Annotated in this window: 51 protein-coding genes (1 of these 51 running past the window's edge); 33 read left to right on the forward strand and 18 right to left on the reverse strand. The window is 72.1% G+C overall.

From position 1 onward, the window contains the following. Positions 1-379: 379 nt before the first annotated feature. The 3 genes from ACIQ6R_RS33675 to ACIQ6R_RS33685 all read right to left on the reverse strand — a co-directional run bounded on the left by ACIQ6R_RS33675 (position 380) and on the right by ACIQ6R_RS33685 (position 3,807). Positions 380-1,843, reverse strand: coding sequence for a catalase (locus ACIQ6R_RS33675; protein WP_404171926.1), 1,464 nt, complete (start codon positions 1,841-1,843; stop codon positions 380-382). Between the two features lie 178 nt (positions 1,844-2,021). Beyond that, a complete protein-coding gene (locus ACIQ6R_RS33680; RefSeq protein WP_404225567.1) occupies positions 2,022-2,912 on the reverse strand; it encodes a 2-hydroxy-3-oxopropionate reductase in 891 nt (296 codons plus the stop codon). A 37-nt stretch (positions 2,913-2,949) separates the two neighbouring features. Next, complete coding sequence (locus ACIQ6R_RS33685) at positions 2,950-3,807, reverse strand: TIM barrel protein (RefSeq protein WP_404171920.1); 858 nt, start codon at positions 3,805-3,807, stop codon at positions 2,950-2,952. A gap of 139 nt (positions 3,808-3,946) precedes the next feature. Between ACIQ6R_RS33685 and ACIQ6R_RS33690 the strand changes: the two genes are divergently transcribed. The 8 genes from ACIQ6R_RS33690 (at position 3,947) to ACIQ6R_RS33725 (ending at position 11,230) form a co-directional block, all read left to right on the forward strand. Then, positions 3,947-4,213 carry a hypothetical protein gene (locus ACIQ6R_RS33690; protein WP_404225569.1) on the forward strand — a complete coding sequence of 89 codons (267 nt, stop codon included), beginning with the start codon at positions 3,947-3,949 and terminating at the stop codon, positions 4,211-4,213. After that, the gene (locus tag ACIQ6R_RS33695) at positions 4,210-4,578 is read left to right on the forward strand and encodes a helix-turn-helix domain-containing protein (RefSeq protein ID WP_404225571.1); all 369 of its coding nucleotides are present in this window, start codon (positions 4,210-4,212) and stop codon (positions 4,576-4,578) included. The genes ACIQ6R_RS33690 and ACIQ6R_RS33695 overlap by 4 nt, the downstream gene beginning before the upstream one ends. Positions 4,579-4,746: 168 nt before the next feature. Then, positions 4,747-5,256, forward strand: a complete 510-nt coding sequence (uraD, locus tag ACIQ6R_RS33700; RefSeq protein ID WP_404225573.1) for a 2-oxo-4-hydroxy-4-carboxy-5-ureidoimidazoline decarboxylase — start codon at positions 4,747-4,749, stop codon at positions 5,254-5,256. Between the two features lie 2 nt (positions 5,257-5,258). After that, entirely contained in the window at positions 5,259-5,660 is a 402-nt protein-coding gene (uraH, locus tag ACIQ6R_RS33705) for a hydroxyisourate hydrolase (protein ID WP_404225575.1), read from the forward strand. Between the two features lie 7 nt (positions 5,661-5,667). After that, positions 5,668-6,603, forward strand: a complete 936-nt coding sequence (gene pucL / locus ACIQ6R_RS33710) for a factor-independent urate hydroxylase (RefSeq protein WP_404171906.1) — start codon at positions 5,668-5,670, stop codon at positions 6,601-6,603. A gap of 64 nt (positions 6,604-6,667) precedes the next feature. Further along, the gene (locus tag ACIQ6R_RS33715) at positions 6,668-8,083 is read left to right on the forward strand and encodes a nucleobase:cation symporter-2 family protein (protein WP_404225577.1); all 1,416 of its coding nucleotides are present in this window, start codon (positions 6,668-6,670) and stop codon (positions 8,081-8,083) included. Between the two features lie 69 nt (positions 8,084-8,152). After that, a complete protein-coding gene (locus tag ACIQ6R_RS33720) occupies positions 8,153-9,541 on the forward strand; it encodes an 8-oxoguanine deaminase (protein ID WP_404225579.1) in 1,389 nt (462 codons plus the stop codon). A gap of 300 nt (positions 9,542-9,841) precedes the next feature. Beyond that, positions 9,842-11,230, forward strand: a complete 1,389-nt coding sequence (locus ACIQ6R_RS33725) for a nucleobase:cation symporter-2 family protein (RefSeq protein WP_404225581.1) — start codon at positions 9,842-9,844, stop codon at positions 11,228-11,230. A 749-nt stretch (positions 11,231-11,979) separates the two neighbouring features. Here the strand turns inward: ACIQ6R_RS33725 and ACIQ6R_RS33730 are convergent. From ACIQ6R_RS33730 to ACIQ6R_RS33745, 4 genes are read right to left on the reverse strand one after another with little or no spacing between them, the layout of a single operon-like run. Further along, a complete protein-coding gene (locus ACIQ6R_RS33730) occupies positions 11,980-12,402 on the reverse strand; it encodes an acyl-CoA thioesterase (RefSeq protein ID WP_404171891.1) in 423 nt (140 codons plus the stop codon). Between the two features lie 56 nt (positions 12,403-12,458). Beyond that, on the reverse strand, positions 12,459-13,127 hold the full coding sequence (locus ACIQ6R_RS33735) for a hypothetical protein (protein WP_404225583.1): 669 nt from the start codon (positions 13,125-13,127) through the stop codon (positions 12,459-12,461). 55 nt (positions 13,128-13,182) lie between these two features. Next, the gene (locus tag ACIQ6R_RS33740; protein WP_404225585.1) at positions 13,183-13,782 is read right to left on the reverse strand and encodes a histidine phosphatase family protein; all 600 of its coding nucleotides are present in this window, start codon (positions 13,780-13,782) and stop codon (positions 13,183-13,185) included. 59 nt (positions 13,783-13,841) lie between these two features. Next, positions 13,842-15,050: a pyridoxal phosphate-dependent aminotransferase gene (locus ACIQ6R_RS33745; RefSeq protein WP_404171883.1), complete on the reverse strand. Its 1,209-nt coding sequence runs from the start codon at positions 15,048-15,050 to the stop codon at positions 13,842-13,844. Between the two features lie 88 nt (positions 15,051-15,138). Here ACIQ6R_RS33745 and ACIQ6R_RS33750 point away from each other — a divergent pair, with 88 nt between their 5' ends. Beyond that, positions 15,139-15,780 carry a winged helix-turn-helix transcriptional regulator gene (locus ACIQ6R_RS33750; RefSeq protein WP_404225587.1) on the forward strand — a complete coding sequence of 214 codons (642 nt, stop codon included), beginning with the start codon at positions 15,139-15,141 and terminating at the stop codon, positions 15,778-15,780. Between the two features lie 195 nt (positions 15,781-15,975). Here ACIQ6R_RS33750 and ACIQ6R_RS33755 read toward each other — a convergent pair whose 3' ends face one another. The 3 genes from ACIQ6R_RS33755 to ACIQ6R_RS33765 all read right to left on the reverse strand — a co-directional run bounded on the left by ACIQ6R_RS33755 (position 15,976) and on the right by ACIQ6R_RS33765 (position 19,612). Beyond that, positions 15,976-16,785 carry a hypothetical protein gene (locus tag ACIQ6R_RS33755; protein WP_404225589.1) on the reverse strand — a complete coding sequence of 270 codons (810 nt, stop codon included), beginning with the start codon at positions 16,783-16,785 and terminating at the stop codon, positions 15,976-15,978. Further along, positions 16,785-18,050, reverse strand: a complete 1,266-nt coding sequence (locus ACIQ6R_RS33760) for a VWA domain-containing protein (protein ID WP_404225591.1) — start codon at positions 18,048-18,050, stop codon at positions 16,785-16,787. Before ACIQ6R_RS33760 ends, ACIQ6R_RS33755 begins: the two co-directional genes overlap by 1 nt. A gap of 62 nt (positions 18,051-18,112) precedes the next feature. After that, the gene (locus ACIQ6R_RS33765) at positions 18,113-19,612 is read right to left on the reverse strand and encodes an IucA/IucC family protein (protein ID WP_404171871.1); all 1,500 of its coding nucleotides are present in this window, start codon (positions 19,610-19,612) and stop codon (positions 18,113-18,115) included. A gap of 103 nt (positions 19,613-19,715) precedes the next feature. Here ACIQ6R_RS33765 and ACIQ6R_RS33770 point away from each other — a divergent pair, with 103 nt between their 5' ends. The 4 genes from ACIQ6R_RS33770 (at position 19,716) to ACIQ6R_RS33785 (ending at position 28,551) form a co-directional block, all read left to right on the forward strand. Next, positions 19,716-21,254: an IucA/IucC family protein gene (locus ACIQ6R_RS33770; RefSeq protein ID WP_404225593.1), complete on the forward strand. Its 1,539-nt coding sequence runs from the start codon at positions 19,716-19,718 to the stop codon at positions 21,252-21,254. Positions 21,255-21,829: 575 nt separating this feature from the next. Further along, positions 21,830-26,524, forward strand: coding sequence for an RHS repeat-associated core domain-containing protein (locus tag ACIQ6R_RS33775; protein ID WP_404225595.1), 4,695 nt, complete (start codon positions 21,830-21,832; stop codon positions 26,522-26,524). 31 nt (positions 26,525-26,555) lie between these two features. Then, on the forward strand, positions 26,556-27,287 hold the full coding sequence (locus tag ACIQ6R_RS33780) for a hypothetical protein (protein WP_404225597.1): 732 nt from the start codon (positions 26,556-26,558) through the stop codon (positions 27,285-27,287). Positions 27,288-27,453: 166 nt separating this feature from the next. Next, positions 27,454-28,551, forward strand: coding sequence for a methyltransferase domain-containing protein (locus ACIQ6R_RS33785; RefSeq protein ID WP_404225681.1), 1,098 nt, complete (start codon positions 27,454-27,456; stop codon positions 28,549-28,551). A 148-nt stretch (positions 28,552-28,699) separates the two neighbouring features. Here the strand turns inward: ACIQ6R_RS33785 and ACIQ6R_RS33790 are convergent, their stop codons facing one another. Together ACIQ6R_RS33790 and ACIQ6R_RS33795 are read right to left on the reverse strand one after the other, a co-directional pair. After that, entirely contained in the window at positions 28,700-29,929 is a 1,230-nt protein-coding gene (locus ACIQ6R_RS33790) for a cation:proton antiporter (RefSeq protein ID WP_404225599.1), read from the reverse strand. A gap of 21 nt (positions 29,930-29,950) precedes the next feature. Further along, entirely contained in the window at positions 29,951-30,142 is a 192-nt protein-coding gene (locus ACIQ6R_RS33795; protein ID WP_404225601.1) for an alkyl sulfatase C-terminal domain-containing protein, read from the reverse strand. 354 nt (positions 30,143-30,496) lie between these two features. Here ACIQ6R_RS33795 and ACIQ6R_RS33800 point away from each other — a divergent pair, with 354 nt between their 5' ends. Together ACIQ6R_RS33800 and ACIQ6R_RS33805 are read left to right on the forward strand one after the other, a co-directional pair. Continuing rightward, entirely contained in the window at positions 30,497-30,739 is a 243-nt protein-coding gene (locus ACIQ6R_RS33800; protein ID WP_404225604.1) for a DUF2254 family protein, read from the forward strand. A gap of 189 nt (positions 30,740-30,928) precedes the next feature. Next, positions 30,929-31,843 (forward strand): HipA family kinase, encoded by a 915-nt coding sequence (locus ACIQ6R_RS33805; protein WP_404225606.1) that lies wholly within the window; start codon positions 30,929-30,931, stop codon positions 31,841-31,843. A gap of 71 nt (positions 31,844-31,914) precedes the next feature. Here ACIQ6R_RS33805 and aceB read toward each other — a convergent pair whose 3' ends face one another. After that, a complete protein-coding gene (gene aceB / locus ACIQ6R_RS33810; RefSeq protein WP_404225607.1) occupies positions 31,915-33,537 on the reverse strand; it encodes a malate synthase A in 1,623 nt (540 codons plus the stop codon). A gap of 185 nt (positions 33,538-33,722) precedes the next feature. After that, complete coding sequence (locus ACIQ6R_RS33815) at positions 33,723-34,322, reverse strand: NTP transferase domain-containing protein (protein ID WP_404171847.1); 600 nt, start codon at positions 34,320-34,322, stop codon at positions 33,723-33,725. Positions 34,323-34,520: 198 nt separating this feature from the next. Here ACIQ6R_RS33815 and ACIQ6R_RS33820 point away from each other — a divergent pair, with 198 nt between their 5' ends. Then, entirely contained in the window at positions 34,521-34,835 is a 315-nt protein-coding gene (locus ACIQ6R_RS33820) for a DUF5955 family protein (RefSeq protein WP_404225609.1), read from the forward strand. Between the two features lie 21 nt (positions 34,836-34,856). Here the strand turns inward: ACIQ6R_RS33820 and allR are convergent, their stop codons facing one another. Further along, the gene (gene allR, locus ACIQ6R_RS33825) at positions 34,857-35,660 is read right to left on the reverse strand and encodes an allantoin degradation transcriptional regulator AllR (RefSeq protein ID WP_404171841.1); all 804 of its coding nucleotides are present in this window, start codon (positions 35,658-35,660) and stop codon (positions 34,857-34,859) included. 234 nt (positions 35,661-35,894) lie between these two features. On the opposite strand from allR, the gene allB reads away from it, so the two are divergent. Then, positions 35,895-37,232 carry an allantoinase AllB gene (gene allB / locus ACIQ6R_RS33830; RefSeq protein ID WP_404225611.1) on the forward strand — a complete coding sequence of 446 codons (1,338 nt, stop codon included), beginning with the start codon at positions 35,895-35,897 and terminating at the stop codon, positions 37,230-37,232. A gap of 62 nt (positions 37,233-37,294) precedes the next feature. Further along, entirely contained in the window at positions 37,295-38,425 is a 1,131-nt protein-coding gene (gene alc, locus ACIQ6R_RS33835; protein ID WP_404171835.1) for an allantoicase, read from the forward strand. Positions 38,426-38,726: 301 nt separating this feature from the next. On the opposite strand, the gene ACIQ6R_RS33840 is transcribed toward alc, so the two are convergent. After that, a complete protein-coding gene (locus ACIQ6R_RS33840) occupies positions 38,727-39,497 on the reverse strand; it encodes a 3-oxoacyl-ACP reductase family protein (RefSeq protein ID WP_404171832.1) in 771 nt (256 codons plus the stop codon). Between the two features lie 133 nt (positions 39,498-39,630). Here ACIQ6R_RS33840 and ACIQ6R_RS33845 point away from each other — a divergent pair, with 133 nt between their 5' ends. Together ACIQ6R_RS33845 and ACIQ6R_RS33850 are read left to right on the forward strand one after the other, a co-directional pair. Beyond that, positions 39,631-40,245: a dihydrofolate reductase family protein gene (locus ACIQ6R_RS33845; RefSeq protein ID WP_404171829.1), complete on the forward strand. Its 615-nt coding sequence runs from the start codon at positions 39,631-39,633 to the stop codon at positions 40,243-40,245. An 86-nt stretch (positions 40,246-40,331) separates the two neighbouring features. Beyond that, positions 40,332-40,727: a ribonuclease domain-containing protein gene (locus ACIQ6R_RS33850; RefSeq protein ID WP_404225613.1), complete on the forward strand. Its 396-nt coding sequence runs from the start codon at positions 40,332-40,334 to the stop codon at positions 40,725-40,727. Between the two features lie 30 nt (positions 40,728-40,757). On the opposite strand, the gene ACIQ6R_RS33855 is transcribed toward ACIQ6R_RS33850, so the two are convergent. Further along, entirely contained in the window at positions 40,758-40,958 is a 201-nt protein-coding gene (locus tag ACIQ6R_RS33855) for a hypothetical protein (RefSeq protein WP_404171824.1), read from the reverse strand. Between the two features lie 179 nt (positions 40,959-41,137). Here ACIQ6R_RS33855 and ACIQ6R_RS33860 point away from each other — a divergent pair, with 179 nt between their 5' ends. After that, positions 41,138-42,388: a sensor histidine kinase gene (locus ACIQ6R_RS33860; RefSeq protein ID WP_404225615.1), complete on the forward strand. Its 1,251-nt coding sequence runs from the start codon at positions 41,138-41,140 to the stop codon at positions 42,386-42,388. A 175-nt stretch (positions 42,389-42,563) separates the two neighbouring features. Next, entirely contained in the window at positions 42,564-43,244 is a 681-nt protein-coding gene (locus ACIQ6R_RS33865; RefSeq protein ID WP_404171818.1) for a response regulator, read from the forward strand. Positions 43,245-43,317: 73 nt separating this feature from the next. Here the strand turns inward: ACIQ6R_RS33865 and ACIQ6R_RS33870 are convergent, their stop codons facing one another. After that, positions 43,318-44,340, reverse strand: a complete 1,023-nt coding sequence (locus ACIQ6R_RS33870; RefSeq protein WP_404171815.1) for a Gfo/Idh/MocA family oxidoreductase — start codon at positions 44,338-44,340, stop codon at positions 43,318-43,320. 129 nt (positions 44,341-44,469) lie between these two features. Here ACIQ6R_RS33870 and ACIQ6R_RS33875 point away from each other — a divergent pair, with 129 nt between their 5' ends. The 11 genes from ACIQ6R_RS33875 to ACIQ6R_RS33925 all read left to right on the forward strand — a co-directional run. After that, a complete protein-coding gene (locus ACIQ6R_RS33875; protein WP_404172290.1) occupies positions 44,470-45,207 on the forward strand; it encodes a myo-inositol degradation transcriptional regulator in 738 nt (245 codons plus the stop codon). A 254-nt stretch (positions 45,208-45,461) separates the two neighbouring features. Continuing rightward, a complete protein-coding gene (locus ACIQ6R_RS33880; protein ID WP_404225616.1) occupies positions 45,462-46,466 on the forward strand; it encodes a sugar ABC transporter substrate-binding protein in 1,005 nt (334 codons plus the stop codon). After that, positions 46,463-47,506: an ABC transporter permease gene (locus ACIQ6R_RS33885; protein WP_404225618.1), complete on the forward strand. Its 1,044-nt coding sequence runs from the start codon at positions 46,463-46,465 to the stop codon at positions 47,504-47,506. Before ACIQ6R_RS33880 ends, ACIQ6R_RS33885 begins: the two co-directional genes overlap by 4 nt. Further along, positions 47,503-48,357 (forward strand): ATP-binding cassette domain-containing protein, encoded by an 855-nt coding sequence (locus ACIQ6R_RS33890; protein WP_404225620.1) that lies wholly within the window; start codon positions 47,503-47,505, stop codon positions 48,355-48,357. Before ACIQ6R_RS33885 ends, ACIQ6R_RS33890 begins: the two co-directional genes overlap by 4 nt. 91 nt (positions 48,358-48,448) lie before the next feature. After that, positions 48,449-49,597: an ROK family glucokinase gene (locus ACIQ6R_RS33895; RefSeq protein WP_210961637.1), complete on the forward strand. Its 1,149-nt coding sequence runs from the start codon at positions 48,449-48,451 to the stop codon at positions 49,595-49,597. Then, positions 49,594-50,175 carry a sugar kinase gene (locus tag ACIQ6R_RS33900; protein WP_404171803.1) on the forward strand — a complete coding sequence of 194 codons (582 nt, stop codon included), beginning with the start codon at positions 49,594-49,596 and terminating at the stop codon, positions 50,173-50,175. Before ACIQ6R_RS33895 ends, ACIQ6R_RS33900 begins: the two co-directional genes overlap by 4 nt. A gap of 113 nt (positions 50,176-50,288) precedes the next feature. Beyond that, positions 50,289-53,405 (forward strand): SNF2-related protein, encoded by a 3,117-nt coding sequence (locus ACIQ6R_RS33905; RefSeq protein WP_404225622.1) that lies wholly within the window; start codon positions 50,289-50,291, stop codon positions 53,403-53,405. A 296-nt stretch (positions 53,406-53,701) separates the two neighbouring features. Then, positions 53,702-55,756: an SWIM zinc finger family protein gene (locus ACIQ6R_RS33910; RefSeq protein ID WP_404225683.1), complete on the forward strand. Its 2,055-nt coding sequence runs from the start codon at positions 53,702-53,704 to the stop codon at positions 55,754-55,756. Positions 55,757-55,941: 185 nt separating this feature from the next. Next, positions 55,942-56,607: a dienelactone hydrolase family protein gene (locus tag ACIQ6R_RS33915; protein ID WP_404171798.1), complete on the forward strand. Its 666-nt coding sequence runs from the start codon at positions 55,942-55,944 to the stop codon at positions 56,605-56,607. Between the two features lie 100 nt (positions 56,608-56,707). Further along, positions 56,708-57,370: a phosphoribosyltransferase gene (locus tag ACIQ6R_RS33920; RefSeq protein ID WP_404225624.1), complete on the forward strand. Its 663-nt coding sequence runs from the start codon at positions 56,708-56,710 to the stop codon at positions 57,368-57,370. Between the two features lie 294 nt (positions 57,371-57,664). Next, positions 57,665-57,671: the beginning of a PHB depolymerase family esterase gene (locus tag ACIQ6R_RS33925; RefSeq protein WP_404225626.1), read on the forward strand. The gene runs 1,490 nt beyond the window's last position; 7 of the gene's 1,497 nt are visible here — the first part of the coding sequence; the start codon lies at positions 57,665-57,667; its stop codon lies off the right edge, out of view.

Below are 57,671 nucleotides of genomic sequence, written 5' to 3' on the forward strand. Positions count from 1 at the left end.
CGCCGAGAAGCGCCGGATGCGGGACCGTCCGCATCCGGCGCTTCTCAGCCGGTGAAGGTTCTTCACATGGTGTCCGTCCGACAGCGCGAGGCTGGGCGCGACAGGTCGTTCGCGCCGCCGGACGGAGTCGCGGGGCCCCTTGCGAAGGGGCGGGTGATGGCTGGGACCGCGGCGGTGCGACGGGTCCGGAACGCCTCTCCCCTCAGGTCGTAGGAGAAGCTCCCGGGCCCTTCACCACCGCACTGGCTCGCATGCCGCCGCGGTCCTCGCCCTGCCCGTGCGCACCGGGCGGCCACCCCTCATCCGGGCCGCTCCGGTGCCTCCACGGGCCGCGCACAGTCCCGGCCTCCCCGCCGGGTCCCGTGCGCGAGCTGGTGGATCAGTCCTCGCGCAGGGCGCGGACCGCCTCCTCCACGCGCTTGCCGTACTCCGTGTCGGCGGCGTGGAAGTGCGCGAGGTTCTTCTCGACCACGTCGTTGCGGGAGACCTGGGACAGGCCGCCGGCGATGTTCGCGATCAGGCGCTTCTTCTCGTCCTCGGACATCAGGCGGAACAGCTCACCCGCCTGGAAGAAGTCGTCGTCCTTGGTGTGCTGCGGCGCCTCGTGGGTGCCGGTGTGGCCGGACACCGCGAGCGGGGCCGCCAGCGGGCGGCCGGTCTCGACCGGGCCGTCGTAGGAGTTCGGCTCGTAGTTCTTGGCGCCGCGGCCCTGCGAGTTGGCGGCCATCAGACCGTCGCGGCCGTAGTTGTCCGCGCCGCCGGGCACCGCCTTCGGGGCGTTCACCGCGAGCTGGGTGTGGTTGACGCCCAGGCGGTAGCGGTGCGCGTCCGCGTAGGCGAACAGGCGGCCCTGGAGCATCTTGTCGGGGGAGGGGCCGATGCCGGGAACGAAGTTGTTCGGGGAGAACGCGGCCTGCTCGACCTCGGCGAAGACGTTGTCCGGGTTGCGGTCGAGGACCAGCCGGCCCACCCGGCGCAGCGGGTAGTCGGCGTGCGGCCACACCTTGGTCACGTCGAACGGGTTGAACCGGTAGTTCGCCGCCTCGGCCACCGGCATCAGCTGCACGTGCAGCGTCCACGACGGGAACACGCCCCGCTCGATGGCCTGCACCAGGTCGGTCTGGTGCGAGGTCGGGTCCTGGCCCGCGAGCTCGGCCGCCTGGTCGGCGGTCAGGGTGCGGATGCCCTGGTCCGTCTTGAAGTGGTACTTGACGAAGAAGGACTCGCCCTTGCCGTTCGTCCACTGGTAGGTGTGCGAGCCGAAGCCGTCCATGTGGCGGTACGACGCCGGGATGCCGCGGTCGCCCATCAGCCAGGTCACCTGGTGCGTGGCCTCGGGGGAGTGCGCCCAGAAGTCCCAGACGTTGTCCGGCTCCTGACGGCCCGAGAACGGGTCGCGCTTCTGCGAGTGGATGAAGTCGGGGAACTTGATCGGGTCCTTGATGAAGAACACCGGGGTGTTGTTGCCGACGAGGTCGTAGTTGCCCTCCTCGGTGTAGAACTTCAGCGCGAAACCGCGCGGGTCGCGGACCGCGTCCGCGCCGCCGAGCGAGTCGGCCACGGTGGAGAAGCGCAGGAAGACCTCGGTGCGCTTGCCGACGGTGTTCAGGAAGTCGGCGTGCGTGAAGCCCGTGACGTCGTCGGTCACCTCGAAGTGGCCGTAGGCGCCGGAGCCGCGGGCGTGCACCACGCGCTCCGGGATGCGCTCGCGGTTGAAGCGGGCGAGCTTCTCCAGGAGGTGCTGGTCCTGGATGAGGAGGGGGCCGCCGATGCCGGCGGAGGCTGAGTTCTGGTTGTCGGCGACCGGGGCGCCGGACTCTGTCGTGAGCACGCGCTGCGACATCGGGGACCTTCCGTGCGAGGGGTCAGCGGAAAACTGTTTCCGCTTCGTGGAGCCTAAGTTCGGGTGACGAACACGTCAACAGTTTGTTGAAGTGGGTTCCGGGCGGCGCCGCCGCTCGGGCGCGACAGGACAGGTGTCAGCGACGGCGCCGCCCGGAGGTCTCATGAGATGCCTGCGGTCAGACCTGGGCGCCGGACAGGCGCTCCACGGCCCGCAGCAGGGCCGAGTGGTCCAGACCGCCGTCACCCTGGGTGCGCAGCGAGGCGACCAGCTGGGCGACCACGGCACCGACCGGCAGCGCGGCGCCGACGTTGCGGGCGGCGTCGGTGACGATGCCCATGTCCTTGTGGTGCAGGTCGATGCGGAAGCCCGGCTTGAAGTCGCGGTTGAGGAAGTTGTCCTTCTTCCGCGTCAGCACCGTCGAGCCGGCCAGGCCGCCGTTGAGGACGTCGAGGGCGGCCTTGAGGTCCACGCCAGACTTCTCCAGGAAGACCACGGCCTCGGCGCACGCCTGGATGTTCACGGCGACGATCAGCTGGTTGGCGGCCTTCACGGTCTGGCCCGAGCCGTGCGGACCGCACAGCACGATGGTCTTGCCCAGGGCCTCCAGGAGCGGCTTGGCCTCGTCGAAGTCGGCCTGCTCACCGCCGACCATGATGGACAGCACGGCCTCGATGGCACCGGCCTCGCCGCCGGAGACGGGGGCGTCCAGGACGCGGATGCCCTTGTCCTTGGCGGCCTTCGCGAGGTCGATGGAGGTCTGCGGGGTGATCGAGGACATGTCGACCAGCAGGGCGCCGGACCTCGCGTTCTCCAGGATGCCGTCGGGGCCGTAGGCGATGGCCTCGACCTGCGGCGACGCGGGCACCATGGTGACGACGACGTCGGCGTCGCGCACCGCCTCGGCGATCGAGCCGGCCGCGGTGCCGCCGGCGGCGGCCAGGCGGTCCAGCTTGTCCTGCTCCAGCGTGAAGCCGGTGACCGGGTAACCCGCCTTGATCAGGTTCTCCGACATGGGGGATCCCATGATGCCGAGACCGATGAAGGCGACCTTGGGAAGCGTGCTCATGGTGGGTACCTCTCTGGAAAGTTTCTGCGGGTGGCGCTCAGCGGGCCGCGCGGGCCTCGGCCGGCAGCCAGGAGAAGGCTTCGGTGCTGGGGTTGTCGCCCGGCTTGTACTCCAGGCCGACCCAGCCGTCGTAACCGGCCTTCTTCAACTGGTCGAGCAGCTCCTCCAGCGGGAGGGAGCCGGTGCCGGGGGCGCCGCGGCCGGGGTTGTCGGCGATCTGCACGTGGCCGGTCTTCGCGGCGTACCGCTCGATCACCTGCGGCAGGTCCTCACCGTTCATGGACAGGTGGTAGAGGTCCATGAGGAACTTGGCGTTGCCGAGCCCGGTGGCCTCGTTGACCTTGTCGACGACGGCTACGGCGGCCGGTGCCGACACCAGCGGGTACAGCGGCGACTCGGGCTTGTTGAGCGCCTCGACCAGCAGGATCGCGCCGATCCGGTCGGCCGCGCGGGCGGCGAGGACCAGGTTCTCCAGCGCGAGCTCGTCCTGCTCGGCCGGGTCCACGCCCTCGACGCGGTTGCCGTACAGGGCGTTGAGCGCCGTGCAGCCCAGCGACTTCGCGAAGTCGGCGGCCACGTCGATGTTGGCGCGGAACCGGTCCGACTCCTCACCGGGGACCGACAGGGCGCCGCGGTCGGGGCCCGGCAGCTTTCCGGCGTAGAAGTTCAGCCCGGTGAGCTGGACGCCCGCGTCCTCGATGGCCTTCTTCAGGCCGTCGAGCTCGGACTGCTCGGGGGTGGGCGAGTCGATCCAGGGCCACCACAGCTCGACCGCGGTGAAGCCGGCCGCGGCGGCGGCCGCGGGACGCTCCAGGAGCGGGAGTTCCGTGAAGAGGATCGACAGGTTGACGTTGAAGCGCTGATCTGCGGCGGTGCTCAACTTGAAACCTGGCATCGGGTGCCGCGCTCCCTTCCGTTTCGATCGTGTTCCGCATTACGGAAGTTTGTTTCTGCTTAATGGAAGATTGCCGTCGGGTGGTGGAGCTTGTCAAGAGGGCTCGGCGGAAACGGTCACCGCGCGTTAGGTTGACCGGGTGCGATTGAGAGTGGAGTTCACGACCGAGCCCTTCGACCTGGACGAGGCACCCGCGCACGCGGTGGTCGCCCGGGAGGTCGTCGAGGCCGCGGAGCTGGACGAGGTCGACGTCGGCCCGTTCGGCAACACCGCCGAGGGCGGTGCCGACGCGGTGCTCACCGCCGTGGACGCGCTGCTGCGCCGGTCCCTGGAGGCCGGCGCCACCCGGATCTCGCTCCAGGTCAACGTGGTCGAGGAGAGCGCGGCCGGGGAGGGTGAGCGGTGACCGGCCCGGGGGAGGAGTCCTTCATCGCGGCCGTGAAACCCCTGGTCGACGCCATCGGCGGCGAGATACTCGCGCCCGACGAGGCCGGCCGGGACGATGTCGTGCTCTCCTGGGAGGGCGCCGACGTCATCGCCGTACGCCTGCCGCAGCTCGCCGACTCCCTGGACCACATCCTGGCGGCCATGGAGCGTCGGCGGGGCAGGCCGCTGGCCGAACTCGACCGGCGGTCCAAGCAGGAGGTCGTACGGACCCTGGAGGCGCGCGGTGCCTTCTCCGTGCGGCACGGCGTGGAGACCGTCGCGGGCGCCCTCGGCGTCAGCCGCTTCACCGTCTACAACTACCTCAACCGCGAGAAGGACGCCTGACCGGAGAGCGGGTCTCCGACCAGGCACAACCTCCTGAACGGCAAGCCGCCGTCCGGCAACCGGACGGCGGCTTTTGTTACCCCGAATTTTCAACAAAGTGTTGACGGCTTGTTTCCGAGGGCGTTAGCTATCGGCACGCCCGTTCAGCACAAGGCCACGGAGGCTCCCGTGACGTCCACTTCCGCGTCGGGCCTGGCCCGTTTCAACACCCTCGAGGAGACCGCGGCGCTCGCGGAACTCCACGAGGCGTGTGCCTCCACGGCGTGGGCCCGGCAACTGCTCGCCGCCCGCCCCTTCGCCACCCCCGAGGACCTGTACACCGCCAGTGACGCCGCCATGGCCGAGCTGACGGCGGAGGACCTCGCGGAGGCGATGGCCGGGCATCCGCCGATCGGCCGCCCCAAGCCGGGCGACCCGACCTCGTCCCGCGAACAGGCGGGCATGGCCGGCGCCGCGGAGGAACTCAAGACGGAGATGCTCGAACTGAACCTGGCCTACCAGGAGAAGTTCGGCCATGTCTTCCTCATCTGCGCCACCGGCCGGACCGGCGAGCAGATGCGGGACGCGGTCAAGGAGCGGATCGGCAACTCGCCCGAGCAGGAGCGGGAGATCGTCCGCACCGAACTGGGGAAGATCAACCGTATCCGCCTTTCCCGACTCGTCGAACAGGACGCCTGACCATGAGCACCAGCACCACCGCCTCCGTGTCCACGCACATCCTGGACACCAGCGTCGGCCGCCCCGCCGAGGGCGTCGCCGTCCACCTCGCCGCCCGCGCGGGCGGCGAGGCGGACTGGCAGAAGCTCGGCGGCTCCGCGACCGACGCGGACGGCCGGTGCAAGGACCTCCCGGCGCTGCCGGAGGGCACCACACACGTACGGCTCGACTTCGAGACCGAGACGTACTTCGCCAAGAAACAAGCCGCGGCCCAGCAGGACGCCCCCGCGCTCCGGGACAGCGAGAACGGCCGGCCCGTGTTCTTCCCCGAGGTCACCATCACCTTCGCGGTGGTGCCCGGCGAGCACTACCACGTTCCGCTGCTGCTCAACCCGTTCGGCTACTCCGTTTACCGAGGGAGCTGACCGACACATGACCCGTTTCGTCCTGGGACAGAACCAGTACGGCAAGGCAGAGAACCGCGTCGTCAAGATCACGCGTGACGGCGACACGCACCACATCAAGGACCTGAACGTCTCCGTCGCCCTCTCCGGCGACATGGAGGAGGTCCACCGCAGCGGGTCCAACGCGAACGTCCTGCCGACCGACACCACCAAGAACACGGTGTTCGCCTTCGCCAAGGAGCACGGGATCGAGAGCGCCGAGGACCTCGGCGTCAAGCTCGCCCGTCACTTCGTGGACAACAACGAGCCGATCCACCGGGCCCGCATCCGCGTAGAGGAGTACGGCTGGGAGCGGATCGAGACCTCCAAGGGCGGCGCCCGCTTCGTCGGCTCGGAGGAGATCGCCCACTCCTTCGTCCGCACGGGCCAGGAGACCCGCGTCGCGCAGATCACCTACGACGGCCACGGCATCCAGGTGCTCTCCGGCTTCAAGGACCTGACCGTCCTGAACTCGACCAACTCCGAGTTCTTCGGCTACCTGAAGGACAAGTACACCACCCTCAAGGAGGACTACGACCGGATCCTCGCCACCACCGTCTCCACCTGGTGGCGGCACAACTGGGACGGCGTCGACTCGCACGCCCCGGACTGGGACCGCTCGTACAACGGTGTGCGCAAGCACGCGCTCCAGGCGTTCGCCGAGACCTACTCGTACTCGCTCCAGCAGACCCTCTTCGAGATGGGTGTGCGGGTGCTGAACTCGCGCGACGAGGTGGACGAGATCCGCTTCTCGATGCCCAACAAGCACCACTTCCGCTCGGACCTGTCGCCGTTCGGGATCGACAACGAGGCCAAGGACGGCGCCGTGTACTACGCCGCCGACCGCCCCTACGGCCTGATCGAGGCCACCATCCTGCGGGACGGCGCCGAGCAGCTGATCCCGGTCGACATGACCAACCTCTGACGCGGGACGCGCGCCACCGGCCCGGCCGCTCGGGCCGGTGGCGCGCCACACCGGAGGGAACACCATGGCACAGCCCGCAACGGAGCCGGCGAAAGGCTCCAGTTCCACCCCGTCACCGGAGCACACCGAGGACGCCGTCACGTCCGTGCACCCCGTGGACGAGAAGCTCCACCCCTCGCGGCTCGTCCCCGCCGCGCTCCAGCACATCGCCGCGATGTACGCGGGCGTCGTCACTCCTCCGCTCATCATCGGCCAGGCCGTCGGCCTCGACATCGAGGGCCGCACCCGGCTGATCGCGGCGAGCCTGCTCATCGCGGGCGTCGCCACCCTGATCCAGACCATCGGCGTCAAGGGCTTCGTCGGCAACCGCCTGCCCTTCGTCAACGCCGCCTCCTCGGCGGGCATCGCGCCCATCCTCGCCATCGCCGAGACGAACAGCGAGGGCGGCCAACTCCCCGCCATCTACGGCGCGGTGATGGTCGCCGGTGTCTTCTGCCTCGCCGTCGGCCCGTTCTTCGGGCGGCTGCTGCGCTTCTTCCCGCCCCTGGTCACCGGCGTGGTCATCACCCTCATCGGCGTCACGCTGATGCCGGTCCCGGTCGGCTGGGCCCAGGGCGGCGACAAGGCCGCCGCCGACTTCGGCTCGATGCGCAACCTCGCGCTCGCCGCCTTCACCCTCGGCGTCATCCTCGTCATGCAGCGCTTCGGCAAGGGCTTCCTCAAGCAGGTCGCCCTGCTCTTCGGCCTGTTCATCGGCACCCTGGCCGCCATCCCCTTCGGCATGGCCGACTTCAGCGGCATCGAGTCCGCCCCGGTCGCCGCGCTGCCCACGCCCTTCGCCTTCGGCGCCCCCGAGTTCCAGCCCGCGGCCATCCTGTCGCTCTGCATCGTGATGCTGGTGCTGATGACCGAGTCCAGCGCCGGCATGCTCGCCCTCGGCGAGATCTGCGACCGCCGAGCCGACTCCAAGGTCATCACCCGCGGCCTGCGCACCGACGGCCTCGCCACCCTGGTCGGCCCCGTCTTCGGCGGCTTCCCCACCTCCGCCTTCGCCCAGAACGTCGGCGTCGTCTCCCTCACCCGGGTACGCAGCCGCTACGTCGTCGCCGTCGCCGGCGCCACCCTGCTGGTCCTCGGCGCTTTCCCGGTCCTCGGCGCGGTCGTCTCCCTGGTCCCGATGCCGGTCCTCGGCGGTGCGGGCATCGTGCTCTTCGGCTCGATCGCGGTCAGCGGCATCCGTACGCTCTCCGAGGCCGGACTCGACGACAGCTCCAACATCATCCTGGTCGCCGTGGCGCTCGGCGCGGGCATCATCCCGCTGGCCGCCCCGACCTTCTACGCCGAGTTCCCCGCCTGGGCGCAGACCGTCCTCGGCTCCGGCATCAGCGCCGGCGCGCTCGTCGCGGTCTCGCTCAACCTGTTCTTCCACCACCTCGGCACCCGGAGCCGCCAGACGGCGGCGGCACTCAAATCCTCCTAGGGTCCTGCCGTGCCCTCCCCGTGGGTACTCACTTCCCGCCCATGGGCCCCACTGAAAGAAGGAAGCAGCATGGCAGCATCATCGGCAGCCGAGCGCGTGGTGATCGAGAACTGCGCGATCGCCACGGTGGACGCGGGCGACACCGAGATCGCCTGGGGGTATCTCGTCCTCGCCGGCAACAGGATCGAGTCCGTGGGCGCGGGACAGGCGCCCGAGGGCCTGGAGAACGTGGTCCGCCGGATCGACGCGACCGGTCACCTGGTCACGCCCGGCCTGGTCAACACGCACCACCACTTCTACCAGTGGATCACCCGGGGCCTGGCCACCGACCACAACCTCTTCGACTGGCTGGTCGCGCTCTACCCGACCTGGGCACGCATCGACGAGCCGATGGCGTACGCGGCGGCCCAGGGCTCCCTCGCCATGATGGCCCGCGGCGGCGTCACCACCGCCATGGACCACCACTACGTCTTCCCGCGGGGCTCCGGCGACCTGTCCGGCGCGATCATCCGCGCCGCCCGCGAGACGGGCGTCCGCTTCACCCTCGCCCGCGGCTCCATGGACCGCGGCGAGTCCGACGGCGGGCTGCCGCCGGACTTCGCGGTGGAGAGCCTGGACGACGCGCTCGCCGCCACCGAGGCCACCGTCAGGGAGCACCACGACTCCTCCTTCGACGCGATGACCCAGGTCGCCGTCGCCCCCTGCTCCCCCTTCTCCGTCTCCACCGAACTGATGCGCCAGGGCGCGGAGCTGGCCCGCCGGCTCGGCGTGCGGCTGCACACCCACGGTTCGGAGACCGTGGAGGAGGAGAAGTTCTGCCACGAGCTGTTCGGCATGGGCCCGACCGACTACTTCGAGTCCACGGGCTGGCTCGGCGAGGACGTGTGGATGGCGCACTGCGTCCACATGAACGACTCCGACATCGCCGCCTTCGCCCGCACGAGGACCGGCGTCGCCCACTGCCCGTCCTCCAACGCCCGGCTGGCCGCCGGGATCGCCCGGGTCCCCGACATGCTCGCCGCCGGCGTCCCGGTCGGCCTCGGCGTCGACGGCACCGCCTCCAACGAGTCCGGCGAACTCCACACCGAACTGCGCAACGCCCTGCTCGTCAACCGCCTCGGCGCCCACCGCGAGGCCGCGCTGAACGCCCGCGAGGCGCTGCGGCTGGGCACCCACGGCGGCGCCCAGGTCCTGGGCCGGGCCGCCGAGACCGGCTCGCTGGAGCCGGGCAAGCTGGCCGACCTGGTGCTGTGGCGGATGGACACCCTCGCCCACTCCTCCATCGCCGACCCGGTCACCGCCCTGGTCTTCGGCGCCGCGGCCCCGGTCACGGCGTCGTTCGTGAACGGCCGCCAGATCGTCGAGAACGGGCGGCTGCTCACGGTCGACGAGGACGCCATCGCCCGCTCCACCCGGGACGAGGCGCGCCGCCTGGCGCGGATCACGGCGCAGAGCTGACCAACCGCACAACCACACAGCCGCACAACCCAGCAGCCGGTCCGCCGGCCTGCCGGTAGCCGCCTTCGCACAACTGAACACCACTAGAGCTCCGGCCGGGAGGGACGGCTTCCGGCCGGTAGCCGTGGACCCGAGCGGGGTCCACGGCGGCCGTCTCCGGGGCGTGCGCCCATGCGCACGCCCCCGGAGCGGTCACCGTTTCCCCGAACGGTCCGTCACGGTCCCGCACGACCACCACCAGCACCACCTCCCTGACACCCGCGTCAGAGCCGACGTGTAACCGACCGGAGGAACGCCGCCGTGGCCGACCACCCTGTTGACGAGAAACTCCCGCCACTGAAAATGGCGACGACCGGCCTGCAGCACGTGGCCGCCATGTACGCCGGAGTCGTCGCTCCACCCCTGATCGTCGGTGCGGCCATCGGCCTCACCGCCACCGAACTGACCTTCCTCACCGGCGCCTGCCTGTTCACCGCCGGCCTCGCCACCTTCCTGCAGACCCTGGGCATCTGGAAGATCGGTGCCCGGCTGCCCTTCGTCAACGGCGTCACCTTCGCCGGTGTCGCCCCCATGACCGCGATCGTCGCCTCCACCGAGGACAAGTCCGACGCGTTGCCGATCATCTTCGGCGCCGTCATCGTCGCCGGACTCCTCGGATTCATCGCGGCTCCCTTCTTCAGCAAGGCGATCCGGTTCTTCCCACCGGTCGTCACCGGCACGGTCATCACCCTCATAGGCATATCCCTGCTGCCGGTGGCCTTCGGCTGGGCGCAGGGATCCAGCCCCGAGGCCGACGACTTCGGGTCCGGGACCAATCTGGGACTGGCCGCGATCACCCTGCTCATCGTCCTGCTCCTGCGCCGTTTCACCCGCGGCTTCGTCAAGCAGATCGCCGTGCTGCTCGGCCTCGTCGCGGGCACGATCATCGCCATCCCGTTCGGTGTCACGGACTTCGGTCCGGTCGCGGACGCGAGCGTCGTCGGCTTCCCGACCCCGTTCCACTTCGGTGCTCCGCAGTTCCAGGTCGCCGCGATCCTCTCCATGTGCGTGGTGATGGTGGTCTCCATGACGGAGTCCACCGCCGACATGCTCGCCCTGGGCGAGATCGTGGACCGCAAGGCCGACGAGAAGGTCATCGCGGCCGGCCTGCGCGCCGACACCCTCGGCTCGGCGATCAGCCCGCTGTTCAACGGCTTCATGTGCAGCGCCTTCGCCCAGAACATCGGCCTCGTCGCCATGACGAAGATCCGCAGCCGCTACGTCGTCGCCGCGGGCGGCGGCTTCCTGGTCCTGATGGGCCTGTGTCCGATGGCCGCCTCGCTCATCGCCGTCGTGCCCCGCCCGGTCCTCGGCGGTGCCGGCGTGGTGCTGTTCGGCTCGGTCGCGGCCAGCGGCATCCAGACCCTGGTCCGGGCGAGCCTGGACAAGGACAACAACGTCCTGATCGTGGCGGTGTCCCTGGCCGTCGGCATCATCCCGATCGCGGCGCCGGAGTTCTACCACTCGTTCCCGGAGAACGCGAAGATCATCCTCGACTCGGGCATCTCGACCGGCTGTCTGGCCGCCGTCCTGCTCAACCTGGTCTTCAACCACATCGGCGGCCGGGGGCGGGAAGCGGAGGACGTGACCCACCCGATGGAGGCCGGAAACGAGATCAGCGAGGCGTCCCGGGCCCCGGCCACGCCGTGACCCCGGGATCCTGACGCGGGTGGGCCGGTGCCTCTCGGCTGATCGAGAGGCACCGGCCCACCCGCGTTCGACGAGCCGGAAGAAACCGGAGAGGCGGCGTGCGCGCGGGCACCGATGAGTTCCGCCCCGCCGCGTCGTCTGCACGTAGGGAACGTAATCTTCCGCGCCTGCGGGAGGCCCGACGTGAGGCGAAGAGGAGCGTGCGGACCATGGCCGAGGAGAGCGTGAGCGCCACCCTGACGGTCGCCGTGCCCATCGCGAGGGTGTTCGCGGTGCTGGCGGACCCGACGACCCACTCGGCGATCGACGGCACCGGCTGGGTCCAGGAAGCCGCCGACCGGGCACCGCTGACCGAGGTGGGGCAGGTCTTCCGGATGGACATGTACCACCCCGGCCATCCGGACGGCGACTACCAGGTGGCCAATCAGGTCCGGGTACTCGACCCGCCGCGCGCCATCGGCTGGCTGACCGGGCAGGAGAAGGACGACGGGCGCCTGGAGTTCGGCGGCTGGATCTGGCGCTACGACCTCGCGCCGCTCGGTCCGTCCGAGACCGAGGTCACGCTCACCTACGACTGGTCGGCGGTGCCGCGGTCCATCCGGGAGTACCTTCACTTCCCGCCGTTCGGCCCCGAGCATCTCACCCGCTCGCTGCATCACCTGGCCGAGCTAGCCGCACCGGCACCCCGGGCCCGTACGACGGGCGTTGAGCGTCCCGGGCCTCCTCAGAAGACGGGCGGCCCCGCTCGCTCATTCCCCGAACAGCCCGGTATCCGAAGCCAGTTCCCTGAGCCGCTGCCGCGGATCGGCGACCAGCTTGCGCGCCTTGAGGTCCATGAGCCCGCCGACGCCCTCGACCTCCGCCGCGACCGTGCCGTCCGCCTTGCGGATGACCTGCCGGATGCCGAACGTCCTGCCCTCACCCCACTCGAACGCGCAGGTCACCTCGACCTCGTCCCCCGCGAGCAGTTCCCGCCGGAAGCGGATGGTCGTCTCCAGGGCCACGGGCCCCACGCCGCGGGCCACCAGGTCGGCCTGCCGGATTCCGGCCGCCTGGAGCAGTGACCAGCGGGCGTGCTCGGCGTAGTTCAGGTACACCGCCTGGTTCAGGTGGCCCTGCGTGTCGGTCTCGTACCCGCGGACGGTCACCGGGACGGAAAACGGCTCGCTCACCGCTGCTGCCTCTCCTCGTGGACATGCTGACGCCCGATCCTGACACGGCCGCGGCGTCACACCTTGCGCGGGGACGCCAGCAGATAGCGCACCCTGGTCCGCGGCTCCGTGTACTCACCGACCTGCCAGCCCGCGCCCTCCAGGGTGGCCCCGCAGTCCCGCAGCGCGGTGCCGTCGGGCTCGTACACGGCGACGGCCTCCGGCTGCGGCGTCGCGCGCACCCGGTACCCGTCGGCGCCGTCCGGACCGGCCGGACGGTGTCCCGCCGCCTCCAGGGCGAGCGCGGCGGCCCGCACGAGGTGCGTCCGCTCCCACCCGCAGGGCCGGTCCGTGCTCCCGTCCGAATGCGTCATCCGGCGCAGCTCCAGCAGCCCCTGCCAGGCGCCGCGCACCTCACGCAGCCGGGCCGGCCCGGTGTCGCCCGGCACAGCCTCCTCGCCGCCCACCCGCGCGGCGAACACGCCATCGGCGGCCGGCGCGGCGGCCGGCGCGGCGGACGGTGCCGCGGGCCCGGAGGCCGTCGGTGTCCGAGGCTCGGCAGGGGACTCCCGTATCCGGTGCCCGGCCGGCGTCAGGAAGTGGTCGTGCGGCGGGCGCGGATGCCGGAAGGCGAGCCCCCGCTTCACCAGCGCCGCGAGCTGGGCCTCCGTCCCCCGCAGACGTCCGGTCGCGGGGTCGGCGGCGTCGATGACATGCCGCTGCGCGGCGGTGGGCGACAGTGCCACAGCGTTCTCCCTCCCTCACCGGTGACGCCTTCGAAGAAGGCGACTCCTCAGAAGGCTAGGACGGAGGTCTGACATTCCACGCGGCGATCACCGGCCGCCCGTGCTCGGTACCCAGCCGGCACAGCGTCCCCGTGCCCAGCTGGAACAGGGCGCCGTCCGATGCCGGAAGCCCCAGGTGCCGCGCGGTCAGCACCCGCAGGAAGTGCCCGTGTGCCACCAGCACCACGCACCCCTCGGTGTTCGCGAACGCGGCCTCCACCTTGGCGAGCACCCGGTCGGCCCGCTCCCCGACCTGCTCCGGAGTCTCCCCGGGGTGGTTCGGCGGTCCGGGCGTGACGCCGTCCGTGAAGAGGAACCAGTCCGGCCGGCTCCGGTGGATCTCGACCGTCGTGATCCCCTCGTACCCGCCGTAGTCCCACTCGTGCAGATCCGGTTCGATCCGCACCCCGTGCAGACCGATCAGTTCCGCCGTCTCCCGGGCTCGCTGGAACGGGCTGACGAAGGCGGCCCCGATCCGGTGCGACCGGATCAACGGCACCAGACCGCGCGCCTGCTCCCGGCCGTGCTCGGTCAGCGGGACGTCCGTCAGCCCGGTGTGCCGTCCGGACCGCGACCACTCGGTCTCACCGTGCCGGACCAGAAAAAGATCACCCATGCCGCTCAGGCTACTTGTCCGTGCCGTCCGGCCCGCCCAGGAAGGGCCACGGGCTCGCCCTACTGCCGGTACCCGCCCAGGAACCGTCCGATCCGCCCGATGGCCGCCTCCAGGTCGTCCGCGTGGGGGAGGGTCAGGATGCGGAAGTGGTCGGGGGAGGGCCAGTTGAAGCCGGTGCCCTGGACCACCTGGATCTTCTCCCGCAGCAGCAGGTCCAGGACGAACCGCTCGTCGTCGTGGATCTTGTGCACCTTGGGGTCGATACGCGGGAACGCGTACAGCGCGCCCTTCGGCTTCACGCACGACACGCCCGGAATCTCGTTCAGCTTCTCCCAGGCTACGTCCCGCTGTTCGCGCAGGCGTCCGCCCGGCGCCGTCAGTTCGCGGATCGACTGGCGGCCGCCGAGCGCCGCCTGGATGGCGTACTGGGCGGGCGCGTTGGCGCACAGACGCATGGAGGCCAGCATCGTCAGGCCCTCCAGATAGTCGCGCGCGTGCTGCCGGGGCCCCGTGACCACCAGCCAGCCGGAGCGGAAGCCCGCCACCCGGTAGGTCTTGGACAGGCCGCAGAAGGTCAGGACCACCAGGTCGGGGGCGAGCGCGGCGGCCGAGTGGTGCACGGCGTCGTCGTACAGGATCTGGTCGTAGATCTCGTCGGCGAAGACCATCAGGCCGTGGCGGCGGGCGAGGTCGAGGATGCCCTCGACGATCTCCTTGGGGTAGACGGCGCCGGTGGGATTGTTGGGGTTGATGATGACGACCGCCTTGGTGCGGTCGGTGATCTTGGACTCCATGTCGGCCAGGTCCGGGTACCAGTCCGCCTGCTCGTCGCACAGGTAGTGGACCGCCTTGCCGCCCGCGAGGGTCGTCACCGCCGTCCAGAGGGGGAAGTCGGGGGCGGGGATCAGGATCTCGTCGCCGTCCTCCAGCAGGGCCTGTACGGCCATGGAGACCAGCTCGGAGACGCCGTTGCCGAGGAAGACGTCGTCCACGTCGACCTCCAGACCGAGGGCCTGGTAGCGCTGGGCGACGGCGCGGCGGGCGGAGAGGATGCCGCGCGAGTCGGTGTATCCGTGCGCCCGCGGCAGCATGCGGATCATGTCCTGGAGGATCTCCTCCGGCGCCTCGAAACCGAAGAGTGCCGGGTTGCCGGTGTTCAGGCGCAGCACGCTGTGCCCCGCCTCCTCCAGCGCGTTGGCGTGCTCGATGACCGGGCCGCGGATCTCGTAACAGACCTCGCTGAGCTTGTTCGACTGCCGGAACTCCATTGCGGCGCTTCCCCTCCGGTATCTGGTGTTGCTTGGTTTTACCAAGTGCGAGCTTGGAAAGTCCAACAACTTGTCTACACTGCGTCGCATGTCACCTCGCCGAAGCTACGACCAGTACTGTTCCGCCGCCCGCGCGCTCGACGCCGTCGGCGACCGCTGGACCCTGCTGATCGTCCGGGAGCTGCTCGCCGGTCCGCGGCGCTACACCGACCTGCACGCCGACCTCCCCGGCGTCAGCACGGACGTACTCGCCTCGCGGCTGAAGGACATGGAGCGCGACGGGCTGACGACCCGCCGCCGGCTGCCCCCGCCCGGGGCGGCGTACGTCTACGAACTGACCCCTCGCGGACGCGAGTTGCTGCCGGTGCTGGAGGCCCTCGGCGCGTGGGGCGCCGGCGAGCTGGGAGAGCGGAGGCCGACGGACGCCCTGCGTGCGCACTGGTTCGCGCTGCCCCTGCTGCGGGCCCTGCGCGAGGCCGGGGCGGAGGAGGGACTCGTCGAGGTCCGGCTGGAGGAGGGGAACTTCCACCTCTACGCGGGCGGCGGCGAGGAAGACCCCGTCTACGGCGACGGGTCCGCGCCGGGAGAGCCCGACGCCCTGCTCGTGCTGGACGCCGGGACCTGCGCCGCGCTCAGCCGTGGGGAGTTCGGCCTGCGGGACGCGGTGCGGGACGGGCGCGTCGCGGTGACCGGTGACGGAACGGCGGCCAAGGCGCTCCGCGAGGGCTGAAGCCGGCTGAAACGGCGGAAGGCCCGCCAGGGGGCGGGCCTCCCGGGACGGTCGGGCCCTCCGGTCGGGCCTTCCGGGGCGGCCGGCCTTCTCCGGTTCGGTCGGTCCTTTCGGGGCGGCCGGCCTTCTCCGGTTCGGTCGGTCCTTTCGGGGCGGCGGGCCTTTCCCGGTTCGGTCGGGCCTTCCGGGGAGGCGTCAGACGCCCGGCGGCACCCGCCCCGGCCGCCCCCGTCCCGCCCCGCGGGTCAGCGCGTATCCGCCGATGCCCGCCAGTGCGGCCAGCACACCGCCGATCCCGGTCCACACCCACCGGTCGGACCACCAGCCGGAGGACCAGCCGTCATCGGGCTCGATCGCGGACAGCACCGCGCCGCGCTCCGAGTCCTCCTCGTCCGCGCCGGACCTCACCGCCACGCCCGGCACCAGAGGCTCGGCCAGCGAACCGTCCACCGCCGCCGCTCCGCCGATGTCCTTCGAGTCCACCTGGACCCCGGCGGAGACCGGGACGCCCAGGTCCGACGTCGGGAGGTCCACCGCCGTCAGCCGGATGTAGTACGTCCCCGGCAATGGATCGTTGGCCCACGGCTCCGACCACGCGCGGACCGTGCGCAGCACGCAGGCCAGCTCCACGGAGGAGGTGCCCGCCGCCGCGGTGCGGGACTGCGCGCCGTACTGACAGGCCTGGCGGCGGCGCAGACCGTCGTACACGTCGATCCGCCAGGTCTCGGCGGCGTGCGTCTCGGGCAGCTTCACCGTGGCCTTGACGGTGGGGCGCTGCCCGGCGTCGGCCGGGAACGACCAGTACAGGTAGTCACCGGCCGAGCCGTTCGCCGTGGCCTGCCGGCCCTGCTCGATCTCGGTCGCCGTACGGAAGGCCGTGCCCGCCTCGGTCGGCGCGCCGGTGTCGTCCGACGGGCTCGCGGAGGGCGAGGAGTCGGCCACCGCGGGGGAGACGGCGAGGCCGAGCAAGAGCGCGACGGCGCCCAGCACTCGTATCGAACGCATCAGTTGGTCCTCCAGACCGCGAACCGCCAGCGTGAGAGCCAGCCCCACAGCAGACCGGCGAGGAACCCGGCCAGGATCAGCGCGCCGAGCAGCCACCAGCCGCGACCGAGGCCGAAGGAGGCCACGTCACCGGCGTCGCTCGGACCGTCCACGACGTCGACGGTCAGCTCCAGCGGCAGTCCGGGCGTGGTCTGCACACCGGCGGCGACGGAGAAGGAGTTGGTGACCTGGAGACACACGGTCTCGGCCGGGGCGTCCTCCTCGTCGCTCTCCGCCTTCGGATACCGCAGCCCCGTGGAGAGCACATCGGTACGGCCGTTGCCCGCCGCCTCGCCGCGCACGATCTCCCGGCCGTGCACCGTCACCGCCCGCAGCAGCACCCCGTAGGGGGGGTTCACGGCGCGGTCGGCACCCACGCTCACCGAGGCGCGCAGCTCCTGGCCCGGCTCCACGTCCACCCGGTACCAGCGCTGCTTACCGAACTCCTCGCGGTCGGTGTACAGCCCCGACTCCAGCGTCGGCGCCTTCGCGCACGCGTCCGCGCCCTCGGTGGCGACCGGGGTCACCACCGGGTCGGCCGCGCGGTCCACCAACTGGTTCACCCTGTCGGTGAGTTCGTCGGTGTGCTCGACCGAGGCGTACGTCCCGCCGGTCGCCTCGGCGATACAGCTGAGCTGCTGCCGCATCTTGGCGTTGGGGACCAGCCCCAGCGTGTCGATGGTCAGCCCGATGCCCTTGGCGGCGATCTCCCGGGCCACCTCGCACGGGTCGAGCGGGGCGCAGGTGTCCTCGCCGTCACTGATCAGCACGATGCGCTTGGAACCGTCGCCGCCGTCGAGGTCGTCGGCCGCCTCCAGCAGCGCGGGGCCGATCGGCGTCCAGCCGGTGGGTGCCAGCGTCGCCACCGCCGTCTTGGCCTCGGTGCGGTCCAGGGGGCCGACCGGGTAGAGCTGCGCGGTGTCCTTGCAGCCGGTCTTGCGGTCGTCCCCCGGATAGTCGGCGCCCAGGGTCCGGATCCCGAGCCGCACCTCCTCGGGCGTCGCGTCGAGCACCTCGTTGAACGCCTGCTTCGCCGCGGCCATCCGCGTACCGCCGTCGATGTCCCGCGTCCGCATCGAACCGCTGACGTCGAGCACCAGGTTGACCTTCGGCGCGTCCTCGCCCGTGGGTTCACCGGCGGCCGCTCCGGCCGGGAAGGCGATCCCGGCCGTCAGCGCGGCGAGCAGGGCACAGGCACCCGCCGCCGACCGTGTTCTTGTGATCATCGGCGGATCTTATTGATCAGTGGTGCCGGGCTCCAAAACGAGACCTCGACGACGCCCCGACTTCACTTCCCATGCAGCGGATTGGGCAACTCCGCCCACAGGTCCCCGGCGCCGCCCGACGAAGTACGCATCGACGTCAGGGCCTTCACCGGCAACGGCTCCCCGCACAGCGCCACGACGTCCGCCGTGCGCGGCAGTTCGTCCACGGCCGCCTCCATCGCGTCCCGCAGCGCCGCACCCGAGCCCGCCGTCGCCGCCAGCGCCCCTCCCACCAACGAGCCGAACAGCTTGCGGCGCAGCCCCGGCGGGTCGTCGGTGAGCATCCGGGCGGGCAGGTCCGGGGCGTCGACGCCGTGCCGTGAGAGTCGGGCCGGGCTGACGCGGATGTCGGCCAGGTCGCGGTAGACCAGGCGCAGCGGATCGCCCGCCGGGGACAGCACGACGAGGAGGTTCTGGCCGTGTGCCTCCAGGGCCACGCCCAGTTCCAGCGTGCGCAGTCCGACGGTGAGCGCGAGACGCGCGAAGGAGGCCAGCCACGCCGGCGAGCGGGGCAGCCCGGTGGTCGCCAGCGCGGCCACCGGTACGACGTACTCGCCCGGCGCCGCGTACGCCTGCGGAGACTCGCGCAGTACGGCGGCCAGGTCGGGGGAGTGGGCGGTGGCCGCGCCCAGCGTGCGGGTGACGTGCAGCAGGCCGTCCGTGCGGGCCGCCAGATCCTCGCCGAACGACGACAGGGTCGCCGACGCGGCGATCGAGGCGACCGAGATGTCCCGTACGGAGGACGTCAGCCGGGTGCTCAGCGCGGTCTTGACGTGCGGTCCGCCGGGCACGGCGAGCGTGCGCAGCGACATCAGCGGGTGGGCGGCGAGCTGTCCGTCGCACGGCCGCTCCAGCACGTGCGCGGCCTGCCACGGGTGCACGGGCAGCAGTACGTCCGCCCCGTCGCGCAGTTCCCGCGGCCACCCGCCCGTCATCAGGCACTCGGCCGCCGGGACCGGCACCAGCCCCAGCCCCACCACCGGCCCGTGCTCGGGACCGTACGCGAGCTGCTCCGCCACCGAGAAGCCCGGTCGGGAACGGCAGCCCGGGTGGTACGGATGCCCGTCGACCACCCGCTGCTCCCAGGCCCAGTCGCTGTCCGGCCACTCGTCCGGGTGAACCTCACGCCCCGCCCGGGACAGCGCCAAGGACGCGACGCTGTGCCCGAGTTCGGCCGCGAACCCCGCCGAGTGCGGTACGGCGAGGTCCGTCACCAGCCGCGCCGGATCGCCGTACGGGACCTCGTCGAGCCGTACGACGCGGACGTAACCGTCCGTGCGGTACGGGTCGGCGGCCGGACCGGCCAGCAGGCGGCCGTCCCGAAGGCACAGGACCAGTCCCTCCCCGGCGGGCTCCCGGCCGGCGATCCACGGCAGTGGTTCATGGGCGAACGCGCGCCACAGCCGGGACAGCACGGCCGCGCGGGCACCGGGCAGCTCGGCCGTGAACCGGTCGACCAGACCGGGGCGGACGGCCGCCAGCTCGTCGGCGACCTCGGCCTCTGCGCTGGGGGGACGATGCACGGGCGGGCTCCTCGGGTACGAGTAGGACGTCACGGCACACGGGCGACGACAGACATACTGATCGTCCCCGCCATCTCCGCCATGGACAGACCGTAGGGAACGAGTGGAACGCGTGGATCTCCTGCCCCCGCCCACCGGCGCCGACGCCGCCTCCCCGGACGGCGCCGCGGAACGTGCCGACGCCTATGCGGCGGTGCCGCTGCTGAACTGCCTGCTGCGCGAGGTCGCCGAACCGCTGCCGGGCCCCGGCACCCGGCCGGTGTACCGGCTGCCCGGCGGCAGACTGCTGCGCGTGCGCGGAGGCCGGCGCCCCGCCGAGCCGGAGGTGCGCGCGGCGGGCCGCTGGCACCGCGTCGGCCACACCGAGCTGGTGAAACTCGTCGCGGAGGAGCTGCGCCGGCACACGGGTCTGCCCAACCACGAACTGCCCACCGAGATGACCGACAGCCGGGACGCGGTGGCCGCGCTGCTGACGGCACGCGCGCGTGCGACCCCGCCCGAGGACCCGTACCTCCGCTCCGAGCAGTCCCTGCTCACCGGCCACACCCACCACCCCGCCCCCAAGGCGCGCGGCGGTGGCCCGCACGCGGACTGGCTGCCGTACGCGCCCGAGGCGCACGCCCGTTTCACGCTGCCGCTGCTCGGCGTGCGCGAGGACACGGTCGTCGACGAGGGCGACACCGCCGCCCTGGACGCCCTGGGCGAGGCCCCGCCCGGCTACCGGCTGCTCCCGGCCCACCCCTGGCAGCTCGACCTCACCGGAAGCGCCCTGGCCCCGGCCCTCGCCGACGGCCGCCTCGTCCACCTGGGCACGACCGTCTTCCCTGCCTGGCCGACCGCCGCGATCCGCACGGTGTACGCCCCCGACTACCTCCCGGGGCGCGACCTGTTCCTCAAGTTCAGCCTCGACGTACGCATCACCAACGACATCCGCCGCCTGTGGCGCCACGACCTGATGAGGCTGCGCCGCACCGACACGGCGGTCACCGAGGCCTTCGCCGCCATCGGGTCCCCGGCGGCCTGGCTCGGCGACCGCGGTTACCGCACCGCGGACTTCGCCTTCGAGGAGCTGGCCGTCGTGGTCCGCGACGGACTGCGGGACCGCGTGCTGTCCGACGCGACCCCGCTCCTCGCCGCCGCACTCGTCGAGGGCTTCCCGGGCAGCCCGCTGGAGGGCGCCACGGACCCGGCGGCCTGGTGGGAGGCCTACCTGGCCGCCGTCGTCCCACCCGTGCTGACCGCCTTCGCCGACGACGGCGTCGTCCTGGAGGCACACCTGCAGAACACGCTGATCGCCGTGGACCCCGGCGGCACACCGGTACAGGCCCTGTTCCGGGACGCCGAGGGCGTCAAGCTGCTGCCGGACACCTCCCGGGCGGCCGGCTGGGAACGGCTGGTGTACTGCCTGGTCGTCAACCACCTCTGCGAGACCGCCGCCGCCCTGGTCGAGCACCACCCCGGCCTCGACCCGTGGCCCGCCGCCCGCGACGCCCTGGCCGGCCACGACGACCTGCCCGAGATCCCCGCCCTCCTCGCCTCGTCCACCCTCCCCGGCAAGACCAACCTCCTGCTGCGCTGGACCGGCGCGGACGGCGCCGCCGCCCGCTACCGGCCGCTGCCCAACCCCCTGCGCGGGGCGTGAGCGCCGGCGGCCTGGATCAAGACGGAGACTCAGGCGGCGCGAGAGGCGGATCGGGCGCGGCAGTGTCGTCATACCGTGAGTCCATCAGGTCCGCGCTCGGCCGCCGATGCCGCCGCATCGGGCGCGTCGCGCCGGACGCCTGGACCACCGTGCCCCACACGTCTTCGCCGGGGCCCACGGATCGACGTCACTCGATTCCACGCCACCCAGGTCCCTGTTCGCCGAAATCTGTGCGAGTCGCTGGAACGCGGCCTCGTGGCCCATAGAACCCTAGGTCGATCAGTCTGCTCCCCGCACCCGCGGGGACGGCGAACCAGTCTCCGCCTGTAGACCCACAGCGACCCCGGCACACCTGACCCGCACTGGACTGATCCCCCGTCACCCCGGCTCCCAAGTACTCGGCCCAGCCTGCCCGCACGACACCGCCGTGCTGACCGGCCCTCCCGGACACGGCCTGTGCGAAGCGGTGGCTCCGGCCGCAAGGAGCCCCTTCTCCTCGAACTTCTGTGCCTAGTAAGTTCACGCGTGCACATGAGTTGTTGATGTCACCGGCAGGTGTCGACGGGGGTTGCGTGATGGTGGGCCACAGGCCGACGGATTGGCATGTCCTGGACCTGGACAAGGACCCGACCCCCGGCGACCCGCAACGGGTACGCACGCTCGCCAAGACCCTGCACGACTTCGCGGACGACGTGTCGGACGCGTTGCGTCTGGTGAAGGGCATGGCGGGGGAGTCCACGCTCGCGGAGTGGGCGGGCAAGTCGGCCACCGTCTTCAAGGAGGAGTTCTCGGGCGTACCGAAGAACCTGAAGAAGCTCGAGAAGTCCTACGGCATGTGCGGCGACGCCCTCGCCGACTTCTGGCCGAAGCTGGAGCGGGCGCAGGCCCTGGCCGACAAGGCCCTGGTCAAGGCACGGGAGGCCCGCGAAGACCTGTCCTCGGCGCAGTCGAAGCTGTCCTCGGCCGATTCCTGGGTGACGCGGGCGTCGAAGGAGGCCGACAAGTACAAGGACGACCCGACGGGCAGCAAGTCGGACGCGGACAAGCCGGACGAGGGCAAGGTCCGCGCCGCCACCCGTGACGTCCAGCACGCCAAGACCGCCCGGACCAACGCCCAGTCGGCCGTCGACTCCGCCCAGAGCGCGCTGGACGCGGCGAAGAAGATGGCCGAGGACGCGCGCAAGATACGCGAGGATGCCGCCCGCGACGCCAAGAACAAGATCGACGAGGCGTCGGACGCCGGTATCCAGAACCGGTCGTGGTGGGAGGACGTCGGCGACTGGTTCACCGACAACTGGGACTCGATCGTCGCGGTATGCAAGGTCGTCGTCGCGGTCGTCGGAATCGTCGCGATGATCATCGGCGGGCCGATCCTCGCCGCGATCGTCGTCGTGGCCGCACTCGTCGTCCTTGCCGACACCCTCAACAAATACCGGAAAGGACAGGCGTCCCTGTGGGACGTGGGGTTGGCGGCCCTGGACTGCATACCCGGAGTCAAGGGCCTCACCTCCCTCGGCGCCATCGCCAAGGGCATGAAGGGGATGGCCACCGCCGTGCGGGGCGGCCTGAAGACGCTGCGCTCCGGGGCCAAGGACCTTCTGGCGAAAGCCAAGCCCTACAAGGGCCGGTGCCGGGGCGGCGACCCGATCGACATGGTGTCCGGCGAGATGCTCATGGAGCAGGTGGACCTGCAACTCGGCGGGCTCCTGCCTCTGATCGTCCGGCGCACCCACGTCTCCACCTACCGCTGGGGACGCTGCTTCGGGCCGAGTTGGGCCTCGACGCTGGACCAGCGCCTGGAGATAGACGATCAGGGGGTGGTGTTCGCGAGCGAGGACGGCATGCTCCTGGCCTATCCGATTCCCGCGCCCGGCACCGCGATCCTGCCGCTGGAGGGGCCTCGACGGCCGTTGACGTGGACCGGTGACGACGGAGGCACGATCACCGTCCACGACGACGAGACCGGACGCACGCACCACTTCGCTCCCGGTGCGCGGCCCGACGCCGGCACCCCCGCTTACACCCTGCCCCTCGCCGCGATCACCGACCGCAACGGTCACCGCATCGACTTCCGCTACGACGAGGCGGGCGTCCTCGCCGAAATGCGCCACTCGGGCGGCTACCGGGTGGCCATCGCCACGGAGCAGGGCCGGGTCACGTCCCTGAGCGTTCTCAGTGCCCCGGAAGACGGGTACGGCGCGGAAGCCCACTCACCGTGGGCGGTCGTGCGACGCTACGGCTACGACGCGGAGGGCAATCTCCGCACCGTCTCCGACGGGCAGGGACGGGACTTCCAGCTCACCTACGACGCCGAGTCCCGCATCACCGGCTGGACCGACCGCAACGGCGGCTGGTACCGCTACACCTACGACGAGCGGCACCGGGTCACGGCCGGCAGGGGAGCGGACGGCTTCCTGGACTGCTCCCTCACCTACGACGACGCGGCGCGCGTCAACACGTACCGGAACTCCCTGGGCCGGGCCACCACCTACCGGTTCGACGAGCGTCTGCGACTCGTCCAGGTCACCGATCCCCTGGGAGCCTCGACCCGCCGGGAGTGGGACGAGAACGGACGCCTGGTCTCCTGGACCGACCCGCTGGGCCGCACCACTCGCCAGGTCTTCGACGCGGCCGGTCACCTGGTCGAGGTGGTCCGGCCCGACCTCAGTTCGATCCGGGCCGAGTACGACGAGGCAGGCCGCACCCGCCGGCTCACGGACCCCGACGGTTCGTTCTGGAGCTACACCTATGACGAGCGAGGCAATCGCCTGTCCGTCACCGACCCGTCCGGCGCGACCACCCGCTACGGCTATGACGCCATGGGGCGGCCCGTCTCGGTCACCGACGCGCTCGGTCACACCCGGCACATCCAGACCGACCCGGCCGGCCTGCCGCTGGCCCTCACCGACCCGGAGGGCCGGACGACCCGGGCGCGGCGCGACTCCTTCGGACGCGTGACCGCGGTGGCCGACGCCGCCGGCGCCACCGACCGATTCGGCTGGACCGTCGAAGGACTGGCCTCGTGGCGCACCTTCCCGGACGGCGCGACGGAGGCCTGGAGCTGGGACGGCGAAGGCAACCTCGCCTCCCACACGGCCCGCAACGGCGCGGTCACCACGTACGGGTTCACCCACTTCCACCAGCCGACCTCCCGCAGCACACCGGACGGCCGCCGCTACACGTTCGCCTACGACACGGAACTGAACCTGACCGGTGTGCACGCCCCGGACGGCCGCACCTGGGAGTACGCCTACGACGCGGCCAACCGCCTGGTCCGGGAGACGGACTTCAACGACCGCACGCTCACCTACACCCACGACGCGGCCGGGCAGCGTACGTCGTGGACCAACGGCGTCGGACAGACGACGGACGTGACCGTGGACCTGCTCGGCAGGCCACGCCAGTACCGCACCGCGGACGAGGTCACCACCTACGAGTACGACAGCGCCGGCTCACTGCTTCGCGCGGCCAACCGCGACACCACGGTCGAACGCACCTACGACCTCATGGGCCGCACCCTGACCGAGACGGTCAACGGACGGACCACCGCCTACACCTACGACGCCCTCGGCCGCCGCGTCGGCCGACGCACTCCCTCGGGGATCACCTCGACCTGGACGTACGAGGCGACGGGCCACCCGCAGACCCTGAGCGGTGCCGGCAGCGAACTGCGCTTCGACTACGACACCGCCCAGCGTGAGGTCCGCAGGACTCTCGGTACAGCAGCTGTGCTCCACCAGAACTGGGACGGCTCCGGCCGGCTGACCGGGCAGTCGGTGACCGCCCCGGGCCGGGGCGACGGCGACGTGGGCGGTGAGCTGCTCCAGCGCCGCACCTACGAGTACGACCTCGACGGGGCGCTCAGGGAGATCGACGAGCTGCTCGGCGAGAGCCGCCGGTTCGACGTGGATCCGGTCGGCCGGCTGACCGCGGTCAGGACCGCCGACCGCGAGGAGAGGTACGGGTACGACCGCGCGGGCAACCTCGTCGCCGCCTCCCCGCACGCCGGCGCCGCGGACCCGGAGCCGCGTGAGTTCGACGGAACCAGACTGCACCGTGCCGGACGCACCACCTTCACCTACGACGGCCAGGGACGCCTGATCCGCAAGACCGTCCGTCTCCTCAGTGGCGGGCGGCGCACCTCCCACTACGGGTGGAGCCCGGAGGACCGCTTGGTCCGGACCGTCACGCCGGACGGATCCGAGTGGCGCTACACCTACGATCCGGACGGCCGACGGGTCGGCAAACAGCGCCTCGGCACCGCCGGGGACGTGCTGGAGGAGACGACGTTCAGCTGGGACGGAACGCGCCTCGCCGAACAGATCGAGACCGACGGCACCGTCACCACCTGGGACTACGCGCCGGGTTCGCACCGGCCGGTCGCCCAGACAGTGAGCGGCGGCCGCGAACGGCCGGCAGCGGACGCCAGCGGCAGCGGCAGCGGAAACGGCAGCGACCCGGGCGACATAGACGCCCGCTTCTACGCCATCGTCACCGACCTCGTCGGAACGCCGACCGAACTCGTCTCACCGGACGGCCGCATCGTCTGGCACCGCAGATTCACGGCCTGGGGGCGACCGACCGGCGTACCGTCCCCGTCCTCGGAGGCCGACTGCCCCCTGCGCTTCCCCGGCCAGTACGCGGACGCCGAGACCGGCTGGAACTACAACTACTTCCGCTACTACGACCCGGAGACCGCGCGCTACGTCAGCGCCGATCCGCTGGGCCTGGCCCCGGACCCGAACGACTACGCCTACGTCACCAACCCGCTCCTCCTCCTCGACCCGCTGGGCCTCATCCGCGTCCGCGGCCAGGGCGGCCGGTGGGAGAGGGACCCGAACTCGCCCGCGCAGACCCACAACCGCGACAGCGAGTACCCCGGCAGCTATCGCCAGTCCACCCATGACGCCATGGCCGCCGCATGGACCGACGAGGGCATCGCCCAGGGCGGCACACCGATGCGGCCCACCGGACGGCTCGACTCCCAGGGCCGTCAGATCATGGAACGCACTCCCCGGTCCGAGCTGACCTGGCGCAACTCCGCGGGCGAGATCATCCCGTTCGACCAGCTCACGTACGAGCACCTGACACCGGTGGTCGATCACTGGAACCAGACGGGCTACCGTTCCGACCGGGCCACCCGCAACGACTTCTACAACCACCCCGACAACATGGAGCCCATGACGAGAAGCGAGAACTCCCGCGGCGGTGCGCTCATGGACGCCACCTACCGCCAGGACGTCCACCCCACCCTCTACTCATGCAGCTGAGGCCCCCTCTTCGAGCACAGGAGCCACCCCGATGAACCCTGGATCCGTCCTGCCCGCCATGCCCGGCGCCGCTCCCGTTCCCGGCCTGGCCTCCGCGTGGCGATGGTCGCCGAACCCGATGTTCACCTTCACCGCCGCACTTTCCACCGACGGCGCGCACAACCTGCAGGTCAACGTGCGAGGCCCCTACGACGAGGCCCTTGTCTCGGCACTGCTCGCCCACGCGCGCGCCCATGACGACACCTTCGTGGGGAAGGGGCGGCCCCTGGTGGCCATCGGCGACTTCCACCACGACGGGACGGAGTTCGACACCGTGGGGGTGGCGGCCTCCGAGGTGCACGGCTACCACGCCACCGAGAACCCCGAGCTGTCCGCCGTCACCTATGCCGTCTTCCCCGCCTACGCCAGTGAGATCTCCGGCAGGGAGAACGAGGAAGAGGCCTGGGGCAGGTTCCGCAAGATGCTCCAGCCGAACAAGCTCGACCGTACCGAGGTGCCGTTCGTCAAGATGCGCTACGACAACACCCGTACCCAGAGCATGAGCAAGGGCGACGCCCGTGGACTCGCCCCCCTGGACACGCTGGTGCGTGAGCTGGAACTGCTCGACGGCGCCCCCGGCAGCTTCGTCGAGTGGGAGAACCGGCACGGCGCCGTCTGGCGGGCGGAGAGCACCGACGACGGACTCGAACTGACACATGACGCAACGCGGGAACCGGTGGACCCCGGCCGACTGCGGGCCATTGCCCGCACCAGCGTTCGATAACACGCCGGTGCGGCGCGCTCACCGGTCGAGCAGATCCATGGAACTCCGACCGGCAGCGCGACGTGCGGTCACGGCTCCGCGTCGGCTCCCGCGGGGCATGGGTGCGGCTCTTGACCCTCACGTGACGTCAGGCTCCATAGTCGGTGCCGTGGAAGATCACTGGACCGTGGGGCGCGTGGCCGAGCTGGCCGACGTGAGCGTCCGCACGCTGCATCACTATGACGAGATCGGGCTCGTGCGTCCGTCGGCGCGGACCGCGGGTGGGTACCGGGCCTACTCGGCGGGTGACGTCGAGCGGCTGAGGGAAGTGCTGGCCTACCGGCGGCTGGGCTTCGGGTTGCGGGAGGTCGCGGAACTGGTCGGCGACTCGTCCACCGACGCGGTCGCGCACCTGCGCCGACTGCGTGGCCTCCTGCTGGAGCGGCGTGATCGTGCTGACGCCATGGTGGCGGCCATCGACAGGGAACTCGAGGCACGGGAGAGAGGGCTGAAGGTGACACCGGAGGAGCAACTGGGGATGCTCGGTGCACGGCTGTACGACGCGATCGGCGGCGCTTACACGGCGACGCGGCGTACCGAGCCGCGGATCGCAGCACAGATCCTGGACGCGCTCGGGGACGCGCGGACGGTGTTGAACGTCGGGGCCGGCACCGGCTCCTACGAGCCGGCTGATCGCGAGGTGACCGCGGTGGAGCCGTCGGAGGTCATGCGGCGTCAGCGGCCTGCCGGCTCGGCGCCGTGCGTGGCCGCCGCCGCGGAGAGCCTGCCGTTCGCGGACCACTCCTTCGACGTCGCGATGGCCGTCTCCACTGTTCACCACTGGAGGGACCCGATAGCGGGGCTGCGCGAGATGCGGCGCGTGGCCCGCCGCGTGGTGGTGCTGACGTTCGACACCGACGAGCCCGGATGGCAGGACCGGTTCTGGCTTACCCGCGACTACCTGCCCGAGTTCGCCACCGTCCTCGCGGACTTTCCCTCGCTTGCGGGGATGGCCGACGCCATCGGCGCCCGCGCTGAGCCGGTGCCCGTCCCGTGGGACTGCGCTGACGGCCTGTTCGAGGCGTACTGGCGCCGACCGGGGGCGTATCTGGAGGATCACGTCCGCCGTGCGATGTCGGTGTGGACGAGGGTCGGGCCGGACGCCGAGCAGCGGGCGGTGCGAAGCCTCCGCGACGACCTCGAATCCGGCCGGTGGGCTGAGCGTAACGGCGACCTCGCCCACCTCGACACGGCAGACCTCGGCCTCCGCCTGCTCATAGCTTGACTGGGCACCGGGCTTGAATGGGTACCGGTCCGGGCTGACCCGGGTTGCTCCTGCGCTGGTCGTGGCCGACGTCGTCGCACCACGGGGCGACGAGGTGGGTGCATCGCCGGCACACGAGGTCTTCGCGGACCGAGCGCGTCCGCGTCGCTCACCACGCCTCCGTGTCGTCCGCTGTCCTCGGGGCGGGCCGGGGCTCGTCCCGGCCCGCCCCGCCGCGTGCCGACCGCAGCCGCATCGCGAGCAGGGGCAGGACGAGCACGGAGATCATCGCCGCGCCGACCAGCGAGGCAGCCCGTTCCGTGCCCAGAATCCGCTGGTCGACGCCGATGGTCGTGATGGCGACGACGAGGGGCAGGCAGGTGGAGGCGAACAGCGCGAGGGCGGCCCGGTCCGGCCGGGACAGGTCCTTCGGGGCGAGGACGTACACGGGTCCGCCTCGCACCAGCAGGCACAGCAGCAGGAAGCCCGGCACGAGCAGCAGGGTGACCGGGTCGTCGAGCAGTGCGTCGAGGTCGAACTCGATGCCGGTGACCACGTAGAACAGCGGCACGAGGAACCCGAAGCCCATGGCCTCCACCTTGCCGAGGACCTCACCGCCGGCCGCCGGGGCGGCCCGGTGCAGGACGAGCCGGGTCAGGACGCCGGCGGCGAAGGCGCCCAGCAGTACGTCGAGACCGAAGACCTCGGCGAGGCCCAGCATGCAGGCCAGCAGCAGCATGACGAACCGGACCGCGAACTGCCCGCTGCTGTGCAGGGTCTGCTCGGTCAGCTCACCGAACCACGGTGGCCGCGGGCGCAGCGCCCAGAACACGGCCGCCGCGGTGATCACCCCGAACGCCGCGAGCAGGGCCGCGGACTCGGCGGGCCGGCGTCCGCTGAGCAGCAGCGCCATGGCGACGACGGGACCGAACTCGCCGACCGCGCCGAACGCCGACACCACCGTGCCGAACCGGCCCTTCAGTTCCCCCCGGTCGCGGAGCATCGGCAGGACCGTGCCGAGGGCCGTACTGGTCAAGGCGGTGCCGACGACGAACGCCTCGAACACCTCGCCCCCACTGATGAGGAAGCCCAGCCCGATCCCGAGGACGAGTGAGACCGGCCAGGCCCACAGGGACCGGCGCAGGGTGTCGCCGCGGACGGCGGCGAAGTCGATCTCGTAGCCCGCCAGGAAGATCAGCATGGACAGCCCGAGATCGGCGAGCGTGTCGACGACCTCGTCGGGGTGCGCCCAGCCCAGTACCTGAGGGCCGATGAGGATGCCGAGGGCGATCTCGAAAATGACCAGCGGCACGCGGGCCCGGCGCCCGGTGAAGTGGACGAGGAGCGGCGCCAGTACGGCCACCGCCAGGATGAGGACCAGCGTGCCGGGGTGGGTCATGAGCGGCCGCCGGTCGCCGGGTCAGGGGGTGACGACGGCGAAGTGGGGGTCCGGTGCGCTGAGGTGGCCGAGGAGCGCGGACAGCCTCTCCGGATCGCCGGCGATCGTGACACCGGCCTGTCCGGCCGGTTCATCGGGTGCTGTGACGCCGAGGAGGACGGCGCGCCGCAGGGTGGTTTCGGCGAGGGTGATCTCCACGTCCGGGTCGGTCACCGCCGTGGGCGCGATACAGGGCGAGGCCCGCGGCAGCGGTCTCGGCACACGGCAGCGGGCCGATGACGAGGACGCCCCGCTCGCGGACCGCCTTGCCGGCCTCCGCGATCACCGGCTCGGCCGGCTCGGGATCCGTGTTCCGGGACATGGGCGTCTCTCTCGCGAACGGCGTGCGGCGGCCGTCGGTACGCGCGGCCACTGCCACTCTCGCCCGCCGGGCCGGCCCGGACTACCGGGCGTACGCCGTCGGAGGGTACGGCTACGCGCGAGGGCGGCCAGGCTGCCTCACACGGGCGGCTCCCCGCCGGCTCGCACGAGCGCCCGTGCCGTCGGTTGCGGCGACCGGCCCTTCAGGTGGCTGCCTGCATCCGCTTCGGCCCCAGCCGCACTGTGGAGCAGGACGCCCCGTACGGGGTCCGTCTTCTCGCGGACATCGCCATCAGGGCGCTGTCGCCCGCGGTCGACGACCCGACCACGGAAGTCCAGGCCGGCCGCGTGTGCACGGCCCGGCGCCTGATCGGTCCGACCTCGGCTCACTCGTCCTCGGCGAAACGCTCCTGTACGGCTCGGCCGACCCACGGATCCCCCGGATCCTGAGCGCTCTGCTCCGCGTCCGATACCCGATCACACTCGGTTACGATGCCCCCTTCATGCCAGACGCCGCGAGCAAGGGGCGGACGGCCATCGAAGTGCTGCCGGGGAGGCGGGGAGATCACCATGCCGGTCCGAGACACTCCGGAGGGCAGCCGTGGAAAGCAAGGCCAAGAGGACAGGTTGGCTTCGGGAATGCTGAGACAGGTCACCGTCACCCGCTACGTCGAGCCCCTGCGCTCCGGCGGCTCCGTCCCCGGCGTCGTCGAGGCCGACGACCTCGGCACCTACGTCGTGAAGTTCACCGGCTCCGCGCAGGGCCGCAAGGCGCTGGTCGCCGAGGTGATCGTCGGCGAGCTGGCGCGGGAGCTGGGGCTGCGGGTGCCCGAGCTGGTGCTCGCCCACTTCGACCCGGCGATCGCCGCCGACGAACCGCACCAGGAGGTGCGGGACCTGCTGGACGCCAGCGCGGGACTCAACCTCGGCATGGACTGCCTGTCGGGTGGCGCCGACTTCACGCCCGAGGTCGCGGAAGTGTTCCCGGTCGACGCGGGTGAGGCGGGCCGCGTCGTCTGGCTGGACGCCCTCACCGTGAACGTCGACCGCACGGTGCACAGCTCCAACCTGATGGTCTGGCCGACCTTCGGCACCGCGCCCCCGCGCCTGTGGCTCATCGACCACGGGGCGGCCCTCGTCTTCCACCACCGCTGGGACGCCTCCGCCCCGGACAAGGCGTACGACTTCCGACACCACGCCCTCGGCCACTACGCGCCGGACGTCCGCGCCGCCGACGCCGAGCTGGCGCCGAAGGTGACGGAGGAGCTGCTGCGCGAGGTGGTGGCGCGGGTGCCGGAGGCCTGGCTGACCTGCGAGGCCGGCTTCGACACGCCGGACGAGGTCCGGGGCGCCTACGTCGGCTATCTGCACGCGCGCGCCCGGGCCTCCCGGGACTGGCTGCCCACCGACTTCCCGACCCGCGAGGAACTCGCCGCCGAGAACGCCGCCCGTGCCGCGCGCACCCGGCGAGGCCGTCCCGACTGGCTCAAGCGCGTACCCGACCTGCACGGCAAGCCGCCCGCCGAGCAGGACTGGACAGTGCACCTGGGCTGACCGCACGACCGCGCCCCCGGTGCTGTGCGGTACCGGGGGCGCGGGCGTCGTGCGTCGAACGGAGCCGGGCGTCAGCCCTTCAGCTGCTCGTACGCCGGCAGCGTCAGGAAGTCGGCGTAGTCCTCGTCGAGGGAGACGGTCAGCAGCAGATCGTGGGCCTGCTGCCAGTTGCCGGCCGCGAAGGCCTCGTCGCCGATCTCGGCGCGGATGTTCGCCAGCTCCTCGGCGGCGACCTTGCGGGCCAGCTCGGCGGTGACCTGCTCGCCGTTGTCGAGGACGACCTCCGCGTTGATCCACTGCCAGATCTGCGAGCGGGAGATCTCGGCGGTGGCCGCGTCCTCCATCAGGTTGAAGATGGCGACGGCGCCGAGGCCGCGCAGCCACGCCTCGATGTAGCGGATGCCGACCTGGACGGCGTTGACCAGGCCCGCGTACGTCGGCTTGGCGTCCAGGGAGTCGACGGCGATCAGGTCGGCCGCCTTGACGTCCACGTCCTCGCGCAGCCGGTCCTTCTGGTTCGGCCTGTCGCCGAGGACCTTGTCGAAGGACTCCATGGCGATCGGGACCAGGTCGGGGTGGGCGACCCAGGAGCCGTCGAAGCCGTCGCCGGCCTCGCGGTCCTTGTCCGCGCGGACCTTCTCGAAGGCGACCTTGTTGACCTCGGCGTCCCGGCGCGAGGGGATGAACGCCGCCATGCCGCCGATCGCGTGCGCGCCGCGCTTGTGGCAGGTGCGGACGAGGAGTTCGGTGTACGCGCGCATGAACGGGGCGGTCATCGTCACCGCGTTGCGGTCCGGCAGGACGAACTTCTCGCCGCCGTCACGGAAGTTCTTGACGATGGAGAAGAGGTAGTCCCAGCGGCCGGCGTTCAGGCCGGAGGCGTGGTCGCGCAGCTCGTAGAGGATCTCCTCCATCTCGTACGCGGCCGTGATCGTCTCGATCAGGACGGTGGCGCGGACGGTGCCCTGCGGGATGCCGACGTAGTCCTGCGCGAAGACGAAGACCTCGTTCCAGAGGCGGGCCTCAAGGTGCGACTCCGTCTTCGGCAGGTAGAAGTACGGGCCCTTGCCGAGGTCCAGCAGACGCCGGGCGTTGTGGAAGAAGTACAGGCCGAAGTCGACCAGCGCGCCGGGGACCGGGCGGCCGTCGACCTGGAGGTGGCGCTCGTCGAGGTGCCAGCCGCGGGGGCGCATGACGACCGTCGCCAGCTCCTCGGCCGGGCGCAGGGCGTACGACTTGCCGGTGCGCTCGTCCGTGAAGTCGATGGTGCGGGTGTAGGCGGAGGCCAGGTTGAGCTGACCGAGGACGACGTTCTCCCAGGTCGGTGCGGAGGCGTCCTCGAAGTCCGCGAGCCAGACCTTCGCGCCCGAGTTGAGGGCGTTGATGGTCATCTTGCGGTCCGTGGGGCCGGTGATCTCGACGCGACGGTCCTGGAGCGCGTCCGGAGCGGGGGCCACCTTCCAGGAGTCGTCCGCGCGGATCGCGGCCGTCTCCGGGAGGAAGTCGAGCGTGCAGGTGCGGGCGATCTCGGCGCGGCGCTCCGCACGGCGGGCGAGGAGCTCGTCACGCCGGGGCGTGAACCGCCGGTGCAGCTCGGCCACGAAGGCGAGCGCCGCATCGGTGAGGACCTCCTCCTGCCGGGGCAGGGGCTCGGCGTCGACGATGGCCAGCGTGGACGGCGCTGGTGCGGACATGAGCTGTCACTTCCTTCAGCGGTGGCACCGGGTGCCAGGGGGCGCGTATGGGGGCATAGCGCACTCGCTGTGCGGTCGAGTGCTTCTGGTCAGTGGATAGTAGTTTCCTCATTGTGGAACTTCAATGGTTTGTTGACGTCGAGATTCTCTGAGTCGAGGGACAGTGGCGCCCAGTGCCACCCCCCTCACTCAAGGTGGCGCAGGTCGGCCTCGGTGTCGATGTCGTCCGGCCGCGCCACGTCCCCGCACTCGACGAGCGTGATCTCCGCCATGTGTTGCCTCAGGTAGCCGCGTGCCCCCCGATCCCCGGTGGCAGTCGCCATCACGCCCGCCCAGTGGTCGGCGCCGAGGAGGACGGGGTGGCCGCGCGCGCCCGCGTACGCCGCCGACACGAGGGAGGTCTCGTCCCGGAACCCGCCGCGCACCCGCGCCATCGCCTCGGCGCCGATGCCGGGCTGGTCCACCAGGGAGACCAGGGCCGCCCGCGTTCCCGTCCCGGCCAGCGAGTCGAGCCCGGCGCGCAGAGACGACCCCATGCCCTGCTCCCAGTCGGGGTTGTCGACGACGACGCACCCGTCGAGCGCCGCCCGCGCACGTACGGCCTCGGCGCGCGCCCCCAGCACGACGTGCACGCGGGCGCAACCGGCCGTGCGCAACGCGGCGATCGCGTGTTCGACGAGTGGATGTCCGCGGTGTTCGAGCAGTGCCTTGGGGCGTCCGCCGAGTCGCCGCCCACCCCCGGCGGCGAGCAGCAGCCCCGCTACCTGGACTTCGTTCTCCGTCATGCGTCCTGCATACCTGACCGCCCGCCAAACGCTCCGGCGTGCGCGGGGTTTCGGGAGACTGAAATTCGGTCCGCGTGGTGGCGCGTCCGGTGCGGGGTGGCGTTTACTGGCCCGCGTCCCCGGCGCCGGACCAGTGGCAGGGGGCGCTCGGCGCGATCACCACGTAGGGGCGCACGACGGGGTGCGAGGGGGAGGGCTGTGTTGCGGAGCTTGGGGCAGAGGCAAGTGACCGTGGGTGACGAGGACGTGAGGGTGGCGGCACTGCGGACCGCGGTGTCCCGGTTGCGCCGCCAGCTCGCCCTGTTGCCCGCCGATTTTCCGGACCGGGCCATCGCCGAGGACGAACTGGCCGACCTCGCCGCGATGACGAGCCACGGTGTCCCCGAGGTGGCGCGGCTGCACCGCGCCCTGCTGCTGATAGCCGGTGCGATCGGCTCCGTCAGCGCCCTGTCCCGGGGGCTGACGGAGGTCCGTCACGCCGTGGAACTGTTCGGCGACCCCCCGCGCCGCTGAGTCCCCCGACGACGGGCCGCGTCACGCGGTCGGGTTGCCGTTCGAGGTGAGCAGGGCCTCCGACAGCTCCGCCGCCACCTGCTGGAGCAGGGGCACCATCCGGTCGGTCGCGGTCTCCGTGACCCGGCCGGCCGGGCCGGAGATCGAGATCGCCGCCGCGGTGGGGGAGTTCGGCACGGAGACGGCCAGGCAGCGCACGCCGATCTCCTGCTCGTTGTCGTCGATCGCGTACCCCTGGCGCCGCACGTCCTCCAGCGCCGCGATGAAGCCGTCCGGCGTGGTGATCGTCTTGTCGGTCGCGGCCGGCATGCCGGTCCGGCCCAGCAGGGCCCGCACCTCGTCCGCCGGGAAGTCCGCGAGCAGCGCCTTGCCGACGCCCGTCGAGTGCGGCAGGACGCGCCGGCCGACCTCGGTGAACATGCGCATCGAGTGCTTGGACGGCACCTGTGCGACGTACACGATCTCGTCCCCGTCGAGCAGTGCCATGTTCGCCGTCTCGCCGGTCTCCTCGACCAGGCGGGCCAGGTGCGGGCGGGCCCAGGTGCCGAGCAGCCGGGCGGCGGACTCGCCGAGGCGGATCAGGCGGGGGCCGAGCGCGTAGCGGCGGTTGGGCTGCTGGCGTACGTATCCGCAGGCCACGAGGGTGCGCATCAGGCGGTGGATGGTCGGCAGCGGCAGTCCGCTGCTCGCGGAGAGCTCGCTGAGTCCGACCTCGCCGCCCGCGTCCGCCATCCGTTCGAGCAGGTCGAAGGCGCGCTCCAGGGACTGGACGCCGCCTGTGGCGGACCTGGCGGAGTCGGTGGTGCTGGCGCTGGACGTCGGCACGGCACGTTCCTTTCGGGGCTGGCGGGAGGAAAGAAGCGTACCCGGCGGCCGGTTGACTACCGGCTTGTACGTAGCTACGTTCTGCTTGCTGGAATTCTAATTCCGCTTTGTGGAAACGTCCAGGGTGTGCCCGCTGGGCATGCCCGCACAAAGGGTGCCTCTTGACGGCTCGGAGGCGGGAATGAAGACTTCTTCAACAGAACGTTGAAATCTGCGGCAGAAAGTGAGGTCCGGGTGTCCGAAGCTGAACTGGTGCTGCGCTCGACGCGCGTCATCACTCCCGAGGGGATACGCGCCGCGTCGATCGCGGTGTCCGGGGAGAAGATCACGGCGGTCCTGCCGTACGACGCCCCCGTCCCGGCGGGCGCCCGGCTGGAGGACGTCGGCGACCACGTCGTCCTGCCCGGCCTGGTCGACACCCACGTGCACGTGAACGACCCCGGCCGCACCGAGTGGGAGGGCTTCTGGACCGCCACCCGCGCCGCCGCGGCCGGCGGCATCACCACCCTCGTCGACATGCCGCTCAACTCCATCCCGCCGACCACCACGGTCGAGAACCTGCGCACCAAGCGCGACGTCGCCGCCGACAAGGCGCACATCGACGTCGGCTTCTGGGGCGGCGCCCTGCCCGACAACGTCAAGGACCTGCGTCCGCTGCACGAGGCCGGGGTCTTCGGCTTCAAGGCCTTCCTGTCGCCGTCGGGCGTGGACGAGTTCCCGCCCCTCGACCAGGAGCAGCTCGCCCGGTCACTGGCGGAGATCGCGGCCTTCGACGGCCTGCTCATCGTGCACGCCGAGGACCCGCACCACCTGGCCGCGGCCCCGCAGCAGGGCGGTCCGAAGTACTCCCACTTCCTCGCCAGCCGCCCCCGCGACGCCGAGGACACCGCGATCGCCACGCTCCTCGCACAGGCCAAGCGGCTCAACGCGCGCGTGCACGTGCTCCACCTGTCCTCCAGCGACGCCCTGCCGATGATCGCCGAGGCCCGCGCCGAGGGCGTACAGGTCACCGTCGAGACGTGCCCTCACTACCTCACCCTCACCGCCGAGGAAGTGCCGGACGGCGCGAGCGAGTTCAAGTGCTGCCCGCCCATCCGCGAGGCCGCCAACCAGGAATTGCTGTGGCAGGCGCTGGCGGACGGCATGATCGACTGCGTGGTCACCGACCACTCGCCGTCCACCGCCGACCTCAAGACCGACGACTTCGCCACCGCCTGGGGCGGCATCGCCGGCCTCCAGCTCAGCCTGCCCGCCATGTGGACCAAGGCTCGTGAGCGCGGTCTGGGGCTGGAGGACATCGTGCGCTGGATGTCCGCGAACACGGCACGCCAGGTGGGACTCGACGGACGCAAGGGCGCCATCGCGGCCGGCCACGACGCCGACTTCGCGATCCTCGCCCCCGACGAGACCTTCACCGTCGACCCGGCCGCCCTCCAGCACCGCAACCGCGTCACCGCGTACGCGGGCAAGACCCTGTACGGCGTCGTGAAGTCCACCTGGCTGCGCGGACGGCGCGTCGTGGCGGACGGCGCGTTCACCGAGCCGAAGGGACAGCTCCTCACCCGGACCTGAACCGTCCGGACCCCCTGAATCCAGATCACCTCGAACGACCCCGAAAGGAACACCTGATCACCGTGACGGCCCAGCAGAACCCCTCGTTGGCCAGCTTCACCGGAGACGCGAACCCCTACGGAGGCGGCGACCCGTACGCCGACTACCGCACCGCCGACCTCCCCTTCACCCAGTACGCCAACCTTGCCGACCGGCAGCTCGGCGCGGGTGTCGTCGCCGCCAACGACGAGTTCTTCGCCCAGCGAGAGAACCTGCTGGTGCCCGAGCCCGCCGAGTTCGACCCCGAGCACTTCGGGCACAAGGGCAAGGTCATGGACGGCTGGGAGACCCGCCGTCGGCGCGGCGCGTCGGCCGAGCACCCCTGGCCCACCGAGGACGACCACGACTGGGCGCTGATCCGCCTCGGCGCGCCCGGCGTGATCCGCGGCATCGTCGTCGACACCGCCCACTTCCGCGGCAACTACCCGCAGGCGGTCTCCGTCGAGGCCGCCTCGGTCGCCGGTTCCCCGTCGCCGGAGGAGCTGCTCGCGGACGACGTGAAGTGGACGACCCTCGTCCCGCGCACCGCGGTCGGCGGCCACGCGGCCAACGGCTTCTCCGTCTCCGCCGAGCAGCGCTTCACCCACCTGCGCCTCAAGCAGCACCCGGACGGAGGCATCGCCCGCCTGCGCGTGTACGGCGAGGTCGTCCCGGACCCGGCGTGGCTCACCGCCCTCGGCACCTTCGACGTGGTCGCCCTGGAGAACGGCGGCCAGGTCGAGGACGCCTCCAACCTCTTCTACTCGCCGGCCACCAACACCATCCAGCCGGGCCGCTCCCGCAAGATGGACGACGGCTGGGAGACCCGCCGCCGCCGCGACCAGGGCAACGACTGGATCAGCTACCGCCTGGTGGACCGCGTCCAGATCCGCGCGATCGAGATCGACACGGCGTACCTGAAGGGCAACTCGGCCGGCTGGGCGTCGGTGTCCGTGAAGGACGGCGAGTCCGGCGAGTGGCGCGAGGTCCTGCCGCGCACCCGCATGCAGCCCGACACCGACCACCGCTTCGTCCTGCCCGAGGCGGCCGTCGGCACCCACGCGCGCGTGGACATCTTCCCCGACGGCGGCATCTCCCGCCTGCGCCTGTTCGGCTCCCTGACGGAAGACGGCGCGACCCACCTGGCCGCCCGCCACCAGGAACTCGGCGGCTGACTCGACAGGGGACCGGCCGCCGGTCACCGGGAGTTGGACGGCCGACCCGTCAGCGGACCGGCCGCCTGCCACCAGGGACTCGGCGGCTGACCTGATCGCGGACCGGCCGCCGGCCCACCAGGAACTCGGCGGCCGACCCACCAACGGACCGGCCGCCCCACCGGAACGGGGCGGCCGGCCCTCCATGACCCGCGGGGCGCACCGGCTGGACAGCACCGGTGCGCCCCGCGCGTGTGACAGCGCCGGTGCGCCCGCGCGTGTGTGCGCCGGCGGGCGCGTCACCGGCGCCGCGTGCCCGCCGTCACGCCGCGTGCCCGCCGTCCACCGCGAACTCCGCGCCCGTGACGTACGAGGCAGCCGCCAGGTACGCCACCGTCGACGCGACCTCGTCCGCCGTGCCGAAGCGGCCCAGCGCCGTCAGGGCCGCCTGCCCGTCCGCGTAGGGACTGTCCGCCGGGTTCATGTCGGTGTCGATCGGCCCGGGGTGGACGATGTTCGCCGTGATCCCCCGCGGGCCCAGCTCCCTGGCCAGGGCCTTGGTCAGCCCGATCAGCGCCGACTTGCTCGTCGCGTACAGCGTCCCGCCCGGTCCGGGCACCCGCTGGGTCATGCAGGTGCCGATCGTGATGATCCGGCCGCCCTCGGACATGTGCGACGCGGCCGCCTGCGAGGTCAGGAACACCCCGCGGACGTTCACGGCCAGCAGCCGGTCGACGTCGGCGAGCGACATGCCCTCCAATGGGCCGAGCAGGCCCATGCCCACGTTGTTGACCAGCACGTCGAGGCGTCCGCCGAGCGCCTGCGCCGACCGCTCCACCACCCCGGCCGCCTCGCCGGCGTCGGCGGAGTCCGCCCGCAGGGCCACCGCCCGTCGCCCCAGCGCCTCGACGGCCCGTACGACGTCCTCGGCCGCGTCCTTGCCGTTCAGATAGGTGAAGGCGACGTCGGCGCCCTCTCTCGCCAGCCGCAGCGCGGTCGCCGCGCCGATACCGCGACTGCCGCCCGTCACCAGGGCCCTCCGGCCGGTCAGAGGCGCCGAGGGCTGAGCAAGTGTCTCCGTGTTCGTGTTCATGGGTCCATCCCAGCGGGCCGGGCTCCCGCACGCTGGCGGTGAACGGACGTCGACCTGACCGATGAGTCGCGGGCGCCGGCGGAGTCTGATCCATCGACAGCGAAACGACGGCACCGGAAAGCAGGCACCCCTCATGGGCAAGCTCGTACTCACCACGTTCCTCACCCTCGACGGCGTCTACCAGGCCCCCGGCGGGCCCCGGGAGGACACCCGCGACGGCTTCGAGCAGGGCGGCTGGAGCGTTCCGTACGGCGACGAGGACTTCGGCCGGTTCGTCGACGAGGTCTTCGGCCGCGTCGGAGCGTTCCTCCTCGGCCGCCGCACGTACGACATCTTCGCCTCGTACTGGCCGAAGATGACCGACCCGGCCGACCCCGTCGCGTCCAAGCTGAACGGTCTGCCGAAGTACGTCGCCTCCACCACCCTCACCGACCCCGGCTGGGCGGGCACGACCGTGCTCGGCGGCGACCTGGCCAAGGAGGTCACCGCGCTGAAGGAGCGCACCGACGGAGAGCTCCAGGTGCACGGCAGCGGAGCCCTCGCGGGTTCGCTGCTGGCGCTCGACCTCGTCGACACCGTCCACCTGCTGACCTTCCCCGTGGTGCTCGGTGCCGGGCGCCGCCTCTTCGTGGAGGGCGCCCTGCCGACGGCCTTCCGGCACACCGGCGGGCGGGTGACGGCCGCGGGCGTCTCCATCCAGTCGTACGACCTGGCCGGGCGCCCCGAGTACGGCTCGTACGAGCTGTGAACTCGCCGAAAACACATATGACCTCCCGGTGAACTCCACGGCCTTGTCATTGACATGCCACTGTCTACGCGCGTCATCATGAGGGCATGCGATTCCCTCCACGCGCCGCTCGGCTCGGTGCGGCAGCCGCAGCCCTGTCCGCCCTTCTGGTGGGCGGCACCCTCTCCGCGACCACGGCGGGCGCCGCCCCCGCGGCGGTCGGTGACATCTGCTACAGCGACCTGCCCTCGCAGGCGCACGACACGCTCGGCCTGATCGAGCAGGGCGGTCCCTACCCCTTCGAACAGGACGGCACCGTCTTCCAGAACAGGGAGGGCATCCTGCCCAGCCGGACCACCGGCTACTACCACGAGTACACGGTGATCACTCCCGGCTCCGACACGCGCGGTGCCCGCCGGATCGTCACCGGCGACGCCGCCCAGGAGGACTACTACACGGCCGACCACTACGCCTCGTTCGACCTCGTCGACCACGGCTGCTGAAGGCGGCGCACACAGGGTCCGGGGCCCGGCTCACCCTGACTTCCGGCTCTCGGCGGCGGCGAACAGCGCGCCGCCGAGAGCGAGCAGCACGGCACTCGCGTAGACCTCGTAACCATCGAGGGGACCGATCCGCTGCACCAGGCCCCAGTTCCAGTCGGTGAACTCGTGCACCAGGCCCGCCACGCCCTGGATCACGGCCATCAGGCCCAGGAACTCCAGCAATTCCTTCATGCCCCCGACTCTCGCCCCGCGGTCCCCCCACACACATCGGCCGCGGGGCGAGCCCTGTCCGACGGAAGGCGCCGTCCTGTGCGACCCGGCGCGCCGAAAGTCGCCGGTCCCGCGACTTTGGTCGCTGATCCCGTCCTCCCGGCCGTCGCGTCAGCCGTCGCTGCGTAGATTTGTCGACTGTGAACAGTGACAAGCAGGCCACGACACCCCCCGCCTTCGAGAGGCGGCGCTGGGTGCTGCCGGCGGCGCTGGTCGAGGATCTGTACCCGGAACCGCGGCGGCCCGGCGGGCGGCCCCGGCGCACCGCGCGCGACTGGATCGTCGACTTCGCGTGCTTCCTGCTCGCGGTCGTCATCGGCCTGCTGGCAGCCGACGCCCTCCAGGAGGAGCCGGGCCTCTCACCGCCGAGGGAGGCCGCCGACCAGGTGGTCGGCGCCCTGGCCTGCGCCGCCGTCTGGCTCCGGCGCCGGTGGCCGGTCGGGCTGGCCGTGGTGATGGTGCCCGTCTCCCTCGTCTCGGCCACCGCGGGAGGCGCCGTCCTCGCCTCCCTGTTCACGCTCGCCGTACACCGGCCCTTCCGGTACGTGGCCTGGGTCGGCGGAGCGAGTCTCGCCGTGACACCCCTGTACTACTGGATGCGCCCGGAACCCGGCCTGCCCTACCTGGCGTCGCTCGCCATCGCCTTGCTGCTCGCGATCGCGGTCGTCGGATGGGGCCTGCTCGTGCGGTCCAAGCGCCGGCTCCTGCTCAGCCTGCGCGACCGGGCCCGACGCGCCGAGACGGAGGCGCGGTTGCGGGCCGAGCAGGCGCAACGGCTGGCCCGGGAGGCCATCGCCCGTGAGATGCACGACGTCCTCGCGCACCGGCTGACGCTGCTCAGCGTCCACGCGGGCGCCCTGGAGTTCCGGCCCGACGCGCCCCGCGAGGACGTGGCGCGGGCGGCCGGTGTCATCCGCGAGAGCGCGCACGAGGCCCTCCAGGACCTGCGGGAGATCATCGGCGTCCTGCGCGCCGGGGAGTCCGACGACGCGGGCCGCCCCCAGCCGACGCTCGCGGCACTGGACGCGCTGGTCGCCGAGTCCCGGGAGGCCGGCACGAAGGTCGCCCTCGCCGGCCGCGTCACGGACCCCGCCGCCGTGCCCGCCTCCGTCGGCCGCACCGCCTACCGCATCGCCCAGGAGGCCCTGACCAACGCGCGCAAACACGCCCCAGGCGCCGAGGTCACCGTCTCCGTCACCGGAGCGCCGGGCGAGGGTCTCGCCATGTCCGTGCGCAACGCGCCGCCCGAGGGCGAGGTGCCCCACGTGCCCGGCTCGGGGCAGGGCCTGATCGGGCTGACCGAGCGCGCCACACTCGCGGGCGGCACCCTGGAGCACGGCCCCACGCCGGAGGGCGGCTTCGAGGTGCGGGCACGGCTGCCGTGGGGGTGAGCCGGGGGCCGGCGCACGGACGGCCGTCGCCGAAGCCGTCGAAGTGGCCGAAGCCGTCGAAGTGGCCGAAGTGGCCGAACCCGTCGAAGTGGCCGAACCCGTCGAAGTGGCCGAAGCGGTCGCAGTCGCCGAAGGACCCGAATCGCCTGCCGCCAACCGTGATTTCGTAAGGGTCATGACTGCGATCAGACTGCTCCTCGTCGACGACGACCCGCTGGTGCGGGCCGGGCTCTCCCTCATGCTGGGCGGCGCCGAAGACGTCGAGATCGTCGGTGAGGCCGCCGACGGCGACGAGATCGAGGCGCTCGTCGACCGCACCCGCCCGGACGTCGTCCTCATGGACATCCGGATGCCGGTGGTGGACGGCCTGACGGCCACCGAGCGGCTGCGGGGCCGCCCGGACGCCCCGCAGGTGGTCGTGCTCACCACCTTCCACGCGGACGAGCAGGTGCTGCGAGCCCTGCGCGTGGGCGCCGCCGGGTTCGTCCTCAAGGACACCCCGCCCGCGGAGATCCTCGACGCGGTGCGCAAGGTCGCGGCGGGCGACCCCGTCCTGTCGCCCGCCGTGACCCGGCGGCTGATGGAGCACGCGGCCGGTACCGCCGCCGACACCCGGCGTACGCGCGCGCGTGAGCGCGTCAGCGCCCTGAACGACCGTGAGCGCGAGGTCGCCGTCGCGGTCGGCCGGGGCATGGCCAACGCCGCCGTCGCGGCGGAACTCTTCATGAGCGTCGCCACCGTCAAGACCCACGTCTCCCGCATCCTGGCCAAGCTCGACCTCGACAACCGGGTCCAGGTGGCCCTGCTGGTCTACGACGCGGGGCTGCTCGACGAGGACGGGGAGGACGGGCCCTAGCCGGGAGGTACAGGCGTCGTTCGGGAACGGGAGGCACGGGCGTTGTCGGGAAGAGCGGGCATCGGAAAGCCGCTCACCCCGCCACGGACGCCTCGGCGCCCGGCACCTCCGCCAGCCGCACCGGCCTGCGCTCGCGCCGGGAGATCTCACAGGCCTCGGCGATCCGCAGCGCCTGCAGTGCCTCGCGCCCGTCGCACGGGTTGGCCCGCTCGCCGCGCACGACCTCCACGAACGTGGCCAGTTCCGCCTCGTAGGCGGGACCGAACCGCTCCACGAAACCGGTCCACGGCTTGTCCGCGGCCGGCGGTCCGGTGGGTTCCGTCGAGGCGATCGGCGTACGGTCGTCCAGGCCGACGACGATCTGGTCCAGCTCCCCGGCCAGCTCCATGCGCACGTCGTACCCCGCGCCGTTCAGCCGCGTCGCCGTCGCCGTGGCCAGCGTGCCGTCGTCCAGAGTGAGGAGCGCCGCGCCCGTGTCCACGTCGTCCGCGGCGCGGAACATCGGCGGCCCGGCGTCGGACCCGGCGGCGTAGACGACGGTGATCTCCCGGCCGGTCACCCAGCGCAGGATGTCGAAGTCGTGGATGAGCGTGTCCCGGTAGAGCCCGCCGGACTGCGGCAGATACGCGGCCGGCGGCGGCGCCTGGTCGCTGGTCACCGCCCGGACGGTGTGCAGCCTGCCGAGCCGCCCGGACCGTACCGCCTCACGGGCCCCCTTGTAGCCGGCGTCGAAGCGGCGCTGGAACCCCATCTGCAGGATCGTCCCGGCGGCTTCCACCTCGGCGATGGCCTGCAGTGTGCCCGGCAGGTCCAGGGCGATGGGCTTCTCGCAGAACACCGGTAAACCCGAGCGTGCTGCCCGACCGATCAGTTCGGCGTGGGCCGGCGTCGCCGTGGTGATCACCACGGCGTCCACGCCCCACTGGAAGATCTCGTCCACTCCTGGTGCCGCCGTCTCGCCCAGCCGGTGGGCCAGATCCTGGGCCCGCGCGATGTCGGCGTCCGTGAGGATCAGGGATCCGACGTCGCGATGACGGCTGAGCGTGTTGGCGTGAACGGTGCCGATGCGGCCCGTTCCGATGACCCCGATGCGCATGGAATCAAAGTGGGCTCACAGCCCGCGCGCTGTCAATGCGTATGTCCGGACAATCGAACTACACAACTTCCCGTCAACTGCGCACGGAGCTACGCTCGGCCCGTGCCGAAACCAGAAGTGGACCCCACCGTGTCGCTGGACCTCAGCGTGGATCGCAGCAGCCCCGTGCCGCTGTACTTCCAGCTGTCGCAGCAACTGGAGGCGGCGATCGAGCACGGCGCGCTGACCCCCGGCAGCCTGCTGGGCAACGAGATCGAGCTCGCCGCGCGGCTCGGCCTGTCCCGGCCCACCGTCCGCCAGGCCATCCAGTCGCTCGTCGACAAGGGTCTGCTGGTGCGCCGTCGGGGCGTCGGCACCCAGGTCGTGCACAGCAAGGTCAAGCGCCCGCTCGAACTCAGCAGTCTCTACGACGACCTGGAGGCGGCGGGCCAGCGTCCGGCCACGAAGGTCCTGGTCAACACAGTCGTCCCGGCGACCGCCGAGGTCGCCGCCGCGCTCGGCGTCGCCGAGGACAGCGACGTGCACCGGGTGGAGCGGCTGCGGCTGACGCACGGAGAGCCAATGGCGTACCTGTGCAACCACCTGCCGCCCGGTCTCGTCGACCTGGCCACCGAGCAGCTGGAGGCCACCGGCCTGTACCGGCTGATGCGCGCCGCCGGGATCACGCTGCACAGCGCCCGCCAGTCCATCGGCGCCCGCGCCGCCACCACCGACGAGGCCGAGCGGCTCGGCGAGGCCGAGGGCGCCCCCCTGCTCACCATGGAGCGCACGACGTTCGACGACACGGGACGCGCGGTCGAGTTCGGCACGCACACCTACCGGCCGTCCCGCTACTCCTTCGAGTTCCAGCTACTCGTACGGTCCTGACCTGCGCCGACCGGCGGCCCGGGGCGCCGTGCGGTTCCCGCGCGGCTCGCCTGCGGCGCGCCTGCGGCTCCCCGCGCGGCGCGCCGTGCGAGTTCGTGCCAATGTCCGGACAATGTGACCGACGCCTGCTCCCCGGCGCCGAGTGATCGATTGCCATGTCGGACAATGGGGCGTTTGGGGTTTCGAGAACCCGGCCGGGGTTCCCGCGGAGCCCCGGCACGCACAGCACGGCACAGCAAGAAGGGCACGGCCTCGTGGCACGGTTTCGGACATGGGTGGGCATCGCGCTGGCAGGGGCACTGTCGGTGTCCCTGGCCGGCTGCAGCAGCACCGGCGGCAAGCGCGCCGAGGACGCCCGCAAGGCCGCGTCGGTCCAGGGGAAGGCGGCGGTGGACACGCCCCGCTGGACCTTCGCGATGATCACTCACTCGGGTGACGGCGACTCGTTCTGGGACATCGTCCAGAGCGGCGCCGAGCAGGCCGCGGTGAAGGACAACATCAACTTCCTGTACTCCCAGGACGACGAGGCCCAGCAGCAGGCCCAGCTCGTGAACGCGGCCATCGACAAGAAGGTCGACGGGATCATCGTCACGCTCGCCAAGCCCACCGCGATGAAGTCCGCCCTGGACCGCGCGCGGAAGGCCGGCATCCCGGTGATCACCGTGAACTCCGGCTCCGCGGAGTCCAAGGAGTTCGGCGCCCTCACCCACGTCGGTCAGGACGAGACCGTCGCCGGCGAGGCGGTCGGCGAGGAGCTGAACGAGCGCGGGCGCGAGAAGGCGATCTGCGTCCTGCACGAGCAGGGCAACGTCGGCCACGAGCAGCGCTGCGACGGCGTCGAGAAGACCTTCGACGGCAAGGTCCAGCGGCTCTACGTCAACGGCACCAGCATGCCGGACGTGCAGTCCGCCATCGAGGCCAAGCTGCAGACCGACAAGGCCGTCGACGCCGTGGTCACCCTCGGGGCCCCCTACGCCGACACCGCCGTGAAGGCCAAGCAGGGCGCGGGCAGCAAGGCCGAGATCGACACCTTCGACCTCAACGCCAAGGTGGCCGCCGGACTGGAGGACGGCACCCTCGGCTTCGCCGTCGACCAGCAGCCCTACCTCCAGGGCTACGAAGCGGTCGACCTGCTGTGGCTGTACAAGTACAACGCCGACGTCCTCGGCGGCGGCCGGCCGGTGCTCACCGGTCCGCAGATCATCACCAAGGACGACGCCGCCGAGCTGGCCGACTACACCAGGCGGGGCACCCGATGAGCGCGGGCACGGACGTGGCGGTCGTTGACGAAAGGATTCTGCAGACCTCTCCGCTGCGGAGACTCCTGGGCCGTCCCGAGCTGGGATCCGTGGTCGGCGCGATCGCCGTCTTCGTCTTCTTCGCGTTCTTCGCCGACAGCTTCCTGCGCGCCACCAGCCTCAGCACGGTCCTCTACGCCGCCTCCACGATCGGCATCATGGCCGTCCCGGTGGCGCTGCTGATGATCGGCGGCGAGTTCGACCTGTCCGCGGGCGTCATGGTCACCTCGTCGGCCCTGGTGTCGTCGATGTTCAGCTACCAGATGACCGCCAACGTCTGGGTCGGTGTCGGTGTCTCCCTGCTGGTCACCCTGGCGATCGGCGCCTTCAACGGCTTCATGCTCACCCGCACCGAGCTGCCCAGCTTCATCATCACGCTGGGTACCTTCCTCATGCTGACCGGCATGAACCTCGGCTTCACCAAGCTCATCGACGGCACCGTCTCCACCAAGACCATCGCCGACATGGAGGGCTTCGAATCCGCCCGCGAGGTCTTCGCCTCCACGATCACCATCGGTGGCGTCGGCTTCAAGGTCACCATCCTGTGGTGGCTCGCCCTGGTCGCCGTCGCCAGCTGGATCCTGCTGCGCACCCGTGCCGGCAACTGGATCTTCGCCGTCGGCGGCAACAAGGACGCCGCCCGCGCGGTGGGCGTCCCGGTCGACAAGACCAAGATCGGCCTCTACATGGGCGTCGGCCTCGGCGCCTGGATCTCGGGCCAGCACCTGCTCTTCTCCTACGACGTCGTCCAGTCCGGCGAGGGCGTGGGCAACGAGCTGATCTACATCATCGCCGCCGTCATCGGCGGCTGTCTGATCACCGGCGGCTACGGCAGCGCCGTCGGGTCGGCGGTCGGCGCGTTCATCTTCGGTATGACCAGCAAGGGCATCGTCTTCGCCGAGTGGAACCCCGACTGGTTCAAGTTCTTCCTCGGAGCGATGCTGCTCCTCGCGACCCTGCTCAACGCCTGGGTCCGCAAGCGCGCGGAGGCCACCAAGTGACGCAGACCGAAAGCGGTACGCCGCGCAGCCGCACGGCGCTCGTCGAGCTGTCCGACGTCAGCAAGAACTACGGGAACGTCCGCGCCCTCGAAGGCGTCTCGCTGGAGGTCCACGCCGGTGAGATCACCTGCGTGCTCGGCGACAACGGCGCCGGCAAGTCGACCCTCATCAAGATCATCTCCGGGCTGCACCGGCACGACGGCGGCACCCTGAGCCTCGACGGGGAGGAGACCCGCCTCTCCTCCCCGCGCGAGGCCCTGGACCGCGGCATCGCCACCGTCTACCAGGACCTGGCCGTCGTCCCCCTCATGCCGGTCTGGCGCAACTTCTTCCTGGGCTCCGAGCCGCGCAAGGGCGTCGCCCCGTTCAAGCGCATGGACGTCGACCACATGCGCCGCACCACCCACGCGGAGCTCCTGCGCATGGGCATCGACCTGCGCGACGTCGACCAGCCGATCGGCACCCTCTCCGGCGGCGAACGCCAGTGCGTGGCGATCGCCCGCGCGGTGTACTTCGGCGCGAAGGTCCTGGTACTGGACGAGCCGACGGCGGCACTGGGCGTGAAGCAGTCAGGCGTCGTCCTGAAGTATGTGGCGGCGGCACGCGACCAGGGTCTGGGTGTTGTCTTGATCACCCACAACCCGCACCACGCGTACCTGGTGGGCGACAGGTTCGTGCTCCTGAAGAGGGGCACGATGGTGGGCAACCACGAACGTGAGGACATCACCCTGGACGAGCTGACGAGGCAGATGGCAGGCGGGAACGAGCTGGACGGTCTACGCCACGAGCTGCAGCGCACCCAGGGGCGCGGGGCTGTGTATTTCGCGGCTCCGCCGCGTGGGCGCGAGTGACCACGACGCACCCGCACCCGGCGACGAACCGTTCACGCCACCCCCTGTCCCATTCGGCACCCGGCGGAGCCGTGCGGCACAATCGCACCCGATGAGCACCTACCGCGACTTCACCGCCCCCATCGGCTCCCGCCGCGCCCCGGTCCTGCGTACCGTGGGCACGAGGGAACGCCGCTCGCACCTCACGGCACCCCGGGTGCCGACGGTCGGCATCGACATCGGCGGTACGAAGGTCATGGCGGGCGTCGTGGACGCGGACGGCAACATCCTGGAGAAGCTCCGCACGGAGACCCCGGACAAGTCCAAGAGCCCCAAGGTCGTCGAGGACACCATCGTCGAACTGGTGCTGGACCTCTCCGACCGGCACGACGTGCACGCCGTCGGCATCGGCGCGGCCGGCTGGGTCGACGCCGACCGCAACCGCGTGCTGTTCGCCCCCCACCTGTCCTGGCGCAACGAACCGCTGCGCGACCGCATCGCCGGCCGGCTCGCCGTGCCCGTCCTGGTGGACAACGACGCCAACACCGCCGCCTGGGCCGAGTGGCGCTTCGGTGCCGGGCGCGGCGAGGACCACCTGGTGATGATCACGCTCGGCACCGGCATCGGCGGCGCGATCCTGGAGGACGGGCAGGTCAAGCGCGGCAAGTACGGAGTGGCGGGAGAGTTCGGCCACATGCAGGTCGTCCCCGGCGGCCACCGCTGCCCGTGCGGCAACCGCGGCTGCTGGGAGCAGTACAGCTCCGGCAACGCCCTGGTCAGGGAGGCCCGGGAGCTGGCCGCCGCCGACTCGCCGGTGGCCTACGGGATCATCGAGCACGTCAAGGGCAGCATCGGCGACATCACCGGCCCGATGATCACCGAGCTGGCCCGCGACGGCGACGCCATGTGCATCGAGCTGCTCCAGGACATCGGGCAGTGGCTCGGCGTCGGCATCGCCAACCTCGCCGCGGCCCTCGACCCGTCCTGCTTCGTGATCGGCGGCGGGGTCAGCGCCGCCGACGACCTGCTGATCGGCCCCGCGCGCGACGCCTTCAAGCGCCAGCTCACCGGCCGCGGCTACCGCCCCGAGGCCCGTATCGTCCGCGCCCAGCTCGGCCCCGAGGCCGGGATGGTGGGCGCCGCCGACCTGTCCCGGCTGGTCGCCCGCAGATTCCGCCGCGCCAAACGGCGCCGGGTGGAGCGGTACGAGCGCTACGAGCGGTACGCGGAGGCCCGCCGCACGCCCCGGGAGTCGCTGTGACGGACTCCCTGCCCCACCAGGCCGGGCCCCCGGACGAGCCCCGGCCCCTCGCGGAGGACCGCCGGCACATGATCCGCCGCCGGTCGCTCACCCTGCTCATCATCGTGCTGCTCATCGGCATCCCGGCCGGCTACCTCATGATCTCCGCCAACCAGAGCCGCGACAGCGGCAGGGAGAAGGAGGCGAAGTACGCGGCGACCGGCATGACCGAGGGCTGGCCGTCCAAACTGCAACGCCGCGTCTACGAGGTGCCCGTCCCGGTCCCGTCCGAAGAGGTCGCCTACTACGAGACGAACAACTGGAAGACCAGTCGTCTCTACGTCCAGTTCGAGACCACCGGCGCCGGCCTGGACGCCTTCCTGGCGGGGCTGGGCGTCGACCGGGACGCGCTGGAGCGCGACAAGATCGCCATCAGCGACCGCGCCCAGCGGGTCACCGGCTGGGAGTTCGGCGGGTCCGGCTCCTGGTACGGCCTCGTCAACGAGCAGCGGAACCCGGCGCCCACCCAGGACGTCGTGGTGAACATGGACGACCCGGACTATCCGATGGTGTACGTCGTCTCGCGCACGGTTCCCTGACCGCGCACGTGCGCCGACTCCGCCCCGGCAGGGCGCCGGGGGCCGATTGTCAGACCCCGCCCGTAGAGTCGAAGACATCTGATCCGGCACACGGGCGGGAGGTGACAGGACGTATGAGCGGCATGGCCGTGGCGGGCACGATGGCCGCCGGGCGAGCGGGGGAGCGGGAAGCGGCGACGCGGCCGGAGGGCACCACTCCGTCCGTCCCCGCCCGGCTCGCGGCCGTCTTCCTGCCCGCACCTCTTCCGCGCGACGGGCGGATCGCCTTCTGGGACCCCGAGGATGGGGCCGTGGCCACCGCCTTTCCCGAGTACGGGGCTGCCGCCGCGACGCCGGGGGACGGGATCGCGGCCGCCGGGCCGTCCGCCGGCCGGCCAGCTGCCGTCGGGCCGTCCACGGGCTGGTCCGCTGCCGTCTCGACTCCCGAGGACGGGGCTGCCGCCAAGTCATCGGAAGGCGGGGCTGCTGCCGCCTCCCGTACCGGGGGCGGCGGGTCTGCTGCCTCGCCGCCCGGGCACGGCGCCCGGGTGATCGCCGGGCTCACGGACCTCACCGTCGTGCGACGGCACGGCGCCGGAGTGCGACGCCGGACGACGCCCGCGTTGTCCCTCCCGCTCGGCGAGGCGCTGCCCCTGCTGGTGCGCGCCCGGCACGACCCGGCCGCCCATCCGGCCACCGCCTGCTGGGGCGCCGCGGCCCTGCACGCCCTGCGGCTCGCCGCGCGCGGCCGGCTCCTGCCCGGCCTGACGGCGACCGGACACGACGCCTGGCGGGCAGGCCCGCTGGACCCCGACGACGTCGCACACCTGCGGTCGGTGGCCGCCGCGCTGCCCCCGGAGGGCCACGCGGTCCCGCTGGACGGCCCCGGCCCGATCCGGCTGCCGGAACCGGAAGCACTCGTCCGCGCCTTCCTGGACGCGGTCGCCGACACCCTGCCCCGCACCCCGGCCGCGCCGCACGCATCAGGCCGGCCCTTCGCCGCACGCGGGGCCCAGCGCCTGCCCGACGCCCACGACTGGGCCGCGGAGGTCGCCGCCGGCATGGACGCGGGCGTGCGGATCTCGCTCCGCCTGGACCTGTCGGCGTACGACCTGTTCGACGGGGACGAGGGCAGCGGAGGCGCGCGCAGCGCGGGGGCGGCGGTCGTCCAGGTGCACAGCCTCGCCGACCCCACCCTCGTGGCCGACGCGTCGGACCTGTGGTCGGGAGCGGCAGACGGGGCGTTCGGTCCCCGTGCGCGCGTGGACGCCGCCCTCGCGGTGCGGCGCGCGGCGCGGGTCTGGCCGCCCCTCGACCGGCTCGCCGAGCAGGACGTACCCGACGTCCTCAGCCTGTCCGAGGAGGAGGTCATCGACCTGCTGGGCGTGGCGGCCGGCCGGCTCTCCGCCGCCGGGGTCGCCGTGCACTGGCCCCGCGACCTCGCCCAGGACCTCACCGCGACCGCGGTGGTCCGGCCCGCGCCCGGCTCCGCGACCGACGGCACCGGCTTCTTCGAGAGCGAGGACCTCCTCCAGTTCCGCTGGCAGCTGGCGATCGGCGGCGACCCGCTCACCGAGGCCGAGATGGACACCCTGGCCGAGGCCCACCGTCCCGTCGTCCGGCTGCGCGACCAGTGGGTGCTGGTCGACCCGGCCCTCGTTCGCCGCGCCCGCAAGCGCGACCTCGGCCTGCTCGAACCGGTCGACGCCCTGTCCGTCGCCCTCACCGGCACCGCGGAGGCCGACGGCGAGACGGTCGAGGTGGTGCCGGTCGGCGCGCTGGCCGCCCTGCGAGACCGGATCACGGCCGGTGTACGCCCCGCCGAACCGCCGCCCGGCCTGCACGCCACCCTCCGCGACTACCAGCTGCGCGGGCTGGCCTGGCTGGACCTCATGACCTCCCTCGGCCTCGGCGGCTGCCTCGCCGACGACATGGGCCTCGGCAAGACGGTCACCGTGATCGCCCTGCACCTCAAGCGGGCCCGCACCGAACCGACCCTGGTGGTCTGCCCGGCCTCACTGCTGGGCAATTGGCAGCGGGAGATCACCCGCTTCGCACCCGGCGTCCCCGTCCGCCGCTTCCACGGGCCCGACCGCACCCTGGACGACCTGACCGGCGGCTTCGTCCTCACCACGTACGGCACTATGCGGTCCGCCGCGGCGACACTGGCCGAGCGGCCCTGGGGCATGGTCGTCGCGGACGAGGCGCAGCACGTCAAGAACCCGTTCTCGGCGACGGCGAAGGCCCTGCGCACGATCCCGTCCCCCGCACGCGTGGCGCTGACCGGCACACCGGTGGAGAACAACCTCTCCGAGCTGTGGGCACTGCTCGACTGGACCACCCCCGGGCTCCTCGGCCCCCTGAAGTCCTTCCGCGCCCGGCACGCGCGCGCGGTGGAGAACGGCGAGGACGAGGAGGCGGCGGAGCGACTCGCCGGTCTCATCCGTCCCTTCCTGCTGCGCCGCAAGAAGTCCGACCCGGGCATCGTCCCGGAGCTGCCACCGAAGACCGAGACGGACCACCCCGTCCCGCTCACCCGCGAACAGGCCGCGCTGTACGAGGCGGTGGTGCGCGAGTCGATGCTCGCCATCGAGTCGGCCGAGGGCATGGGCCGTCGGGGCCTGGTGCTCAAGCTCCTGACCTCGCTGAAGCAGATCTGCGACCACCCGGCACTGTTCCTCAAGGAGGAACACCCGCCGGGCGGAGCGGACCGACTGACCGCCCGCTCCGGCAAACTCGCCCTGCTGGACGAGCTGTTGGACACACTCCTCGCGGAGGACGGTTCGGCGCTCGTCTTCACGCAGTACGTCGGCATGGCCCGCCTCATCACCTCCCACCTGGCCGCCCGCGCGATCCCCGTCGACCTGCTGCACGGCGGTACGCCGGTGCCGGAGCGCGAGCACATGGTGGACCGTTTCCAGAGCGGGGCCACCCCGGTCCTCGTCCTCTCCCTGAAGGCCGCCGGTACCGGCCTGAACCTCACCCGCGCGGGCCACGTCGTGCACTTCGACCGCTGGTGGAATCCGGCGGTCGAGGAACAGGCCACCGACCGCGCCTACCGCATCGGCCAGACCCAGCCGGTCCAGGTCCACCGCCTCATCACCGAGGGCACGGTCGAGGACCGCATCGCCGAGATGCTCCAGTCCAAGCGTGCCCTGGCCGACGCGGTCCTCGGCTCCGGCGAGGCGGCCCTCACCGAACTGACGGTCCGTGAACTGTCCGACCTGGTGTCCCTGCGGAGGCCGTCATGACCCCCCGGCCCGCCGACGAGGCCCGCCGCGCCCTGCGCGAGGCACGCGAGCGAGGCGAGGGGGCGCAGGGCCCCACGGCCGGGACCGACGCCGAAGCCGAAGTCGAGGCCGGAGCGGACGCCCTCCGACGCGAGCCGGTGCAGACGCAGACGCAAGAGCATGGCCAGCACGAGGACAGGCACCAGCGGGACCAGCACCCTGACCGAGACCCTGACCTGGGCCTGGGCCTGGGCCGGGATCGGAAGTCGGAGGAGCGCACCGGGCGGTCCCGCCCCGGGGACGTCGCACGCGCGGCGCTGCGCAGCGCTCGGACCGCACGACAGGTGGGGGAGGACGACGGAGCGGGCGGCGCGACGGGGGAGGATGCCGACCGGCCGGAAGAGGTGACTCGCTCCGCTGGGCTACCGAGTGTTTCTGACGGGGCGACAACCGCCGTCCCGGCGGATCACTCCACCGACGTGGCGGCCCCTGCCTCCGACCCGACGCCCCTCCCCGGTGAGGCGCCACCCCTCCCCGGTGACGTGACCGCCCTCGCTCCGACGCCCGGTCCCGCCGATGCGGCCCCCACGGCACGCCCCCGCTCCGCGGACGCGAGCGACAGCCGGCCGGGGGATGTGGCGCGTGAGGCGTTGCGGGCGGCTCGGCGGCAGGCGACGGCGGACACCGCGGCCAAGGGAACGAAGGGCACGCGGCGGCTGTCCCGCCCGGTCCGTCGTCCGCAGAGCGGCGGTGGTTCCCGCACCGCCGACGCCCGCGCCCGGGCCGTACGGGACTTCGCGGCGGACGCGTTCCGGCTCCCCCCGGAGGCGGACCCCGAAGGGGAGCCCCCGACCCCGGACGAGCCCGCCTCAGATTCCACTGCCACGCCGTCTCGCTCCGCGCGTTCAGGGGGCCCTGCCGAAGGCCCGACCCCTGCCGCCGGGGGGCCGTGGCTTCCGTCCACGTCGCCGTACGAGCCGCCGCCTCCACATCAGCAGCCGGCATCGCGCCCCGGGCGCGCCCCGGCGGCGCAGGGAGAAGCTCCGCCTCCGGCGGCGCACGCCCAGACGTTCCCCCCGCCGCCCGCGAACCCCCGCACCCCCCGCTCGATGGCCGCGCCGGGCCGTGACGGCGAACTCCGCCGCACCTTCCCCGCCCTTCCGCCCCGCACGGCGGCGGACGGGAGCCTCGCCGGGACCTGGTGGGGAAACGCGTGGGTGACCGCGTTGGAGGAGGGCGCCCTGGACGCCGCGCGGCTCGCGCGAGGGCGCGGGTACGCCGAGCGGGGACACGTCGACGCCATCACCGTGACGCCCGGCCTGGTCCTCGCCTATGTGCAGGGCAGCCGGCCCCGGCCGTACCGGGTGCAGATGCGGCTGCGCACGCTCGACGACGCCGACTGGGAGCGGTTCCTGGACGCAGCCGTCGAACGCCCCGGCCACATCGCCGCGCTCCTCGGCAAGGAGCTGCCCCACTCCCTGGCCGACTGCGGTGTCCCCCTGCTTCCCGGCCCCGGCGACCTCGCCCCCCGGTGCAGCTGCCCCGACTCCGGGCACCCCTGCAAACACGCCGCCGCCCTCTGCTACCAGACGGCACGTCTGCTCGACGCCGACCCCTTCGTCCTGCTCCTGCTGCGCGGCCGGGGCGAACGCGAACTGCTCGACGCCCTGTCCCGGCTGAACGCGGCCCGCGCGGCCCGAGCCGCCCAGGACCGGGGACCGGCGCCCCTGCCCGGCGTCCGGGCCGCCGCGGCACTGACGGCGCGCGCCCTGCCGCCCCTCCCGGCGCCGCTGCCCCCGCCCCCGCACCCCGAACAGCCCCCGGCCTACCCGGCGGCGCCGGGCGGCCCCGACCCCTTCGCGCTGGACCAGCTGGCCACCGACGCCGCCGCCCGCGCCCACGCCCTGCTCACCACGGGCCGTGACCCGGTCGGCGGGCTGACGCTGTGGCAGGACGCCGTCCGCCTCGCCGCGGCCCGTCCCGGTTCCGGCCTCACCGTCGGCACCCGAGCGCTCTACGCGTCCCTCGCGAAGGCCGCCGGCCGTGATACGGCGGAGCTGGCGCGCGCCGTGGCCGCTTGGCGCCAGGGCGGTCCGGAGGGCCTCGACGTCCTGGAGGAGCCCTGGGACCCGCCGGCCGGCCGCTTCGACCGAGCCCGGCCGCTGCTGCTCGCCGCCGACCTCCCCGCCTTCCGCCCCTGGCGCAACCGCCTCACCCACCCCCAAGGCCACGTCCAGCTCAGACTCGGCCGGGCAGGGCTCTGGTACGCCTACGAGTCGGAACCCGGCCGCGACGACTGGTGGCCGCGCGGCACCCCCGACCTCGACCCGGTCGGCGCCCTGACGGGCCTGGGCGGCACCGGCGACCTCTGACCGACGGCCCACCACCGCCACCTGCCCGTAGGTCCGACTCCAGCGGGTACCCGGGTCCCGGACCCGCCGCCCCCACCCCGGACCCGCCGCCCCCACCCCGGACCCGCCGCCCCCACCCCGGACCCGGCGCCCCCACCCGAACTCCGGTATCCGGACTCCGCACAGCTCAGGGGAGATCAGTGCTCATGGTCTCGCGGACCGTCTCGCAAACCGCGAAGGTCCCCTCAGGAGACGCGAGGCTGGACGGCGACCTGACGCTTCCCGCCGGGGCGCGGGGGGTGGTTCTGTTCGCACACGGCAGCGGCAGCTCACGCCTCAGCCCCCGCAACCGCGCGGTCGCCGCCGGTCTGCACCGGGCCGGGTTCGGCACGCTGCTGCTGGACCTGCTGACCGAGGACGAGGAGCGCGAGGACGCCGCCACGGCCCGGCACCGCTTCGACATCGCCCTACTGACCCGGCGCCTGGCGGACGCCGTCGACTGGCTGGAGCGGTGCCCGGACACCGCGGACCTGTCCGTGGGACTGTTCGGGGCGAGCACGGGAGCGGCGGCCGCGCTGACGGCGGCCGCGAATCGGCCGAAGCGGGTGTCGGCCGTGGTGTCGAGGGGCGGGCGGCCGGACCTGGCCGACGCCGTACTGCCCCTGGTCACAGTCCCGGTCCTGCTCGTCGTCGGTGGCAGCGACACGGCGGTCCTCGAGCTCAACCGGGAGGCCGCCGAAGAACTGTCGGCGCCCCACCGCATCCATGTCGTACCGGGTGCCACGCACCTCTTCGCGGAACCCGGCGCCCTGGAACAGGTGACCGAGGCCGCTGCCGGCTGGTTCCGTGACCACCTGCCCGATTCCGGCTGAGGGAGCGGCCCGCCCGCCACGGTTTCACCGGCGACCGGCAGGAAACTCCGGAGAGTGACGCGCGCTCTTCGCCTCGCGTGAGAAGGGCGGACACCAGGCCATGCGATTCCACGACCGCAGGGCGGCCGGCCGGGAACTCGCCCTCCGGCTGGAGATACGGGCCACCGACGGCGAGTTCCCGGACACCGTCGTCCTCGCGCTGCCCCGAGGCGGTGTCCCCGTGGCCGCCCAGGTCGCGCGGGCACTCGATGCGCCCCTGGACGTACTGGTCGTACGCAAGATCGGCCTTCCCGGCCGCCCGGAGGCGGGCATCGGCGCGATCGTGGGCGACGACCCGCCGCTGTTCGACCGGCGGGCCCTGGAGATGCTCGGCCTGAGCGAGAACCGCCTCGCACCCGATGTGGAACGCGAGCGCGCCGAACTGCACCGTCGCGCCCTGCTCTACCGGGGCGACCGGTCCGCACCCGACGTGAGGGACCGGACCGTCATCCTCGTCGACGACGGTCTGGCCACCGGCGCCACCGCCCGCGCCGCCCTGCGGCACCTGCGCCGCCTGGCCCCCGCACGGTTGATCCTCGCGGTTCCCGTCGGCGCTCCCGAGTCCTGCGCCGAGATGCGGTCGGAGGCCGACGACGTCGTCTGCCTGTACCAGCCGCCGGACTTCCGAGCGGTCGGCCTCTGGTACGAGGACTTCGAGCAGGTGAGCGACGACGAGGTGACCGGAACACTGCGCGAACTCAGCACGTCGACGCGCGACGGCTGAAGTACGGAGCCGGACCGGCGCAGGACCGCACGGAGCACGGTCTCCCCCCGTACACGCCATACATGCCGGAGCCGAACCAGGACCATGGACCACCGTCACACACGGTCCACGACCACCCTGGTGGTTCCGACCATGCCAACAGCGGCACGGGCGCCGGATGATGCGCACACAGCGCACACACCGATGACCAGGCACCAGCCACCAGGTACCAGGTACCAGACACCAAGGACCAGCCAGCAGACACCCGGTGCCAGGCATCGCTCCGAGCGCGTCCCCTTCCAGGAGGCAGCCGACATGGGAC

Origin of the sequence: Streptomyces sp. NPDC096048, assembly GCF_044763415.1 — a bacterium.
In the GTDB taxonomy this organism is placed as follows: Bacteria; Actinomycetota; Actinomycetes; order Streptomycetales; family Streptomycetaceae; genus Streptomyces.

Bases quoted from the DNA above. Each gene is read 5' to 3' on its own strand.
- ACIQ6R_RS33675 (WP_404171926.1), bottom strand. From the start codon at position 1,843: ATGTCGCAGCGCGTGCTCACGACAGAGTCCGGCGCCCCGGTCGCCGAC.
- ACIQ6R_RS33680 (WP_404225567.1), bottom strand. From the start codon at position 2,912: ATGAGCACGCTTCCCAAGGTCGCCTTCATCGGTCTCGGCATCATGGGA.
- ACIQ6R_RS33685 (WP_404171920.1), bottom strand. From the start codon at position 3,807: ATGCCAGGTTTCAAGTTGAGCACCGCCGCAGATCAGCGCTTCAACGTC.
- uraH (WP_404225575.1), top strand. From the start codon at position 5,259: ATGAGCACCAGCACCACCGCCTCCGTGTCCACGCACATCCTGGACACC.
- pucL (WP_404171906.1), top strand. From the start codon at position 5,668: ATGACCCGTTTCGTCCTGGGACAGAACCAGTACGGCAAGGCAGAGAAC.
- ACIQ6R_RS33715 (WP_404225577.1), top strand. From the start codon at position 6,668: ATGGCACAGCCCGCAACGGAGCCGGCGAAAGGCTCCAGTTCCACCCCG.
- ACIQ6R_RS33720 (WP_404225579.1), top strand. From the start codon at position 8,153: ATGGCAGCATCATCGGCAGCCGAGCGCGTGGTGATCGAGAACTGCGCG.
- ACIQ6R_RS33740 (WP_404225585.1), bottom strand. From the start codon at position 13,782: ATGGGTGATCTTTTTCTGGTCCGGCACGGTGAGACCGAGTGGTCGCGG.
- ACIQ6R_RS33745 (WP_404171883.1), bottom strand. From the start codon at position 15,050: ATGGAGTTCCGGCAGTCGAACAAGCTCAGCGAGGTCTGTTACGAGATC.
- ACIQ6R_RS33750 (WP_404225587.1), top strand. From the start codon at position 15,139: ATGTCACCTCGCCGAAGCTACGACCAGTACTGTTCCGCCGCCCGCGCG.
- ACIQ6R_RS33755 (WP_404225589.1), bottom strand. From the start codon at position 16,785: ATGCGTTCGATACGAGTGCTGGGCGCCGTCGCGCTCTTGCTCGGCCTC.
- ACIQ6R_RS33760 (WP_404225591.1), bottom strand. From the start codon at position 18,050: ATGATCACAAGAACACGGTCGGCGGCGGGTGCCTGTGCCCTGCTCGCC.
- ACIQ6R_RS33775 (WP_404225595.1), top strand. From the start codon at position 21,830: ATGGTGGGCCACAGGCCGACGGATTGGCATGTCCTGGACCTGGACAAG.
- ACIQ6R_RS33780 (WP_404225597.1), top strand. From the start codon at position 26,556: ATGAACCCTGGATCCGTCCTGCCCGCCATGCCCGGCGCCGCTCCCGTT.
- ACIQ6R_RS33790 (WP_404225599.1), bottom strand. From the start codon at position 29,929: ATGACCCACCCCGGCACGCTGGTCCTCATCCTGGCGGTGGCCGTACTG.
- ACIQ6R_RS33805 (WP_404225606.1), top strand. From the start codon at position 30,929: ATGCTGAGACAGGTCACCGTCACCCGCTACGTCGAGCCCCTGCGCTCC.
- aceB (WP_404225607.1), bottom strand. From the start codon at position 33,537: ATGTCCGCACCAGCGCCGTCCACGCTGGCCATCGTCGACGCCGAGCCC.
- ACIQ6R_RS33815 (WP_404171847.1), bottom strand. From the start codon at position 34,322: ATGACGGAGAACGAAGTCCAGGTAGCGGGGCTGCTGCTCGCCGCCGGG.
- ACIQ6R_RS33840 (WP_404171832.1), bottom strand. From the start codon at position 39,497: ATGAACACGAACACGGAGACACTTGCTCAGCCCTCGGCGCCTCTGACC.
- ACIQ6R_RS33845 (WP_404171829.1), top strand. From the start codon at position 39,631: ATGGGCAAGCTCGTACTCACCACGTTCCTCACCCTCGACGGCGTCTAC.
- ACIQ6R_RS33850 (WP_404225613.1), top strand. From the start codon at position 40,332: ATGCGATTCCCTCCACGCGCCGCTCGGCTCGGTGCGGCAGCCGCAGCC.
- ACIQ6R_RS33855 (WP_404171824.1), bottom strand. From the start codon at position 40,958: ATGAAGGAATTGCTGGAGTTCCTGGGCCTGATGGCCGTGATCCAGGGC.
- ACIQ6R_RS33865 (WP_404171818.1), top strand. From the start codon at position 42,564: ATGACTGCGATCAGACTGCTCCTCGTCGACGACGACCCGCTGGTGCGG.
- ACIQ6R_RS33870 (WP_404171815.1), bottom strand. From the start codon at position 44,340: ATGCGCATCGGGGTCATCGGAACGGGCCGCATCGGCACCGTTCACGCC.
- ACIQ6R_RS33885 (WP_404225618.1), top strand. From the start codon at position 46,463: ATGAGCGCGGGCACGGACGTGGCGGTCGTTGACGAAAGGATTCTGCAG.
- ACIQ6R_RS33895 (WP_210961637.1), top strand. From the start codon at position 48,449: ATGAGCACCTACCGCGACTTCACCGCCCCCATCGGCTCCCGCCGCGCC.
- ACIQ6R_RS33905 (WP_404225622.1), top strand. From the start codon at position 50,289: ATGAGCGGCATGGCCGTGGCGGGCACGATGGCCGCCGGGCGAGCGGGG.
- ACIQ6R_RS33915 (WP_404171798.1), top strand. From the start codon at position 55,942: ATGGTCTCGCGGACCGTCTCGCAAACCGCGAAGGTCCCCTCAGGAGAC.
- ACIQ6R_RS33920 (WP_404225624.1), top strand. From the start codon at position 56,708: ATGCGATTCCACGACCGCAGGGCGGCCGGCCGGGAACTCGCCCTCCGG.